This is a genomic window from Fodinibius salsisoli, assembly GCF_026229185.1.
GTDB classification, from domain to species: domain Bacteria; phylum Bacteroidota; class Rhodothermia; order Balneolales; family Balneolaceae; genus Fodinibius; species Fodinibius salsisoli.
The window spans coordinates 15,537-73,207 of sequence record NZ_JAGGJA010000015.1 but is presented as its reverse complement, the minus strand read 5'-3'; the positions used below and the strand labels follow the sequence as shown (position 1 = coordinate 73,207).

General features: G+C 45.2%; 46 protein-coding genes (1 of these 46 only partly in view). 16 read left to right on the top strand and 30 right to left on the bottom strand.

The genetic code is table 11. From position 1 onward, the window contains the following. A protein-coding gene (locus tag J6I44_RS17430) for a mechanosensitive ion channel family protein (protein WP_265767461.1) crosses the window boundary here: on the top strand, window positions 1–552 show its 3' portion. Its footprint begins 387 nt before the window's first position; the window shows 552 of its 939 coding nt (coding positions 388–939); the start codon falls outside the window, past its left edge; the stop codon is at window positions 550–552. Between the two features lie 84 nt (window positions 553–636). On the opposite strand, the gene J6I44_RS17425 is transcribed toward J6I44_RS17430, so the two are convergent. From J6I44_RS17425 to cysS, 6 genes are all read right to left on the bottom strand, one after another. After that, entirely contained in the window at window positions 637–2,868 is a 2,232-nt protein-coding gene (locus J6I44_RS17425; protein ID WP_265767459.1) for a S9 family peptidase, read from the bottom strand. A 273-nt stretch (window positions 2,869–3,141) separates the two neighbouring features. Next, window positions 3,142–3,891: a ZIP family metal transporter gene (locus tag J6I44_RS17420; protein WP_350356718.1), complete on the bottom strand. Its 750-nt coding sequence runs from the start codon at window positions 3,889–3,891 to the stop codon at window positions 3,142–3,144. A gap of 27 nt (window positions 3,892–3,918) precedes the next feature. Continuing rightward, complete coding sequence (locus J6I44_RS17415) at window positions 3,919–4,659, bottom strand: VIT1/CCC1 transporter family protein (protein ID WP_265767455.1); 741 nt, start codon at window positions 4,657–4,659, stop codon at window positions 3,919–3,921. Window positions 4,660–4,842: 183 nt separating this feature from the next. Further along, a complete protein-coding gene (locus J6I44_RS17410) occupies window positions 4,843–6,579 on the bottom strand; it encodes a phospho-sugar mutase (protein ID WP_265767453.1) in 1,737 nt (578 codons plus the stop codon). A gap of 111 nt (window positions 6,580–6,690) precedes the next feature. Further along, a complete protein-coding gene (lgt, locus tag J6I44_RS17405; protein ID WP_265767452.1) occupies window positions 6,691–7,740 on the bottom strand; it encodes a prolipoprotein diacylglyceryl transferase in 1,050 nt (349 codons plus the stop codon). 209 nt (window positions 7,741–7,949) lie between these two features. Further along, entirely contained in the window at window positions 7,950–9,458 is a 1,509-nt protein-coding gene (cysS, locus tag J6I44_RS17400; RefSeq protein ID WP_265767451.1) for a cysteine--tRNA ligase, read from the bottom strand. Window positions 9,459–9,697: 239 nt separating this feature from the next. On the opposite strand from cysS, the gene J6I44_RS17395 reads away from it, so the two are divergent. Then, a complete protein-coding gene (locus tag J6I44_RS17395) occupies window positions 9,698–10,822 on the top strand; it encodes a trypsin-like serine peptidase (protein WP_265767450.1) in 1,125 nt (374 codons plus the stop codon). A gap of 79 nt (window positions 10,823–10,901) precedes the next feature. Here the strand turns inward: J6I44_RS17395 and J6I44_RS17390 are convergent, their stop codons facing one another. Beyond that, window positions 10,902–14,027, bottom strand: a complete 3,126-nt coding sequence (locus J6I44_RS17390; RefSeq protein ID WP_265767449.1) for a DUF748 domain-containing protein — start codon at window positions 14,025–14,027, stop codon at window positions 10,902–10,904. 110 nt (window positions 14,028–14,137) lie between these two features. Here J6I44_RS17390 and J6I44_RS17385 point away from each other — a divergent pair, with 110 nt between their 5' ends. From J6I44_RS17385 to J6I44_RS17370, 4 genes are all read left to right on the top strand, one after another. After that, window positions 14,138–14,806: a protein-L-isoaspartate(D-aspartate) O-methyltransferase gene (locus J6I44_RS17385; protein ID WP_265767486.1), complete on the top strand. Its 669-nt coding sequence runs from the start codon at window positions 14,138–14,140 to the stop codon at window positions 14,804–14,806. 92 nt (window positions 14,807–14,898) lie between these two features. Next, window positions 14,899–16,044, top strand: coding sequence for a DUF368 domain-containing protein (locus tag J6I44_RS17380; RefSeq protein WP_265767448.1), 1,146 nt, complete (start codon window positions 14,899–14,901; stop codon window positions 16,042–16,044). A gap of 213 nt (window positions 16,045–16,257) precedes the next feature. After that, entirely contained in the window at window positions 16,258–17,136 is an 879-nt protein-coding gene (locus J6I44_RS17375) for a sterol desaturase family protein (protein ID WP_434084238.1), read from the top strand. 239 nt (window positions 17,137–17,375) lie between these two features. Continuing rightward, entirely contained in the window at window positions 17,376–18,947 is a 1,572-nt protein-coding gene (locus J6I44_RS17370; protein WP_265767446.1) for a DEAD/DEAH box helicase, read from the top strand. A 76-nt stretch (window positions 18,948–19,023) separates the two neighbouring features. Here the strand turns inward: J6I44_RS17370 and J6I44_RS17365 are convergent, their stop codons facing one another. Continuing rightward, the gene (locus tag J6I44_RS17365) at window positions 19,024–19,566 is read right to left on the bottom strand and encodes a YceI family protein (protein ID WP_265767444.1); all 543 of its coding nucleotides are present in this window, start codon (window positions 19,564–19,566) and stop codon (window positions 19,024–19,026) included. A gap of 282 nt (window positions 19,567–19,848) precedes the next feature. Then, a complete protein-coding gene (locus J6I44_RS17360) occupies window positions 19,849–21,045 on the bottom strand; it encodes a CynX/NimT family MFS transporter (RefSeq protein ID WP_265767442.1) in 1,197 nt (398 codons plus the stop codon). 192 nt (window positions 21,046–21,237) lie between these two features. Here J6I44_RS17360 and J6I44_RS17355 point away from each other — a divergent pair, with 192 nt between their 5' ends. Continuing rightward, on the top strand, window positions 21,238–22,269 hold the full coding sequence (locus tag J6I44_RS17355; protein WP_265767440.1) for a zinc-binding dehydrogenase: 1,032 nt from the start codon (window positions 21,238–21,240) through the stop codon (window positions 22,267–22,269). An 11-nt stretch (window positions 22,270–22,280) separates the two neighbouring features. Then, window positions 22,281–22,718, top strand: a complete 438-nt coding sequence (locus J6I44_RS17350) for a 5' nucleotidase, NT5C type (RefSeq protein WP_265767438.1) — start codon at window positions 22,281–22,283, stop codon at window positions 22,716–22,718. A gap of 570 nt (window positions 22,719–23,288) precedes the next feature. Here J6I44_RS17350 and J6I44_RS17345 read toward each other — a convergent pair. From J6I44_RS17345 to J6I44_RS17335, 3 genes are all read right to left on the bottom strand, one after another. Continuing rightward, the gene (locus tag J6I44_RS17345) at window positions 23,289–24,311 is read right to left on the bottom strand and encodes a Kelch repeat-containing protein (RefSeq protein ID WP_265767436.1); all 1,023 of its coding nucleotides are present in this window, start codon (window positions 24,309–24,311) and stop codon (window positions 23,289–23,291) included. Between the two features lie 377 nt (window positions 24,312–24,688). Then, window positions 24,689–25,933: a Gfo/Idh/MocA family protein gene (locus tag J6I44_RS17340; protein ID WP_265767434.1), complete on the bottom strand. Its 1,245-nt coding sequence runs from the start codon at window positions 25,931–25,933 to the stop codon at window positions 24,689–24,691. Window positions 25,934–26,715: 782 nt separating this feature from the next. Beyond that, window positions 26,716–27,285 (bottom strand): hypothetical protein, encoded by a 570-nt coding sequence (locus tag J6I44_RS17335; RefSeq protein ID WP_265767432.1) that lies wholly within the window; start codon window positions 27,283–27,285, stop codon window positions 26,716–26,718. Window positions 27,286–27,402: 117 nt separating this feature from the next. Here J6I44_RS17335 and J6I44_RS17330 point away from each other — a divergent pair, with 117 nt between their 5' ends. The 4 genes from J6I44_RS17330 to J6I44_RS17315 all read left to right on the top strand — a co-directional run bounded on the left by J6I44_RS17330 (window position 27,403) and on the right by J6I44_RS17315 (window position 31,073). Then, window positions 27,403–28,689, top strand: a complete 1,287-nt coding sequence (locus J6I44_RS17330) for an MFS transporter (RefSeq protein ID WP_265767431.1) — start codon at window positions 27,403–27,405, stop codon at window positions 28,687–28,689. A 118-nt stretch (window positions 28,690–28,807) separates the two neighbouring features. Then, window positions 28,808–28,984 (top strand): histone H1, encoded by a 177-nt coding sequence (locus tag J6I44_RS17325; RefSeq protein ID WP_265767430.1) that lies wholly within the window; start codon window positions 28,808–28,810, stop codon window positions 28,982–28,984. A 126-nt stretch (window positions 28,985–29,110) separates the two neighbouring features. Beyond that, window positions 29,111–29,596: a PH domain-containing protein gene (locus J6I44_RS17320; RefSeq protein WP_265767429.1), complete on the top strand. Its 486-nt coding sequence runs from the start codon at window positions 29,111–29,113 to the stop codon at window positions 29,594–29,596. After that, complete coding sequence (locus tag J6I44_RS17315; protein WP_265767428.1) at window positions 29,589–31,073, top strand: PH domain-containing protein; 1,485 nt, start codon at window positions 29,589–29,591, stop codon at window positions 31,071–31,073. The genes J6I44_RS17320 and J6I44_RS17315 overlap by 8 nt, the downstream gene beginning before the upstream one ends. A gap of 16 nt (window positions 31,074–31,089) precedes the next feature. Here the strand turns inward: J6I44_RS17315 and J6I44_RS17310 are convergent, their stop codons facing one another. The 6 genes from J6I44_RS17310 to J6I44_RS17285 all read right to left on the bottom strand — a co-directional run bounded on the left by J6I44_RS17310 (window position 31,090) and on the right by J6I44_RS17285 (window position 37,450). Then, on the bottom strand, window positions 31,090–31,563 hold the full coding sequence (locus tag J6I44_RS17310; RefSeq protein ID WP_265767427.1) for a hypothetical protein: 474 nt from the start codon (window positions 31,561–31,563) through the stop codon (window positions 31,090–31,092). A 113-nt stretch (window positions 31,564–31,676) separates the two neighbouring features. Then, a complete protein-coding gene (locus tag J6I44_RS17305; RefSeq protein WP_265767425.1) occupies window positions 31,677–32,768 on the bottom strand; it encodes a fatty acid desaturase family protein in 1,092 nt (363 codons plus the stop codon). 74 nt (window positions 32,769–32,842) lie between these two features. Continuing rightward, window positions 32,843–33,232 (bottom strand): response regulator, encoded by a 390-nt coding sequence (locus tag J6I44_RS17300; protein WP_265767424.1) that lies wholly within the window; start codon window positions 33,230–33,232, stop codon window positions 32,843–32,845. Between the two features lie 78 nt (window positions 33,233–33,310). Beyond that, on the bottom strand, window positions 33,311–34,147 hold the full coding sequence (locus J6I44_RS17295; protein WP_265767423.1) for a ZIP family metal transporter: 837 nt from the start codon (window positions 34,145–34,147) through the stop codon (window positions 33,311–33,313). 177 nt (window positions 34,148–34,324) lie between these two features. Then, on the bottom strand, window positions 34,325–35,413 hold the full coding sequence (locus J6I44_RS17290; RefSeq protein WP_265767422.1) for a YncE family protein: 1,089 nt from the start codon (window positions 35,411–35,413) through the stop codon (window positions 34,325–34,327). A 30-nt stretch (window positions 35,414–35,443) separates the two neighbouring features. Beyond that, the gene (locus J6I44_RS17285) at window positions 35,444–37,450 is read right to left on the bottom strand and encodes an Ig-like domain-containing protein (protein ID WP_265767421.1); all 2,007 of its coding nucleotides are present in this window, start codon (window positions 37,448–37,450) and stop codon (window positions 35,444–35,446) included. Between the two features lie 259 nt (window positions 37,451–37,709). Between J6I44_RS17285 and gcvP the strand changes: the two genes are divergently transcribed. Both gcvP and J6I44_RS17275 read left to right on the top strand, forming a co-directional pair. Next, entirely contained in the window at window positions 37,710–40,625 is a 2,916-nt protein-coding gene (gene gcvP, locus J6I44_RS17280) for an aminomethyl-transferring glycine dehydrogenase (RefSeq protein ID WP_265767420.1), read from the top strand. Window positions 40,626–40,719: 94 nt separating this feature from the next. Then, the gene (locus tag J6I44_RS17275) at window positions 40,720–41,673 is read left to right on the top strand and encodes an ion channel (protein ID WP_265767419.1); all 954 of its coding nucleotides are present in this window, start codon (window positions 40,720–40,722) and stop codon (window positions 41,671–41,673) included. Window positions 41,674–41,759: 86 nt separating this feature from the next. Here J6I44_RS17275 and J6I44_RS17270 read toward each other — a convergent pair whose 3' ends face one another. Next, window positions 41,760–42,215, bottom strand: coding sequence for an OsmC family protein (locus tag J6I44_RS17270; protein ID WP_265767418.1), 456 nt, complete (start codon window positions 42,213–42,215; stop codon window positions 41,760–41,762). Window positions 42,216–42,408: 193 nt separating this feature from the next. Here J6I44_RS17270 and J6I44_RS17265 point away from each other — a divergent pair, with 193 nt between their 5' ends. Further along, window positions 42,409–43,227: a UDP-2,3-diacylglucosamine diphosphatase gene (locus J6I44_RS17265; protein ID WP_265767417.1), complete on the top strand. Its 819-nt coding sequence runs from the start codon at window positions 42,409–42,411 to the stop codon at window positions 43,225–43,227. After that, window positions 43,224–44,231, top strand: coding sequence for a glycosyltransferase family protein (locus J6I44_RS17260; RefSeq protein ID WP_265767416.1), 1,008 nt, complete (start codon window positions 43,224–43,226; stop codon window positions 44,229–44,231). The genes J6I44_RS17265 and J6I44_RS17260 overlap by 4 nt, the downstream gene beginning before the upstream one ends. A gap of 60 nt (window positions 44,232–44,291) precedes the next feature. Here the strand turns inward: J6I44_RS17260 and J6I44_RS17255 are convergent, their stop codons facing one another. The 11 genes from J6I44_RS17255 to J6I44_RS17205 form a co-directional block, all read right to left on the bottom strand. Further along, window positions 44,292–44,837: a DinB family protein gene (locus J6I44_RS17255; protein ID WP_265767415.1), complete on the bottom strand. Its 546-nt coding sequence runs from the start codon at window positions 44,835–44,837 to the stop codon at window positions 44,292–44,294. A gap of 36 nt (window positions 44,838–44,873) precedes the next feature. Next, entirely contained in the window at window positions 44,874–45,056 is a 183-nt protein-coding gene (locus J6I44_RS17250) for a glycine zipper domain-containing protein (protein ID WP_265767414.1), read from the bottom strand. Between the two features lie 129 nt (window positions 45,057–45,185). After that, complete coding sequence (locus tag J6I44_RS17245) at window positions 45,186–47,246, bottom strand: M16 family metallopeptidase (RefSeq protein WP_265767413.1); 2,061 nt, start codon at window positions 47,244–47,246, stop codon at window positions 45,186–45,188. 46 nt (window positions 47,247–47,292) lie between these two features. Then, window positions 47,293–48,822: a M16 family metallopeptidase gene (locus J6I44_RS17240; RefSeq protein ID WP_265767412.1), complete on the bottom strand. Its 1,530-nt coding sequence runs from the start codon at window positions 48,820–48,822 to the stop codon at window positions 47,293–47,295. Window positions 48,823–48,903: 81 nt separating this feature from the next. Next, window positions 48,904–49,140 (bottom strand): hypothetical protein, encoded by a 237-nt coding sequence (locus J6I44_RS17235; protein WP_265767411.1) that lies wholly within the window; start codon window positions 49,138–49,140, stop codon window positions 48,904–48,906. A gap of 92 nt (window positions 49,141–49,232) precedes the next feature. After that, the gene (locus tag J6I44_RS17230) at window positions 49,233–51,425 is read right to left on the bottom strand and encodes a peptidase domain-containing ABC transporter (protein ID WP_265767410.1); all 2,193 of its coding nucleotides are present in this window, start codon (window positions 51,423–51,425) and stop codon (window positions 49,233–49,235) included. Between the two features lie 93 nt (window positions 51,426–51,518). Further along, window positions 51,519–53,207 carry an HlyD family secretion protein gene (locus J6I44_RS17225; RefSeq protein WP_265767408.1) on the bottom strand — a complete coding sequence of 563 codons (1,689 nt, stop codon included), beginning with the start codon at window positions 53,205–53,207 and terminating at the stop codon, window positions 51,519–51,521. A gap of 212 nt (window positions 53,208–53,419) precedes the next feature. Further along, entirely contained in the window at window positions 53,420–53,599 is a 180-nt protein-coding gene (locus J6I44_RS17220) for a hypothetical protein (protein ID WP_265767406.1), read from the bottom strand. Between the two features lie 228 nt (window positions 53,600–53,827). Then, the gene (locus tag J6I44_RS17215) at window positions 53,828–54,019 is read right to left on the bottom strand and encodes a hypothetical protein (protein ID WP_265767404.1); all 192 of its coding nucleotides are present in this window, start codon (window positions 54,017–54,019) and stop codon (window positions 53,828–53,830) included. Window positions 54,020–54,278: 259 nt separating this feature from the next. Continuing rightward, window positions 54,279–54,950, bottom strand: coding sequence for a LuxR C-terminal-related transcriptional regulator (locus J6I44_RS17210; protein WP_265767403.1), 672 nt, complete (start codon window positions 54,948–54,950; stop codon window positions 54,279–54,281). A gap of 372 nt (window positions 54,951–55,322) precedes the next feature. Next, the coding region (locus J6I44_RS17205; protein WP_265767402.1) for an IPT/TIG domain-containing protein at window positions 55,323–57,671 on the bottom strand (2,349 nt) is incomplete at its 5' end.

Sequence of the window (57,671 nt, the reverse complement as noted above, 5' to 3'; positions counted from 1 at the left end):
ATTTTAACGTTGCGTCACCCCTTTGGTATCGGAGATATTATTGAAACTAAAGATATTTATGGTACCGTACGGAAGCTCAATCTGCGAAATACAATTTTACAAACGCCACAAGGTCAGATCGTCTATATTCCCAATAAAATTGTGTTTGAAAATCCATTGACCAACTTTACCGCTGAGGGACAACGCCGTATCGACCTTGCCTGCGGCGTCTCATATGGAGACGATCTCAAAAAAGTGCGTAAGCTGGCTGTCGAGGCTATTGAAGAGCTTGATAATTATAATAGTGACCGCGACATTTTGTTTTTCTTTGAGGAGTTTGGAGGAAGCTCGGTCAACTTTAAGATCTGCTTCTGGGTAAACTTTCGAACCAATCCCGACTTTCTGGATATGCGCAGTGAGGCTATCATGGCACTGAAACAGAAATTTGATGAGAATGATATCATGATTCCCTTCCCCATCCGCACGCTGGATTTTGGAATCCGTGGTGGTGAGAAACTGGATACCATGCTTGCAGGCCCGGTTAATGGAGATACAAATGGAAGTGAGGGGTAGAAAAAACTACGAAGTATGAGTTGGTAATAAGGATATAAGACAGGTCATTTGCCTTATATCCCATATACCTTATTCCCAGATGTACTATTTCAGATGCTCATTTAGGTAGTTCACGTACGTTTTGTATAGCAGCAGATAGCTGGCGGTATTGAAAGCAACGCCGTGTGCACCCGGTGGAAAAATACGTAAGTCTACGTCTTTGCCGGCGCTTGTGAGGGCAGTCAACAACTGCATGGTGTTCTGTACGTGTACGTTTTCATCCATTGTAGAATGAGAGAGTAACAGATGGCTGTCTAAATTTTTGGCATGGGCCGTGGACGAACTTGCTTTGTAACCTTCCTTGTTATTCTCCCAAAGTCCCATATATCGCTCCGCATAGATACTGTCATAAAGGTCCCAACTGGTTACCGGAGCAGTTGAGATACCAACCTCAAAAACCTCCGGATAGGTAAACAGTGCATAGGTAGCCATATATCCGCCATAACTGTGTCCGCGGATAGCCATACGTGTGCTGTCAACCCAACTTTTGGCTCCCATATACTGGGCGGTCTCTACAAAGTCATGGGCTTCCCACTTGCCAAGCTGTTTATAAACCACTTTTTCAAATTCAGAGCCGTAGCCACCGCTTCCCCGGTTATTAACATTGACAATTACATAACCCTCTTGGGCAAGGTACTGGCTCCAGCCGGAGGATGCCCAAGAGTTGTAAACGCCCTGTGCACCCGGACCTCCATAGATATTTAATACCAGTGGATAGGATTTGGTGGAGTCAAAGTCGATAGGTTTGAGCATATGCCCGTCGAGTTGCTGACCGTCAGAAGTGGTAAAAGAAAAGAGCTCTTTCGGGGCATACACGTGCGATTTCGTAAAGGTTTTGACATCAGCGTTGTCTTCGAGCGTCTCGATTTGGCCGTTTTCGGTGCTCCATAATTCTACCTGTGTAGGTGTGGCGATATTCGAATAGCGATCCAGGTAATATTTACCGTTAGGCCCCATTGTGATGTTATGCTGGCCTTCTGTGACGGTATGTTTTTCTTTATTGGATCCATCGAAATTGATGGAATACAGATGACGCTCCAGTGGTGATTCTTCAGTAGAGGTATAATAAATTTTGCTGTTTTCGTAATCTACGGTGTGTACATAGGTAACTTCCCAATCTCCTTGGGTTACCTGGTTCTGGATTTCCCCATCATAGTTGTACCGGTAGATATGGCTCCATCCGTCGCGGTCGCTAATCCAGAAAAATTCTTCGCTGTCTTTTGGGAAGAAAAACAGGTGGTTGATGCCGGCAAAGAAATCAAACACATCGATCCAGGCATCCGATTGTTCTTCCATAATAAGCTCACTGCTGCCTGAAGTTGCATCACTAAAGAAAAGCTTGAGGTGAGTCTGTGGACGGTTGAGGTGTACCATCGCCAACTGTCCTTCTTCGGAGGTCCAATAGATGCGTGGAATGTATCCGTCCTCTGGAGCGTCCATCCACTGCTTTTCGGTTGTCTCTACATTAACTACCCCAATATTAACAGACGGGTTCTCATCGCCTACCTGCGGATAAGGAATCTTTTCATACTCGGGATGATGTCCTTCATAGTCGGTCATCTGGAAAATGTGAACATCGCGCTCATCGGTCTGCCAGTAGGCAATGTACTTGCTGTCAGGGGACCATTCCCAAGCCTGGGCCAGCCCAAACTCTTCTTCGTAGACCCATCCAAAGCGGCCGTTGTAGAAAAATTCTTTACCACTGTCAGTGAGCTGCGTTTCCTTTCCACTTGCAATATCATAAACAAAGAGATCGCCGTCTCGCTCGTAGCTAATTTTACGACCATCAGGAGAAAGCTCAGCGGTGCGGGCGTCTTTTGCAAGAAGTTGCAGACTTTCGGTTTCTACAGAGTAGAGATAATAATCGGATATGCCCGAGCGTCGGTACACGGGGCGGAAGTTCGATTGAAAAACCAGGTACTTTGAATCCTGTGACCACTGGAAAGAAGAATATTCAAAGGTGGAATCCGTATTGGGAAAGGTATGGTCTTTATTGTTATAAATGAACACATCATCTTGGGTCTCTGGATTGTAGGCGCGGATTTCCATGCTATTGGTCTCCTCGTTGCGCTGCATATAAGAGTAACGGTTACCGTTATCAATCCAATTGACGTTACGGGGACCGTTAGAAGACTGAAGTTTGCTATTGAAAAGAGCGTCTTTGAGGTTTGTATACCGTTCTTTCTGTTGCGCATGCGTTTGTCCGGGCCACAGAAACAAAAAGCAGAGAAGCGCGGCAGTCAGAAGTTGGGTTGTATTACGTAGCGAATGGTTCATATGAAATTAGTCTTGTTAAAGAAATACTTGAATAATAGAAGTAATTAAATATTGGACTTCCCATCAAATAGATTGGGAGCGTTACTTGTTAATAGTTGAAAAGAGGATCCCATAGCTGTTAAGGGCTTTGAAATACTGGTCAACATTTCGACTTCACTCCACTTCGTTCCGCTGCGCTCAATCTGACGCCCTGAAGACTATCGGGGCGCAATGAACTCGAAGATGGTTAGAATCGGTTCTGGCAAGTCCTCTTTTGATAAACTACTTAAACTATTATCCAATGAGGGATTGAAAAAGAATCATCAGAGCAATGGCAATGGTGATGGCTGTGGCAATGGTTGAAGTGTTACTTTCTTCGAGGGCTTCAGGAATAAGTTCAGCAAAGACCATCCAGATCATCGCCCCGCCCGCAAAGCCCAATCCCATGGGCAGGTATTCTCTAAATATTTCTACAAACAGAAATGCAGGTACAGCCATCAGCGGTTGAGGCAGGCTGGAAAAGATACTCCACCAAGTTGCTTTAAGGGGCGTTGTACCGGCTGGTACAAGAACCAAGCTAATGGCGAGCCCCTCAGGAATATTATGCACGGCAATGGCCGTTGTAATGAAGAGTCCTAAATCAAGACTGCCGCTAAAAGAAACACCTACACTTACACCTTCGGTAAAGGAGTGGAGGGTCATAATGCCGACGATAAGCAGCATTTTATATCTGTTCACACTGGTAATATCCTGGATGTCATATCCATCGTGGTTGTTGTTTAATATTTTTTGGCTTATTACAATAAATAGTAACCCCAGAAGAATACCGATGAAGGTGTACCAAAGGTTATAATTGAGTCCTTCATAGATCAGTCCAAAGCTTGCTGCCAGCATCAGTCCGGAAGCAATGGCGTTTGCGATGCCCAGCCAGCTACGCGTCAGGTTTTTGAGGAAGAAAAAGGGAAGGGCACCACCCCCTGTCGCCAAGGCGGTAATCATAGCATAATAGAAAACCTTGACTTCAGGGGTAAGAAGGAAATCCATCATTTAGTTTAATTATTGGCGGTGGGATTAAAATAACTTTTCCAAAAAGTTACCAGTATAATAGGCCAAAAAAGCTGCTGCTGCTCCCAGAAATAATGTTTCTGCAATACTTTTTAATTTTCCAGTCTGATTGACGACGGATTTTAAAAAACCAATCCCAAAGAAAGCTACAAAAGTCATCAGAATGGAACTGGTAAAAAGGTGATTTATTTCAGAGTCCGAAATATAATCCAGAATGTAAATAATAAGGGGTATCAGACCAACAGCAATAAATGAAACAAATGTAACAAATCCCATAGCGAGGGGGGACTTAATTTGTTTCATCATTTCAAGCTCTTCTTTCATCATTACGTCTACCCATCGCTCTTTATCCTCGGTTATTACATCAACAACCTGTTTTAGTAATTTGCCTTCAAATCCTTTGTCTTTAAAAATTTTTCGAACTTCTTCCCTTTCCTGCTCAGGTAGATTTTCGACTTCCCAGTGTTCGATACGTTCATGCTTCTGGAAATTTTCCAGTTCACTTTTATTAGAAAGGTAGCTTCCTACTGACATAGAAAATCCATCTGCTATCAAGTTTGCAAAACCCAGGATAATGATCACAGAAGAATCAAGACCGGCCCCTGCCGAGCCTGCAACCACCGCAAATGTAGTCACACTGCCGTCAATCCCACCATAGACAAACTCCCCCAAGTAATGTTGGTATTTTGTTAGCCAACCTGATTTTTGGTGAATGTTATCTTCTTGATGTTTTAATTTATCATCCATGCTGACCAGTATTCATAGTTAACAAGCCACAACATGTGGGAAGATAATAGAGGCGTAATTTAATCCCTAATGGCAGGTAATTATTTAGATAAGGATTAAATAACTAAAGGAGGTAGAAAGGGGGATGTAAAAGTCCTTTAGATGAATCATATCCCCAATTATATAAAAGAATATACGCATTTCTCATTCGGTAAGTTCTTGGATAATATCTTCCATCTTTGCGTCAAGTTGTTCTGTTTTATTATCAAATTCAGCACGGCTTTCGAGATTCGTATTGACGCTGCAGTAGAATTTAATTTTTGGCTCAGTGCCCGAGGGACGAACAGAAACAATGGATCCACTTTCCGTAATAAATTGCAGAACGTTTGAGCTGGGTAAGTCAATAGCAGATTTTTTCCCCGATATTAGGTTTTTGGATTGGCCTTCCAGATAATCCTTAACCTTCACAATTTTAGAGCCTCCCAGTTCTTCAGGTGGATTCTCCCGGTATCCCTTGAGCATCTGTTGAATTTCTTCAGCTCCCTCACGACCGCGCTTATAAACGGAAACCAGTTCTTCCCGGAAGTATCCGTGCTGCTGATAGATATCCAACAAAGTATCATAGAGGCTGCTGCCCTGATCCTTGTAATAGGCGGCCATTTCTGCAATGATGACAGCTGAAACCACGGCATCTTTGTCGCGAACGTGCTCACCGATCAGGTAACCGTAACTTTCTTCACCGCCGGCAATAAACTGCTTTTTGCCTTCCAGCTCGGTCATCAGTTCTCCAATATATTTAAAGCCCGTCAACGTATTGAAGCATTCCACATCATAATACTCGGCAATACGATCGATAAGATAGGTGGTAACGATGGTCTTAACGATGTACTCTTTCCCGGTTAACTTTCCGGCCTCTTTCCAGGCGTTGAGCATATAGTTGATGATAAGTGTGCCCGTTTGGTTTCCGTTGAGAAGAATCCATTCCCCCTGATTATCTTTGACAGCAATGCCCACGCGATCGGCATCGGGGTCGGTAGCCATCACCAGCTCGGCATCAATGGATTTAGCTTTGTCAAGGGCCATGGAGAGCGCTTCCTTTTCCTCAGGATTGGGATATTCAACCGTGGGAAAGTCTCCGTCAAAGCTCATCTGTTCTTCAACCAGGTTCACATTCTCAAAACCATAGCGTTCCAGGGCCGGGGGCACTAATACACCCGATGTACCGTGTATGGGAGAAAAGACGATGCTTAAATCTTTCTGTCGTTCAATAGCATCCCGCGATAAAGAAAGTTGAGCAATAGTTTCGAGGTATTTCTCATCAATAGCCTTACCTATCATCTCGATGTTTTCTTCAACACCATCAAACTGTACTTCCTTGACATCATCAATTTGTTGAACCTCCTCCATAACCATTTTGTCGTATGGAGAAACCAGCTGTCCTCCATTGGCACCATAAGCTTTGTAGCCATTGTATTCCTTTGGATTGTGGGAGGCTGTAAGCATCACTCCGCCGTGGCAATTGAGTTCGCGGATAGCAAAGGAAAGCTCCGGGGTAGGCCGTAAGCCATCAAATAGGTACACGTGGATGCCGTTGGCAGAAAAGATATCGGCAACAACCCGCGCCAACGTTTCTGAATTATTGCGGCAGTCGTGGGCAATTACAATACTTATGGGTTCATCAGGATATGTCTTCTTCAAGAAGTTGCTGAATCCCTGGGTCGCCATCCCAAAAGTATATTTATTGACGCGGTTAGGTCCCACCCCCATAATGCCCCGAATGCCCCCGGTACCGAACTTCATGTCGGTATAGAAAGCGTCTGTCAGCTCCTCATATTGTTCGGCATCTAACTTGGATTGTATAGCAGCTTTTGTTTCTTCATCATAACTCCCGTTTAACCAGTCATTAATTCGGTCTTGAATCGCCTGATCTAATCCGTCCATAAAAAATAAAATCTAAGTTGAAGTCAGTTTTAATTCTTGCTATCCCTTGCCTATACAATCCAAATGTATCATTTGCAGCTAATTATTTCTAATACATTTTAGTAGAAATAATTATGGCTGGCTCGATGCTTCTGTTTTGTTCCAATTTACCTTTTTCGCCAACAACCATATGCCTACCAGGATTAAAGGGACACTCAGCCACTGGCCCATATTGATGGCCCAAGTGCCGGCAAAAGCAGCTTGGTTGATTTTGGTGAATTCAAGGAAAAAACGTCCGCCAAATAGCAAAGCCAGAAATGTACCAAACAGGGCGCCCTCTGGAGGTCGGTTACGATATCGCTTATAGATAACCCAAAGAAGTGCAAAAATGGCAATGCATAGAAGAGCCTCATAGAGCATCGTGGGATGGCGAGGCACCGTCCGTTCGATGGAAGTAAGTCCGGGAGCCTTCTCAAAGATAACGCCCCAGGGTAACTCCGTCGGTTGGCCAATAATTTCGGAATTGACAAAGTTACCGGTCCGAATAAAAGCACCCGCAATGGCTACAACAACGACTACTCGATCGGCAACCCATAAAAAGCTCATATTCGCTTGCTTACGGGCAAAAAGATACATCGCAATAAGAATACCAATGGCAGCGCCGTGGCTTGCAAGGCCTCCATGCCAAATGGCAATGATTTCGCCTGGATGCCGCAGGTAGTAGGAGGGGTCATAGAAGAGAACATGCCCCAAGCGAGCACCAATTATAGTGGCAAGCATCACATAGAGAAAAAGTTGGTCCACCTCCAGGGGATCACGACTGGCATGCTCGAACATCTTACGTGTTAATATAAACCCTACTGCAAAAGCAGAGGCAAACAGAAAACCATACCACCGGGGGGCTATAGGCCCGATTTCGTTGATTGTTGGCGAGGGGAGCAAAAGAAAAATAAGCTGCCCGATAATAAATGACCCGATAACCATTCCCCAAAGTTTCCAAGCCGGTATCTCAGGTTCCTTGCCAGCAGGAAGATCTTCGGGTACGAGTTTTTGATAGCCAAAATAGATGAGAACAGCCGCTGCTACAAGTCCCCAGATGGCAAGTGGGAAGGGCAGGTCGATAGGGCCAATGCTAAAAGCTATGGGGTCAGCGCTCCAGACGAGATAATCAGATGCTTGCATAAATATTAGCTATGAGTAATAAGTGTAGTCATTAGTATTAATTCCAGAACAACCTGTGAACCCCTTCCCGAATGCTCGGGACAGGCTTTGTACCTCCCCTTGAGAAGGGGAGAATAATTGATCAGTGCACGGATATCAATTGTGAAAATATGGTCAGAAAATCCTCTCGTTTGGAATCGAGTTCTTGTTTATTTAAAGCATTCGGGGCATTAAATATTAAATTGGTCTTTTAAATTTTGAAATGATGATTGAGAGGAGTCGCCCTTTTTAATTTTAAAATCCGTTCCGTCGGGATTGTCCATCAACTCAATACCGAGTTCCTGCAGCTGATCGCGGATGGCATCCGCCAGCTCAAAATTTTTGTTGCTGCGTGCCTGGCTGCGAAGGTCAATCAGCAGTTCAACAAGCTGTTCTGTTTTATCCTTCGAATCACCAGTTGAAGTATCTGTTTGTGGCCACAAGCCCAGCACTCCATCTACGAACTCGTGCAGAAACTGCTTGATATCGCCAATATTTGCAGGGGGCTGGCTACCGTTAATTTGTTTACGGATGTCTTTTAGCTCTTCAAAAAGTACAGCAATAGCCTGAGCCGTGTTGAAATCATCATTCAGCTTTTGCTCTATTGTTGCTCTAAGGGTATCAAGGTCATAATCTTCTGCTGTACCGCTTTCAGTGCCATCAATAGTAAGAAGCATTTCTTGCAGGTTGTTGAGTCCATTTTCAGCTCCTGCAAGAGCATCCTCCGAAAAGTCGGTAGTGCTTCGATAGTGACTCTGAAGCAGGAAGAATCGGATTACTTGTGGATCCCAGGCACGGCTTAGCAGTTCATTATCGCCGGAAAAAAACTGATTGAGTGAAATGGCATTACCCAGTGACTTACCCATTTTTTGTCCCTCGAGGGTCACCATGTTGTTGTGCATCCAGTAGTTGGCAAAGGGTTGATCAAAGGCTCCTTCACTTTGGGCTATTTCGCATTCGTGATGTGGGAATTGGTTATCCAGACCGCCTCCGTGGATATCAAAATGTGCGCCAAGGTATTTAGTGGACATGGCCGAACATTCTACATGCCAACCGGGGTAGCCCATACCCCAAGGTGAGGGCCATTTCATAATATGGTCATCGCCGGCACGCTTCCAGAGGGCAAAATCTTCGGGTGCTTTTTTGTCGCTGGCCGTTTCAATACGTGTTCCACTTTCCTGGTCTTCAACAGAGCGGCCACTGAGCTTACCATAGGATTCATCGGATGAGACATCAAAATAAACGTTCCCATCCACTTCATAGGCATGCCCTTTATCCAAAAGTTTTTTCACCATCTCAATCTGTTCAATGATATGGCCGGTAGCGCGCGGAGAAATGTCGGGACGCTGAACGCCCAGCTTATCCATATCCCGGAAATAGTTGTAGGTATATTTTTCGGCAATTTCCATGGGCTCGAGCTTTTCGATCTCTGCCTGCTTTTCGAGCTTGTCTTCGCCTTGGTCGGCATCATCCGTTAAGTGCCCCACATCCGTAATGTTTTGCACGTAGCGCACTTTATAGTCGAGGTAGCGGAGGTACCGGACTACAACATCAAAGGACACATAGCTTTTGGCATGTCCCAGATGAGGATCCCCATAGACCGTTGGGCCACATACATAAATACCAACAAATCCGTCATTAATGGGTTCAAATTTTTCTTTTTTCCGACTTAAGGTATTATAAATGTGTAGGTCGTCCATCAATGTTGAGTAATACTCGGTTGCCTATTTCAAAATATCGATGCACGCTAAGATAACGCTTACCGTGGAGAGTTGATAGTGTGGACTCAAAGGCATGGATGATGGCACCAAATAAGAAGTAAAATAAAGTAAAAATGGACCTCTGGAAAATTAATATGTAAGGATTAGGTAAAAAAAGGATCTTACCTATGTATTCCTGCTAAGGAAGTATAATCCAAACAACAAAGAGAGAGGTTTTTATGAAATCGAAAGATCCACTTAGAATTGAAGAACTGAAAGAGCGTAGCTTTGATAAGCCAGAAGAGCTATCGCATCAGTTTGAGAAAGTAAATCTTAAAACGTTTGCTTTGCCCGAGGGGACTATACCTCGCCTGGAGCGTAATTGGGAGCAACCCGGAGTTTATAATGTGGTTGCTGAACTGGAGAGTAAACGTATTGAGTATGAAAAAGAGCAACTTGTTAAACCGACGCCGGTACCAAATATTCCGGTAACACCGCTGGGCAAGAGCTGCCTTAAGGAGTTTGGCGATGTTGAGTCTATTATCGGGCAGCGACAGGCTACGGCACCGGCCAGATACTTTCCGGAGAAATCAAAAATAGACCTGGAGATAGCCGAGCAAATGAGACGCCGAAGAAAAGACGAAGATCTTCCCACAAATGTCTTTGGCACGGATGAGCGGTATATTTATCAGGATACCAGCTTTCCCTGGCGAACTGTGGGGCGGGTTTGGACAGCCTCAGGTGCCTGTACGGGCTGTACTATCGGTCCCCGCCTGGTACTCACAGCCAGCCATTGTATTAACTGGCAAAGCGGTGGTGGCGCAGGATGGGTAAAATTTTCGCCGGGCTATTACAATAGCAATGGTCCCTGGGGAGAATTTTATGCTACAAGGGTCATCTACTGGAATAAAGCGCAAGGCGGATTGTCAGATTTAGAGACGGCCTTTGATTATGTGGTACTTGTGATGAACGACTATGTTGGCAACCGGGTGGGCTATCCGGGGTATCGCACTTATTCGGATTCCTGGGATGATTTGGATGTCTGGCAGCATATGGGTTATCCCGGTGATCTTACGAGTACTCAGCGACCGGCATATGAAGGAGAATGTGCTATATCTTCAGTAAGTTCTGAGTCAACATCCGGACAAGATGGATATGTGCTTGGGCACTTCAATGATATCACAGGCGGTCATTCCGGTGGCCCTGTTTGGGGCTGGTGGGATGGCGAAGGATGGCCGAGAGTAGTAGGTGTGCAAAGTGCAGAGTCAAGCAGTCCGGCTTTTAATACCTCAGGCGATAATGAGTTTGGTGGTGGACCAGGTCTATCAGCCCTTATTTCGTATGCGCGAAGTAACTATCCATAGCCATTAGCAGCTGAAGACAAAGGGTATAAAAGGCGCCATAAATTTTTATGGCGCCTTTTTCTTAATAAAGATAGACAGCTTAATTACTGGTTGTCGTATCTGTTTGGGTAGTATCGGGATTACTCTCTTTTTTATCTCCGCCGAACAAGTTTTTAATGGCATTACCAGCTTTATTTTTCAGATATTTTTTAACGATTGGCTGGATGACGGTCTGGTCGGGCTGAACTTTAGGATTGCTATAGTTGCCGGTAACCCGCAAAGGTACCATAATCGTATTGTTGTCGCGCGTTAAGGCATTGGCGGCCTGGCTGGTTATGGCAGAAGCAATATCACTTTTAAATCGTTCGGGCAGGAGGAGTGAAATTTGGAAATCAATGTTATCATTTTGCAGGTTTTGGGTACCATTCAGTTCCAGCCCGATATCCTTGCTGGTGAGCGACAAGTCGCTAATTGTCAATATATTCTTGTCGATAGCGATGGAGCTTTTCCACTGATCGAGGACTACGTCCTGCAAAGTTTTTATCTTCGTAAAACCCGACAGCTTTTGCTGTAGCGGATGGTTGTGAACCTGCGCTTCGCTCATACCGAAAGTGCCATTCAGCAGCGTCGTTGGAATAAGAGGATTAAGTTCGGTATCGATTTTTGTGGTATAATCAACGCTGGTACTAAAGGTTCCTGCAATGAATTTATAGAACTGGCTGTTTTTACCAAGAATAGGATATTCTTCAAAAAAGGATTCCAGTCGAAGGCTATCCAGCGCCCCTTTGAAATTAAAGGTTGAAGGCTTGTTAGGCGGAATCTCCCAGAGCATCGTACCGTTGGCTTTTCCTTCAAAGAGCTCCACATTGGCTTGGGTCAGGTTAATTTGTTTAGGCGTGGAGGTTGCCTTGGCTTCGAGGTTCCGCATGGTAACACCGGTAATCTTCATCTGGTCTATCTGGGTACTAACGTTGCTGTTTAAGTCCGGCAGTTCGAGGTTAAAGTTAGTAGAGGTGGTATCGCTCCAGTCGATGAGTTCATCCAGGTTAAGATATTTACTGTAATACTGGCCGGTAAGCTTTGGCGTTACTTTGCGGTTCTTTTCATCTTTGAGATACGCCATATAATTGCTCAGCGAGCCTTTAACATCGATATCCGAAGAGCCCATCTGAAACGTTAGATTGTTGAGCGAGGCTTTATCAGGAGACAGGCTAAAGGTGCCATTCAGATCTTTGACGGGCTCGCGAAGGGATTCGCCCGCCATATTGCCGTTTTTGACCGTTAGCTTTCCTGAAAAGAACATCGCAGAAGGATCATTCGCCGGACCTTGTACCGCAAGGTTGAAATCTGCATCACCGCTCAGGTCTGTTATGTCGGGTTCTAAATCATAATAGTTACTGATTTCTTTAAGCTTGGCGCTTCCTTCCGTTTTGATGTTTAGGCTGCGGTTTTCACTTATATAGTTGTTAATGACACCGGAGGCCTGAACGTTATTGTCGCCGCTCTGTAGACTTCCTTCCACGATGGTCATCTGCGGACCTTCGAGCACCGCATCAAAAGTGATGTTTCGAAAGGGAGCGTCAAAAGAGTCATAATCTATCAAGCCGTCTTTCAGGTTAATGCTTCCACTTTGTACGGCTTGTTCTATTTGATCGGCCTTCCCATCCAGGATGGCCTGAGCCGTAAGCATGCCTTCCAGCCGGAGGGTATCTTCATCGATGGGATAAAATTCTTTAATTGTAGCGAGATCAAAATTCAGGTTGGTGTTCATATCGTTGATACTCCGGGCGCCTTCATCCAACAGATGCTGGACCTGTCCCTCGGCAGAGAAAGAGTTTTCCGCCGCCTGCAGGCTCAGGCTTTGGATGGTAAGTAAGTCCTGCGTGCCAGAAGCATTGACGTTGATATTTGTAATGGCTTTGGGCACGTCCTGGTATTTCAATAAGCCATCGGCAAGAATTGCTTTTCCATTAAAGGCAGCCTGTTCAGGCTGATCGAGTTGCCCCTCAGCATTAGCGTTGACATCCAGTTGGCCGGCCAGTTGCTGGAGGTCCAGCTCGCTGATGTCATAAAATTCATTGACCGTGGAGAGGTCCACATCCGCTATGAAATCCATGTTAAAGGTGCCGTTGTCTTCCAGCGGCTGTTGGAGTTCGCCAGAGCCCGTGAGTGAGTTGGCACCGGCCAGTGCATTAAGCGTATCGATGGTGACCAATTCGTTGGTGGCGCTGGCAGAAATTCGAATATCTTCAATAGGTTGAGGCAGGTCCGGATCTTTTAGATAGCCGTTTTGCACCAGCATACGGATATTAAAATTCGGGATGGCGTCTTCCGTAACGGCACCTCTTATAGTGCCGCCAAGGTCAAGGGAGCCTTCGGTTTCCAGTCCCTGGGTGTATTCGTTTTCTGGCAGCAGGGTAAGCAGATCGCCAAAATTATCGGAGGAAGAGTTGAACTGAAGATCTATGCTAAGTGTTTGGCTCCAATTGCTGAGCGTGCCTACAAGATCCATCTCCAGCCCGCGGATAGCAAAGGTTCCTTCCCGTAGCTGGATAATTTCATCATCCGGATAGAAGATCGATTCCTCTGTAAGGCTGAGGGGAAGGCCATCCAAATAGGTGGTGCTGTCGACCGTGGCAGATACCTGCTGGACCTCCATATCAATACTGCTGCGGATAGAATCTGCATAATTCAGCGAAAGATCGCCATTTAAATCATGGAGGGCTGCCGAGGTATTGGAGGTAAAATCCTGGTATCCAAAGTGACCTTCGGTGATCTGAAAGTAGGGAATATTGATATTATAGCTTTCAGAAGCGGTAGTATCTGTCTCCTCTTGCTCCAGCAGGAAATCCAAATTCGTGGTGCTGTCGGCAAATACTTTGTAGGTAAACTGAGGCCGGTTGAGCTCTATTTCTGAGAAATTGATATTTTCAGCGAATAGCGAAAAGAGGTCAACGCCCGCGACCATCCGATCCAGGGATATAAGCGTATCCTCCTCTGTTTCTGCTGGAATAGAAAGCTTATTGATTTCTACGCCGGGCTGGGGGAAGGTACTGAAAAAGGTAACCGACATTGATTCCACTTCTACGGGACGTCCTACAGCCTCGTTAAGGTAGGGCATCAACATATTTTGGAGCCGATCGTTGGTAAAATAGAGATTTAGTCCAACAATGATGACGACCAACAGTGCAAAAAAGCCGCCGATAATTTTCAAGAAAGCCTTCATGAGATAATATTTATTTGCTTGATGATGTAGATTAAAATCATTTTTATTCCCTCAAGTTCCTTATGTTATAGAATAACTGCAAATGATCGTAAGAGTAATTGGTTTTGAGTATGTTAAATTGGGGCTCCGGAGCACATAATCCTAAATTTAAGCAACGCCGTAAAGGGCTTGTTGAAAAGCTAAAAAGTAAAGGCATCAAAGATGCGCGTGTTCTTTCTGCTTTCAGTATAGTGCCACGACATGTTTTTGTAGATACCGCTCTGCAAAATCGAGCTTATAAAGATACGGCTCTGCCTATTGGAAAGAAACAGACTATTTCTCAGCCTTTCACTGTTGCCCGGCAAACAGAGCTTTTGGAGGCAAAACCCGGGGAGAAAGTGTTGGAAATTGGCACCGGCTCTGGATACCAAGCAGCCATTCTCTGTGAGCTTGGTGCTCAGGTTTATACCGTTGAACGGCATAAAAAACTCTATGAAAAGGCCCGTTCTACACTTCGGGAGCTGGGCTACTCGGTACAGGCCAAGTTGGGAGATGGAACCAAAGGCTGGTCGGCCTACGCACCTTATGACGCTATTGTAGTAACGGCAGGGGCTCCGGTGGTACCGGATGATCTGATTCATCAGCTGAATGTAAATGGCCGCTTGGTTGTACCGGTGGGCAATGAAGAGCGACAGGAGATGGTTCGCATCATCAAGATACGAGAAGATGAATACGAAGAGGAACACTACAGCGATTTTAAGTTTGTGCCACTTATCGGCGAGAAGGGCTGGAAAGAGTAAGAATTAAAAATGATCAATGAAAGATTGAAACATAGCTAATATTTTTGGGTAGCAAAAGACGCAATTTTTAATTCTTAATTTTCACTTCTCGATTGAATAAGACTGAGCAAGCATCAACAGACGAGCAGCAAAAAGCCACTTCCTGGAAAGAGGCTCCATTTTTAATGATCAAAGGTTTCTTAATGGGCTCAGCCGATATCGTGCCGGGCGTCAGTGGTGGAACCATGGCGCTCATTGTCGGCATTTATGCACGACTCATTAACGCCATCCGGAGCTTTGACTTTTCATTCATCAAACGACTGATCACCTTCAAATGGTCGGCAGCACTGCGGGGCGTAGAGTGGAAATTTATGCTGTTGCTGCTGTCGGGCATGGCCTGCGCAGTGTTCTTCTTTACACGTATTGTGCCTCTCCAGATTTATATGTTCACCGATCCGGAACTCATTTATGGATTGTTTTTTGGATTGATCGTGGGTTCCATTGTCATCCTGGCCAAAGCCATTGAGGGCTTTAACTGGGCACACGGGCTCATGATTATAATAGGCACGCTCATTGGTTTTTGGCTCGTGACCTTAGTGCCGACAGCAACGTCGGAATCCCCGTTATTTATCTTTTTCAGCGGATCTATCGCCATTTGTGCCATGATTTTGCCCGGTATTTCTGGTTCGTATATCCTGCTTATTTTGCGAAAATACGATTTCGTCCTATCTGAAATCGGTAAGCTGGGCACCCCCAATACGGTTAGTAGCTTAATGACGCTGATACCGTTTGGATTAGGAGCGGTTGTTGGACTTGCACTCTTCTCCCGGGTTCTTTCGTGGCTGCTAAATCGTTATGAAGCTAAAACATTGGCCCTGTTGATCGGCTTCTTAATTGGTTCGTTGTATGTGATATGGCCATACCAGGATCGAACCTACGCTGAGATTGTGAGCAAGCAAGACGTAGTGGCCTACGAAAATCCACGAGCACAAGAGCTGAGGAAAAACGGACCCAATAAAAATCAGCCTGAGTTTGAGCGATTGGGTAAGGTGATAAATCCACAGGCGGAATTAAACAGGCTCAAAAAAGTGGAGATTGAGACGGTCAAACAAAAGCTTATCAAAAGTGATCCTTACATTCCATATATAACGGTAGAGGGAGCCAGAACAGCCCATTTTGCAAGTGGTATGTGGGGCATGTTGATTGGTCTTCTTATGGTTGTGGGGCTTGATTTTATCCGGGAGAAAGGAAATTCGTGATCTTCTTTATTGGTAACCCAAGGTGATTTTTTTGGGTTTTGCGATTTCTTCAAAAAAGGAAGAGGCTAATCCTGAAAGTGGAACATATATTTCCAATCATTAAGTATAAGATTGTTTTAGTTTCTCATGCAGAAGTTCTATGTTGTCAACATTAATTATTGAATATGAGAAATTATTGTGCCTGAATTAATCACGGTTGATGAACTTATCAATATGGGGCTGCCGCCAATCATCATTTATGCGGCGCCCGTTATGTTTGCACTGGTTTTCATTGAATGGGGCATCAGTGCCTGGCGGAAATGGGACTTATATGATAGTAAAGATTTCTGGGCGTCCACGGCTATAGGTATTGGCAATATCATCGTAAGTTCACTGACAAAGATCAGTATCTTTGCCCTGATCCTGCTTTTTTACAACATGATGCCCTGGCGCATTCCGTACACCTGGTGGTCTTTTCCGCTCTGTTTTATTTTCTTGGATTTTTGTCGATACTGGGCTCACCGTATTGCCCACGAGCAGCGTATTTGGTGGGCTACGCACGTCCCACACCATTCATCGGAGCAGTATAATTTTTCGGTTTCGTTCCGCCTTTCGTGGGTGCAGGGCTTTAAAGTTATTTTCTTCTTGCCCGTAGCAATGGCAGGTTTTCATCCCGTGGTGTTTTTCATTTGTCACCAGATTGCGGTCTTGTATCAGTTCTGGATCCATACGGAGCTGATCGATAAGTTGCCCCGACCTATTGAGTACTTCTTTACGACTCCCTCGCACCACCGGGTACACCACGCCAAAGATGATCATTACCTGGATAAAAACTATGGATCTACGTTTATCATCTGGGATCGTATGTTTGGTACCTTCCAGCCCGAGTTGGGAACGCCCAACTACGGCATCACTAAACCACCGGAATCTTACAATCCTATTTACCTGGTTTTTCATGAATTTATCGATATCTGGAAGGATCTAAAGAAAGCTGATGGATGGAAAGAGTATCTGTTTATCCTTTTTGCAAGTCCTGCCGAACAGGCCCGCGTGGAGAAAGAAAAAAAGCAAGATCTGGAGGTGCAAAGTGCCAGCCTCCCCGCCAATGAATAAAGGGTTTTAGGCAGCTCATAATTTAATTATATGTATTGGCGGTTATTATCCGTATCTTCCCGCTCTGGTGTTACGTGATTCCTACCTATTCTTCGTTTTTAAACAGGTTCTTACATCCCTTTCTCAGGTCTGTCGGCGCCTCTCGTGATGTGCGGTTTTAGGAGGCAGCATTTTAGGCTGGTACCCAAAGTACAGCTTGTGGCGTCAGGTACGTATAAACTTTAATTACTACTTTATTTATGACAGATTCAACTTTTGCTGAGCTTAATCTCAGCGATACTATTCTTCAGGGACTCACAGATATGGGTTTTGAAGAACCAACGCCGGTACAGGCAAAATGTATTCCCACTCTTTTAAACAAAAGGGATGTCGTAGGACAAGCCCAAACGGGGACGGGTAAAACGGCTGCTTTTGGTATTCCGGTTGTACAGCAGACGGATGTTAGTGTTTCAGAAGTACAGACCATTATCATGTGTCCCACGCGCGAGCTGGCGATACAGGTAACCGGAGAACTTATTAAAATTGGAAAACATCTGGATGGATTGCATGTATTGCCGGTATATGGCGGACAGTCAATTGGTCGACAGATTAAAGCCCTAAAACGCGGTGCACATATTGTAGTGGGTACCCCTGGACGTACCATCGATCATTTACGACGAGGTACACTGAAATTGGATCACCTGCAACGCGTGGTCTTTGATGAAGCCGACGAAATGCTGAATATGGGATTTCGCGACGATATGGAGCAGATTCTTTCCTATGCTGATCAACCGGTTCAAACCGTGATGTTTTCTGCGACCATGTCCAGAGGTATTCGCAAGATCATGAAGCGTTATATGGATCAACCGCAGACCATTGCGATTGAACGTAAAAAGGTGACAGCTCCTAATATTGAGCAGTATGCTGTCGAAGTAAGAGATTCCGTCCGAACGGAAGCCATTGGTCGCTTTATGGATATCAATGATTTTAAGCTGGCTTTGGTATTTTGTAACACCAAGCGGAAGACCGAAAAGGTAAGCCGGGAACTTCAGTCGCGAGGTTATGCTACGGACTTTATCAATGGTGATCTGAATCAAAATCAACGCGACCGTGTGATGTCAAAGTTTCGGAGTGGAGCTATTGATGTTTTAGTGGGCACCGATGTAGCGGCCCGCGGTCTCGATATTGATGATATTGAAGCGGTTTTTAATTATGATATTCCACAAGATCCCGAATATTATGTACACCGTATCGGTCGTACCGGTCGTGCCGGGCGCTCAGGTATGGCAATTACCTTTACCACAAAGCGCAAGAAAAAACAGCTTCGGAGTATAGAGAAACAGATCAAAAATCGATTGAATCCATTGGGTTTGCCATCGGTAGCTGATGTACAGCAGTCTCGGGTAGCCGGCGTTATGGATAAACTTGTTGAAGACCTTGAAAAAGGAAGCCTTCGACCATTTATCGAGCAAATAGAGTCGTTTGATGATGATCGTTTTACGACCATTGAAATTGCTGCAGCCCTGTTGAAAAAGGCCACATCAGAGACGGCATCGGCATCCGATGCACCCGCTCAAGGCGCTAAGAAGTACGATGATTCCGCCATGATTAAGATGTTTTTTAATGTGGGGAAAAAGCATAACGTATATCCGGGCGACCTGGTAGGCGCCATCGCCGGCGAATCAAAGGTTCCGGGGAATGTGATTGGTAATATCGATATCTTTCCACGTCATTCTTTTGTGGATATTCCCGGGAAGCATGTGGATAAGGTGATAAACGCCATGAACCGCAACCGTGTGAAAGGAAAAAAGGTGCGTGTAAACGTAGCCTAACCCCTTAGTTTCAGAATTAATTAAAGGGAGCATCTTTCAAAAGGATGCTCCCTTTTTGTATATATGGATATCGTGTTTATCCGTTTTGGATCAGCTGTATATTAAGGGCTAGTTTTACTTCATCCCCCACCACTACATTTCCAGCTTCTGTAACAGAGTTCCAGGTAAGGCCAAATTCTTTGCGGTTAATGCTTCCATTAATTTCAAAGCCGGCCTTGGTATTTCCATAGGCATCTTCGACCGTACCGCCGTGGGTCACTTCCAGTTCAACTGTTTTTGTTGTATCACGGATGGTAAGATCACCGGTTAGTTTATACTCAGAACTACTAATCTTTTCGAAGGATGTAGAGTCAAAAGCTAATGTTGGATGGTTTTCAGCGTCGAAGAAATCATCTGATTTAAGATGGGCATCCCGATCTTCATTATTTGTTGAAATGCTATTGATGTCTGCTTCGAAATGCGCGTTTGCATCGCTAAAGTCATTGCCATCAGCCTCGATTGATCCTTCAAAAGAGTCAAAGCTTCCGGTGACTGTAGAAATTACCAGGTGTTTAATTTTAAACTGTACTTCAGAGTGAGTGGGATCAATAGTCCAGAGTGTAGCTGTTGCAGTAGACATAAGAGTCAAGGTTTTGATTAATGCTTAATAGTTTAATGTTGAACTAAATATATTTGAAAGAACTTGAGTATCCTAATTGAAAAAAACTATCGCATTGATAGATGGAAAGAGAAGGAGGCTTTGCAAAACCATCACATCCCCGAAAAAATGATCGGGGCAGACTTTGTCATTCTAAACTCGTTTCAGAATACCAGATAGCTTTGATAGCCTTTGAAAGGAGATCCTGAATTCCGAATTCTCGGGAGATGACCAGTCAGGTTTGCAAACCCTCCGAGAAGAGCGTTATTTAATTTGGCCGGGTTCAGCGGCTCCAAGTCCCACCACTAATTTAATAGCGGCAACTAAAAACAAAAATAGAAGTGGTATAAACCAGCCCTCTGTCAGATCGTGTAATGCTCCAAAAAGAGTAGGGCCAATAGCTGCCAGCAAGTAGCCTATCGACTGCGCCATCCCGGAAAGCTCCGTGGCTGTTTCGGTATCTGCGGTACGCAGTACAATGAATAGTAAGGAAAGACCAAAGCTTGCACCCAGTGAAAGGCCAATGAGGGATACCCAGAGTCCGGCAAGAAAGCTATCCGGAAGCATTAATCCTCCCAGGCTAATCACTTCTAACAATAATAAACCCCAGACAATTGAACGTTGATTATCAAGTTTTTCTGCCCAAGTAGGAATAAAAATGGAGCCAAGCACACCCATGCCTTGAGAAAGTGAAAGGAGCCAGCCCGAGGTGTTGGCGTTGAGTCCCCGGTCTTGTAGTATTTCTGGAAGCCAGGCCAGGATGACGTAAAAGGCGAGTGACTGTAAACCCATAAATAGGGCTACTTGCCACGCTTTTTTCTTTCCGCCCAAATCTTTTAAAGATTGGGAAAAACTTCTTTTATGTCTTGGCAGCGTAAGATCCTGTAGCTGCGGTATCCAAATAATCAATCCTATGATCGATACTACACCCCAGGCACCCAGTGCCCAGTGCCAACCCCAGTTAAAATCGAAGGCAAGGGGAACACTGATACCCGCGGCAATCGTGGCTCCAAGGCCCAGCATACTGGAATAAACGCTCGTCATAATGCCTGTGTGGTTGGGAAAATCACGCTTGACAATACTGGGAAGCAACACATTGCCCAGAGCTATGGCAATACCTGCCAACAGGGTCCCCCCAAACAAAGCAACATTATTTGGGATTACCCTGAGAAAAAGTCCACCGGTTAACACAGCCATTGCAACTGCCAGAGTGCCTTCAATGCCCATTTTGCGGGTAAATAGTGGCGTAAGCGTAGAAAGAACTCCAAATGCGAGCAAGGGGAGGGTCGTAAGCAATCCCAGCATAGTGTTTGATAGCCCCGTAGTATCACGTATGGCGCCGATCAAGGGCCCCACTGCTGCCAGCGCTGGCCTTAGGTTTAGTGCAATAAGCAAAATGCCACTAATGAGCAGAATATTTTGCAAGGTTGTATTTTGCTCGTAAGGGGATGATGCGGCCATCGGGCTAATTAGAAAGTCAGAATTGGATGTTAAAATTTCAGGGCTTAAAATACAAAACTATAAAGTGGATTCTTGGTTCCATATCTTACGAATAATCTATGAGTTTCATAGATTTTGTTAATTTGCAGCTAACAAATATATCGATAGCATTTGCTGAATAAAATCATTGAACAATCAAATCAAACTGGCATTATGAGAGCAATAGTCAACGTTGCCAACGGTGGACCAAAAGTATTGGAAGTGCGAGAAAAGCCGGATCTTACGCCGAATCCTAATACCTTGGTTATCGATGTAAAAGCTTCGGGATTAAATTTCGCCGATATATTGGCACGCAAAGGGCAGTATCCGGATGGGCCCTCCAAGCCCTGCGTGATGGGCTATGAGGTATCTGGGATCGTGGGTAGTGTCGGTGAAGAGGTGGATGACCAATGGGTAGGAAAAGAAGTTTTTGCTATGACCAAATTTAAGGGACAGGCTGAACAGGTGGAAGTCCATCCGGAGCAAGTGTTTATTAAGCCCTCTACACTAACATTTGAGCAGGCCGCCGCACTGCCGGTTAACTATTTGACGGCTTATGTTCTGTTGATTGTAATGGGATCGCTGCAATCCGAAGAGTCGGTGCTCATTCACAATGTAGGTGGCGGCGTGGGACTTGCAGCACTGGAGATTGCCCGTCACATAGGGGCCCAGACGTATGGAACAGCCAGCAGGCGCAAGCATGAATTTTTAGCCGAACGTGGACTCGACCATGCCATAGATTATCGCAACGAAGACTGGTATGAGGTATTGATGGAGCTAACCGCTGGCAAGGGGGTGGAACTCATAACCGATCCGTTGGGTGGCAAAGAGTGGAAGAGGAGCTATAAAGCGTTACGGTCTACCGGACGACTGGGCATGTTTGGGATTTCATCCGCCAGTACCAATCGTAAAGGAGGCATTAGTGGTATGTGGCAAATGCTTAAAACCGTCATGCAGATGCCTTGGTATCATCCGCTGCCACTGTTGAATAAAAACCGCGGAGTGTTTGGCGTAAACCTGGGCCACCTCTGGCACGAATCTCAAAAGGCGCGCATCTGGATGCAAAAGCTATTAGACGGGGTGGGAGAAGGCTGGATTAACCCCCATGTAGATGCTACCTTTTCGTTTGATGAAGTAGCCGAAGCCCATCGGTATATTGAGCAGCGAAAGAATATGGGCAAGGTAATCTTAGTCCCACATCGATAAAGCTGACAGATATGGACATCGTATATGTTGACATGGATAATGTGCTGGTCGATTTCCCCTGGGGCATCCGGCAACTTTCCGAAGAGGTGAAAGAGCAGTATCAAGACAATCTGGATGAAATTCCGGGCTTCTTCAGCGATTTGCCACCGGTAGAAGGAGCCATTGAAGGGTTCCGCTTGCTCCAGCAACATTATGATGCTTATATCCTGTCTACGGCTCCCTGGGGCAACCCCTCTGCCTGGACCGACAAGCATCTGTGGGTTAAAAAGCATCTTCCGGAAGCTGGATTTAAGCGGCTTATATTAAGCCACCATAAGAATCTAAATAGGGGGGTATACCTGATTGATGATCGCAAAGCCAACGGGGCCGCAGAGTTTCCTGGTGAACATATTCAGTTCGGATCGGAAGCCTACCCCGATTGGGAAGCGGTGCTTGATTACTTGTTATGAATTTTTCTTTTAGGGTTCGGATCATGATTAAAGAAGAATAGTATTTAATCTCCCTCCACTACGGTAAATCGGCTAAATCGCTCTTACCGCCGGCAGACGGTCACGCCTGTCCCGAATGCTATGACTTTGTCAAGGCTTAAGCGGAACTTTTAGGTACCCACCGTCATCTCGACCAACGGGAGAGATCTTCTATTCATAAGATCGGAGCTGAGAGTAAAGGATTTCTCTCTCCTCCCGACGGTTGTCGGGGTTCGTTCGAAATGACCCTTAAGGAGTGTGATAGTCAATCTACAATAATAGCCTCCCTCGAGCCTTTTCGAATACATTGGGAAGGACACATTGAGGGATTAGAATAGGTCACTTATAATCACCCAACCCCTCTTAATCTCCCCTTCATAAGGGGAGAAAATTTAGGTTACAACTTTTCCCCTCCTTATGAAGGAGGGGCCAGGGGTGGTTGGCTCTGAAGAATACAACTCAACTCCTAAACGGGTTAGGAAGGGTTTTTATCTACCAATATTACTAAATAGTCGCGAAGAAGAGTCCATAATGTTAGAGTCATCCCAAACTTCATTCTGAAACTCCGGAGAGAGAATCAGGGATAGCATACACTTCCTGCGAGTTGATTTCTTCGGCACCCCGTACTTTCGATCCTGCAGCGATATGGACTTTTCCATCAATGATTACCGCCTGGGTGCCATGGCGCCCTTGGTTCAGTGAGGGCAGGGAATGCCATTGACCGGTTTCGGTATTGAACGCTTCGACCTCGGCGTGGGCTGCTTCCTGGGCAGCGCTCTCACCGCCCAAGACAATCAGATAATCACCCACAGATATCGAGGTGCTCCCGGCGCGTTCGGTGGGGAGATCACCGGAAGGAGGGAGCTCAGTCCACTCCTGAGTAGCAAAGTCATAGACATCCACTTCAGGAATGGTCAGTTCAAATGTGGCACCTGTAGCCTGTGAGCTCCGCCTTCCACCAACGGCATAGAGCTTGTCGTTAATAACAGCCAGCTGGAAGTGATCCCGCTTGCGGGGCGCCTTAGTTAACTTGGTCCACTCGCCGGTTTCAGGGTCAAAAGAGTCGAACCAGCGAACATGCCCGTCGGCATGCCCATTCTGGATGCCGCCAGATACATAAATTTTGTCTTTGTATACAGCTGCGCCGGCTGCTCCGCGTCGTCGATCTTCGGGAATAGCCGGGCCTTTGGTCCAGCTGTCGGCTTCGGGATCGTAGATATAAACATGAGCAATAGGATCCTCATATGGATAGTTGCCGTTCAATGCGCCGAGCACATAAATTTTGCCATCATAGGTCACCGCCTGGAAGTGGTGCATCGAAAGGGGAGGCGTTGCCTTGACTTCCCAGCTATTGGTAGCTGGATCAAAGACTTCCACCGGACGCTCACCACGTCCGCCGAGCAGATACAGTTTACCATCCACAGCCGTAGCCGCATTCTCATGGCGATGGGTGGGCTGCTCATCAATATCCAGCAGTTGCCAGTCTTGTGCTGCATTTTGTGCCTGAAGCGGTTGAAAGCTGAGCAGGAGTAGCAGAGTAAAGGTAATCGCAGTTGAAAAAGTAGAGAGTCTCATGGATTCAGTCAGTTTTGAAAATTATAATGCCCGGCGCGTGATTCTATTTTAGGATGTCACAAATTGCAAAATCATTATACAAAGCATTGGGGATGTTCTGCAAGGTTAAGTTTGCCAATGTTTTGTTAACCGAATTTTCTTGTCTGGATAGGAAGTGGGTTTAAATTACTCCTTTATTAATTAATCAATCTCCCTAAATCCCTCTTCTCCAAAGCCTGTCCCGACCACTGTCGGGGAGGGACTTGATTATCTCACAAACTAAGGAGTTCCTCCTTGGAGAAGGAGGTCAGGAGGATTGATATCTAATTTGGTTTATCATTTGAATGTAGAATGTATTATGAATTTGATAGCAAATTGGCTTATAACATTCTGCAAGGTTAATTAAACAGTACCTGGGCGCCTTCTCCCTGGGAAATTAGCGATTGATAGTTTTCCAGTTCTTCATTTACTGCGGAATCGGTAAGATCAATGGTTTTGCCTTGTTCTGCTGCCATATAGGCCGCCTGGCAGAGGTAGGTGGTTTCCCGTCCATAGTCCCAGCTCAACAGGGCATCATGACCGTCAAGGAAGGAGCGCGTCATGTCTTCGAGCTCTGTTACATAGCCATAAAGATCGGCTTCATTGGGCTGAACGGGCATCAGTCCGCGAGAGGAAGTAGATTTTTCCAGCGCTGTTTCGGCATCGGCTACCGCAGAGGCCGCCTCATCACTGATAAAGATTTCCAGGGGCGAAATGAGCGTGTTTACTTCCATGGCATAGCCCGGTCCGAGCGCATCCATCGAGAGGCGGAGCCCTTGTTTGTCATACATCCAGGAGTCGGTAAACTGGGCCTTCACAATCTGGTCGGTCTCCGGGTTCTGGAAAGTGACGATGCCTGTACAGAAGTCTTCGGCCGGCGTTTCGGCATAATCCACGCCAAAGCATTCCTTCAGCTGATCCCGGTACTTCGGCTGCCCCCACTTAAGCAGGCAGGTATCCGCTTGGACGGAGACCGGCTTCATAAAGGTGGGTTCTTTGCCTTCCGGCGTGAGGATATGGCGAGAGATGGCAATGCTGTGGCACCCCATGTCGGAGAGTACCCCTCCGCCTTGCTTTTTGGGATCCCAGAACCAGCTGTTGTGGGGACCTGCATGCTCTTCAGTGCTGCGCGCCAGGGTAAAGTTGCCCATCTCGCGCTGCTGGGGTCGCAGCTGATGCAGCGCATTATTGATGGACCGCATGTGGAGCTGGTTTTCAAAATAAGCCGTCAGCAGGCCGGCAGACTCAGCTAACTCCACCATCCGCTGGGCCTCGGCGATGGTGCGTCCCAGTGGCTTTTCACAGATGATGCCTTTGAGGGGCACGCCCTTCTGAACGGCATCCACAATTTCTTCCACAATAGCCACACGCACATAATTGGGGGCCAACACGGCCACAGCCTCACAATTTTGGCAGACCTCTTCAATGCTGTCGTAAACCTGGCAGTCTCCCAGGTGATGGTCGGCGGCAAATTGTGCTAATTCTTCGGCGCCGCTCCGGTTATAGACCGCGGTGAGTTCAAGGTGGCGAACCTGCTGCATGGCTTTGGCCATAAAATTGGCAATGAATCCCGATCCGATAAATCCCAGTTTAAGTGTTTCCATCCGTCGTATCCGTTTAGTCATTATCATTAGCTGATGAAATAGCTTTTAATGTAAAAAAATGTGGGTAGTAATCTAGCATCATTTTAGTAGGGGGTATGCCATGGCACGGGAGCTTTGCAGAATGTTCGGTTATCAGGATTCAAAGACTTTCTATGCTGCGGATAACCATGTTGGAGAGTTGGCATAGAGTATGTCGGCTTAGTGACAAGGGCAGGTCGTAGGCTACGACAGGGTGCAGTCGGCCCCGCGACAGGATATCGTTGTACCCTACGACATGGTAACGTCTAGCCTACGACAGGATGCTGTCTACCCTACACGAAGTCTCTGCGTAGGGTACATGTAGTCTATACGTAGGCTTCGTACAGGTCATATTGGAGCCTGGGCGCTATGGACAGAGCATGATTGGTAACCATGACTTAACACTTGGAGTGGTTGGAATTGGTTGTGATAAAAAGATCAGTTAATATGGGTAAGCTCTAACTTACACTCTTTTTGCCCCACTCCTTTCCTGAGGCTGTCCAAAAAGTCTCGACAGGTAGTTTACACTTTAATAATTTAAGTTTACGGAAGAAATCGAAGATCAATCCTCCTGTCCTCCTTCTCCAAGGAGGAACTCAGTGATGCAAAAAACAACTCCTATTGTACGGAATAAGCATCCACAAAGTCCCTCCCTGACCACTATCGGGGATGGGGCCACCACAGAAAGCCAAATAGCTTGATAAACTTCCTCTTACAACCGCTAAACATCTTAGAATAAATAATCAGTAACTAATAGGCATACACTACTCATTCATTAAGTCTAATAGTTTGTCGGTCTGCTGCTGGGTTACTTTTTGGATCGAGTTTAGATCGGCCGAAGTCTTGATTTCCTTCAGAGCCCCTTCTGATAACCCTTCTTTTTCATCCATTTCCATCCAGAGTCGATGAAACCGTGCCGCCTGGATGGCTCCTTTTAGCGCATCGGGATTAATGCATTCGCGTGCTGCCAGGTAAGCCGGAGCACTTTTTTCGCCATGGCGAAGCCCTACGGTATCGGTGGCAATGGCTGTACCCTCGGTTTCCTTGTACAGTTCTTCCAGCGATTCGGACTCTACATCTGTTTCAATTGCTTTTTCGGCAAGGTCGAGGATCTTTTTTTGAATAGGTTTAAGCGTTTCATTAATCTCGCGAGCACACCAAACGGCAAACTTGCGTAACTGCATATCCTGGCCTTGTTTATGCAGATACTTTAACAAAGAGGTAACTTCATCATCCTCTTCGTGCACACGTTCCCCGGTTTCGCCATCAATCATGATCATCTTTTGATGCTCCGTATCGTAAATGTAGATAAAATCCTGGTTTCTTTTTTTCATAATAGGACAATTCTTCTGATTCTGAATGCTGCATTAAGTTTATAATAACAGATTGCTTTTCCCAAGTATTCCATCCATTATAACAAACGATAAATTTGGCAATATAGATTTCAACTGATGAGAAAAAAAACGAAAGATTCTACGGCCTCACTCTTTTCATGGGCGCTATATGATTGGGCCAATAGCGCCTTTTTTGCAGTTATCCAGACGTTTGTATTTGCGACTTACTTTATGCAGTCGGTAGCTGAAAATGATACACTGGGCAGTACGCAGTGGGGCAATACCATCGGGGCAGCCGGACTCCTGATTGCCATTTGTGCGCCTTTCGTAGGAGCGGTAGCCGACCAAATGGGGCGCCGAAAGCCATGGATCGGCTGGTTTACGCTGTTAGCTATTTTAGCAACAGCCGGGTTATGGTTCGTGGCTCCTGCGCAACAATTTGTATTGCTGGCACTGGTGTTGGTATTCCTGGGAACAGTGGGCTCTGAATTTGCCATCATTTTTTATAATGCGATGCTGCCTGACCTCACTACCGATGAACGTATGGGCCGTTGGTCGGGCTGGTCGTGGGGATTGGGATATGCCGGCGGACTCGTTTGCCTTGTCATAGCGTTGTTTCTGTTTGTCGATGTGAACCAGCCTCCTTTTGGATTGGATAAAGGATCTGCGGAGCATGTGCGCGCCACATTTGTGTTAGTGGCCGTGTGGTACGCTTTGTTTTCCATACCCCTGTTCCTGGTAACGAGTGATCGCCCGAAGACCGGGGTTAATCTTTCGGCAGCGGTACAGTCGGGCTGGCAGCAACTTAAGGCCTCTATTCGGGAAGTCCGGAAGTATCGTCCCATTGTTCGATTTCTTGTTGCGCGGATGGTTTTTATCGATGCCCTGGCAACCGTCTTTGCCTTTGGCGGTATTTATGCCGCCGGCACTTTTGATCTCGGAGAGCGAGATGTACTTCTTTTTGGCATTGGCCTAAATTTGACGGCTGGTTTGGGAGCCGCCACCTTCGCCTGGCTGGATGACAAGCTGGGCAGTCGCACCACTATGCTGTTTTCATTAGTGGGACTTATCGTATCAACAGCGGCTGTATTATTAGTGCAACAGGTATTTTGGTTCTGGGTATTTGGATTGCTACTGGGCATCTTTGTGGGTCCGGTACAGGCTGCGAGCCGAACCTATATGGGGCACGTGGCGCCGCCGGACTTACAGAACCAGATGTTCGGGTTGATGGCCCTTTCGGGTAAAGTAACCGCTTTTGTAGGCCCACTCTTGGTAGGATGGCTTACGTTTTTTGCAGACAGCCAACGCATAGGAATGAGTGTGATCGTCTTGCTTTTTATTCTTGGATTTGTCCTCCTTTACCGGGTGCCAGAGGCAGAAGAAATAGCTATTGATGATCAGTAGAAAAGATTATTCGCTTTTTTAGCGGATAAAGTGGTACCTTGGGAGCATTATTCTTCGGAACAAGATCCGAAAATGGGAGGTTTCTCTCATTCAACCATAACAAAATATTAAGAATACCATGAGCCGATTTGACGAACTCAAAGGCATTGTAACGGGAGTTGAAGAAGATATGACAAAGTTTTATGAAAAGGGCAACAAAGCCGCCGGCACCCGTGCCCGTAAAGGATTACAGCAACTTCGTAAGCTTTCTCAAGAAGTTCGCCTCGAAATCCAGGATATTAAGAATAACGGCTAAGGCTGTTTATATTTACATTTCTTTTGAAAAGCCACTGCAAAGTGGCTTTTTTTATTTATAGCTTTAGGCAGTATTATTTTTCTGTAGCAGCCTGTGTAAAAACGATAGAACTTAAAGCGATTATTTATGCGTTCTTCTCCTAAATCTAAACTGTCGAAATCTGCCATCAAAGCATGGCGGGTATCTACTACCCTTTTTATGGTTGTGTTGATACTGGTTCCATTGCTGATATGGCTGTTTAGCTTCTTTGGTGGAGATGCTTTTTCGCCATGGCTGTTACTCTCCATTACCATCATTTTAATCATAATGGCAGCCCTCTGTATCTTTTTTATTCCCGAAATTCGATGGAGAAGATGGTCGTACGATATAGACCAGCATGAGATAGATCTGCAAAGTGGCATTTTTATTATTACACGAACACTGGTGCCCATCAAGCGGGTACAGCATGTGGATACCCGCCAGGGGCCGATCTTGCGATCCTATGAGCTTGCTGATGTCACGATCTCTACGGCAGCAACCACGCACCGTATTCCAGCTCTGAATGAGAAAACAGCTGATGAAGTACGAGATCAAATTTCGAAATTTGCACGATTAGCCAAAGAAGATGTCTGAACCGCAACGCCAACATCCGGTTGCAGCTATTACCAAGGCTTTGGATATTATCAGAGGAAATTTTATTACGATTCTGATCCTCATCTTTATCGGCGGCGGCGACCAGGCTGTATTTACTCTTTATTGGATTCTGGGAACCATAGTAGCCCTGCTGGTATGGGGGGTAATATCATGGCTTCGGTTTAGCTTTCAGGTAGAAGAGGGGGAGCTTCGTATTGAACAGGGGGTGCTCATACGGAAGAAATTGTATCTTACTTCCGATCGTATCCAGGTTATTGATATTAGCGCAGGTATTGTACAGCGGCTTTTTGGACTGGTTGCCGTAGAGGTAAAAACAGCCGGAAGTTCATCCAAAGAGGCTAAAATAAGCGCCTTGACTCAAAGCAAGGCGGAAGAACTGAAAGAAAAGCTTCGGCATGGGCAAGCGCCACAGGCAGTGCAAGAGGCTGAGGATGAAGAGGAAAAAAAGTTCGTTAAAAAATATACGCTCGATACGAAAGACCTGCTGATTGCAGCTACAACTTCGGGACGGATGGGGGTGGCATTGTCGGTGGTGGGAGCTATATTTTCCCAAATAGACCAGTTGATTTCCGAAGAGCAGATGTATCAGCTTATAGAAACACATATTCCACGATCAACATCATTATCGCTGGTCATCATGTCGGCTATTGCTATTCTTGTTGTTGCCTGGATGTTATCATTCGTGTCGACCATTATTGCCTACTACGATTTTGAGGTTGAGGTGCGTGATAATGAGTTACTTATTGGTCGCGGGCTTTTTGAGCGAACCCAACTCACTATTCCTTTTAACAGAATTCAGGCGGTTCAGGTTAAAGAAGAGCTTATGCGTCAACCCCTGGGATACGTCTCTTTGGTTATAGAAAGTGCAGGTTATGGAGACAGTCAAGGGAATTCCGCTACGTTATTTCCCCTCATAAAAAAGGGAGATATGTATACCTTTCTGGAGGAGGTAATCCCAGAATATAATTACACAATTAACGATGGATATCAGCGTGTTCCCCGGCGAGCTCTGCGCCGTTACCTGTTGCGTATGCTTTGGTGGACGTTGCCGGTGATATTGTTGGCGTGGGGTACCGTTCCCTATGGCTATTATGCCTGGCTTTTGTTGGTCCCGGCCATGCTGTTGGGATATCAGCAGTATCGGGATGCCGGAATTAGAAATGAAGATGGAACCCTTGTATTAAGCAGCAGACTTTTGAGCAAAAAGACAGCTATTGTAAAGAAGTACCGTACTCAGGCTACTATTATAAAACAGAACCCCTTCCAGCGCCGGCTAAATCTGCATGACTTTACCGTGCATGTAGCAAGTGGGAACCAAGGGCGTTCCTTTGGAGTTCGTGATCTTGCCGATGATACGGTATATGAGTTCTGGCAGTGGATGGAAGTCTCAGAAAAAGTATCCACCGACCCACAAAAAAACAATGAGAATGGCTATATGCCTCCCATTGAGGGCTAAGGCCTTACCAAAAATATTATCCTGCCATAAACTGATGATATATAGCGAGGGTGCAGGCTCCGTAGATGATGTGTAATCCCAAAACATAATAAGGGATAAGTGTTCCCCAGGATGAACCCATGATGCCGGGATCTGAAATGGGCTTCCCTTCTCCGATAGCGGGGTGTGTGTCGGCCAATATGCCCATCATGGAGCCTACAAAAATACCGTGTCCTAATCCCCATAAAATGCCGGCCGGCCAGTTGGGCGTAACGACCATGGCGGTAAGTAGAAAAACATATAGGATGCCCCATCCTGCTCCGAAAAGTAGATGAAGAGCTATACCAACCGTGTAAACCCGTGATTGGTTTTTAATATCTACAAAACGGGTGCCAATTAAATAGGGGATGTCTAAACTTTGGCCACTGACCTTTAGCACGTAAATTAGAAGTGTGAGTATTACAGCGCCTATGAAGCCTGAAAGTGCAGCTATGAGAAGATTCGCTTCCATAAATCCTCCTTATTTTGAGCTTTGCTGATGATGGCTCTCCTTTAATGTAACAGAAGGATAACTATAAAGCTACTGCAATTATGCTTTCATCATCAGGCAGCGTACAGGAGGAATCAATGGCTATAACCGGGTTGCCCAAATTTTTTGAGTGTTCTATAGTGCGATTTAATAGCAATTCCCAGGGTAGGGTGATAGTTATAAGGAATGTCATATTCATTGGCAACACGCCGGACGATAGAACTAATCTCAGGGTAGTGTATACTACAGATCTTTGGAAAAAGATGATGCTCAATCTGATAGTTTAATCCGCCGATGTACCAGCACAATAAATGATTGTTATGCGCGAAGTTTGATGTTGTTTCGAGTTGGTGAATCATCCACGCATTTTCAATATTACCTTCTTCATTTTCGGTGGGATGATCAGTGCCCTCCACCACATGGGCAAGTTGAAAAATGACCCCCAGAATAATGCCGGCAGTAAAATGAACAATCAAAAAACCTATAGCCAGTTGCCACCAGGTTATGGGTAACAGTATCGCTGGCAGAACAAGCATGTATCCATAGTAAAGAAGCTTGGTGATAATAAGGGTAACCCATTCCGCAGCGGGGTGGGATTTGTCTTCGTATGGGCCCAGGCTGGACTGTAAAAAGTATTTATAATCTTTAATAAAAACCCAGAACAGAGTAGCAAAGCCATAGGCTATGAATGCCAGTATATGTTGTACGCGGTGGACGGTCTTGTGTTCGGCATTGGGAGAAAGACGGATAAATTCAGCCACCTCCAGATCTTCATCATGCTCATAAATGTTTGTATAGGTATGATGAATAATATTATGGGTAATTTTCCATATATATCCATTTGCGCCCAAAAGGTCGAAGGTATAACCCAGAATTTTATTTACATATTTATTTGAAGAGTAAGCGCCATGCAAAGCATCGTGGGAAACGGAAAACCCAATGCCAGCCATACCTATACCCATTAGGAAACAGAAAAAAGCCATGCTCCATAATCCAAAGGCCCCACTAATAATCAGACCATAGGCACCAAAGTAGATAGTTAGGAGGATAACCGTTTTTATAACCATCCTGCTATTGGCCTTTTTAGAAAGGTTGTTGGCCTTAAAATAATGGTTGACTTCTTTTTTTATTTCGCGAGCAAATCCTTTTCGATCTTTTCCTTTAAACGATATCCTAGTTGCTGACATGTAAAAAAATCCCTGAGCTATAATTGAAGTGCATTGGGACAATATGAATAAATATTGTCAGGAAAGAAAATGATTTATAGGGGGTGGTCGGTAGCAACTTTTCTGATGGATGCTTTTAAGTCTTCCATCTGAATGGGTTTGACCAGATAGTCAATATAGTTTGTTTTCTTGGCCCGTGACCGGTAATACTGGTCGGAATTACCGGTGATATAAATGACTGGCACCGTTGAAGATTTTCGTATTTCTTGCATGGCCGAAATACCATCTATTTCTCCCTTCAGTTGTATATCCATCAGTATAATGTCGGGTGAAAGCTTAAGCGCTAATTCGATGGCTTTTTTACCAGTCGTTGCTTTATCTAAAACATGATACCCAACTTTTTCAATCATTTGTTCCAACACCATAGAAATGATCATATCATCCTCTACAATGAGAACATCTTTTTTCGGGGGGAAATCCGGCATAAGTACTGGTCACCACTATTCTATTCTGCAAAGTAATAGAAAGATAATAAATACTTAATAAAAGTAAGTTATTTAAAATTATCCTAATGCAACATCCAGAAGCATCATAATGCTGAAACCAACCATAGTCCCCATGGTGGCTATATCCGTATTACCTTTTAGCTGTGACTCAGGAATCAACTCTTCGACTACTACATAAATCATAGCGCCTGCTGCAAAAGCCAGGGCATAGGGTAGAATAGGCTGCACCAGCAGGACAGCCGCCGCGCCAATAACCGCAGATATAGGTTCGACAATACCGGATAATTGTCCATACCAGAAGCTTTTTCCTACTGAAACGCCTTCACGTCTCAGGGGTACTGATACCGCTGTTCCTTCGGGAAAGTTTTGGATGCCAATACCAATTGCCAATGCTACAGCACCTGCAATGGTTGCTCCACCGGCAGCCTCTATCCCTGAAGCTGCAGCACCGAAAAGCACTCCTATAGCCAATCCTTCGGGGATATTATGGAGCGTAATGGCTAATACCAATAGTGTAGCCCGTCGCCAAGAGGTTTCAACACCCTCTGCTTCGTCTGTCGGAAATCCCAAATGCAGATGAGGCATATAGGCGTCACAAATTCGCAGAAAAACACCTCCGGTTAAAAAACCGATGACTGCAGGTAGCCAGGCGGTAATCCCTTGGGCAACAGCCATATCAATAGATGGGGCAAGCAGAGACCAAAAGCTTGCAGCAATCATAACGCCTGCTGCAAAGCCGAGCATGGCATCAAGCACCTTTTGATTTATTGTGCGAAAGAAAAAGACAAGAGCAGCTCCGAGAGAAGTGAGTCCCCAGGTAAAAAGCCCCCCAAAAAGGCTTTGATAAACGGGGCTTATTGAGATAAACCATTCCTTTATTTCAGCAAATTCCATAAATAAATTGTTTCAGGTACGAATAATTTTAAAGGGAAGGATAAGAAAGAAAAAGCTAAAACAAAATATTTTTTTAGCTTAAGCTAAATTCGAAGGTTCGGATACGGCTAATTCCCTATACCAATTAGGTTAAAGGAAGTGAGTGGCTATACTGTGTAAATAAAATTAAGGAATTTTTCAGTCAGTTTTCTTCCAGTAGATGATGCCACCGGCCTGTTTGCCTACTTCTATAACTTCCACCCGTTTCTGAGTAAGAAGGTTAATGACCTCAACGGAACCGGCTTCGCCTCCGACCCCTTCCACGGAAATAAAGGCAAAATGACTATCGGGAGAGATAGTTACTCCATGGGTTACTTTACGGCTATTGGTAATTTTTGCAACTTCCTGACCAGATTCTAAGTTCCAGACGCCGGTAGCGCCTTCTCCTTTATAGCTGGCAACCAGCCACTTTCCATTATTGCTGACCTCTAAATTGTAGGGTGCTTTACCACTTTTAAAACGGCGGCTAACTTCCCATGCTTTGGTATCAATTTCCAGGATTTCATCAGATCCATTGCCAGCTACATAGACTAGATCCTGCGAAGGGTGGGGATCGGCCCAGGTGGGTTTTACTACAGGGGCGGGCATGGTTCCATTTGCCATCTTATCAGGGGTAGAAGAAGGATTGGAGTTCAGGTTAAGTCGCCTACTGATCTCCATGTTCGCAGTATTGATCTCCATCAGCTCATCGGTCATCATGGAAACATGGTACTGGAATTTGCCGTCTGTGGTAATCCGAGACCCATGGGGCATGATGCCGGTGGTAATGTCAGCGACCACGGCCATAGCTTCGGGATCAACGACCGAAACCGTACTGGGCTCCATATCGCCATGCAGGTTGAAATTAACAACATAAAGCAGTCCCGTCACGGAAGAGACTTCCATGCTGGCTGGAAACATACCCAGCTCCGTACGACTCACAAACTCATTTGATCCGGTTTTGAATTTGTACAGCCAACCATAGGGGGTTCCATGGGCAACCGATAAGTACCAGTAGTTGCCGTCAAGCCCTATATTGATGCCATGAGGCCCTTCCGTTTCCGTAGGATATTCGCCCACTGGAATAACATCACTGATGTTTCCTTGTTGCGTGTTGGCATTAAATGCTATTTCATACACTTTATCATCCGATTCCGCAGTCACATAGATATGATGTGTTTGTGCCACCGTAGATTGGAAGGCACATACACATAAGGCAAATAGAAGAGTAAAAAAAGAACACTTCATAGCAATATAGATAGAATTTTAGCCTTGGGATTAGTCTTCAAGTTTCAGCGCCCAGATGCCAGAGTTCCAGTCGGAGACAAATATATGCCCTTTATAAGGTTGGGGTCCCCACGTCATTGCAGCATTGGGGATGATCCCTTCATGGTGGGTGGGTACGTATTTTGCAATCTCACGGCCCTGATCATAAAGGTTGCCCATCAACTCACCGGAAATGTCGACGACACGCAGACCGGCATTGTAGTAAGCGATATAAAGCGTATCATCTTTAACCCAAAAGTTGTGTGTGCCTGCTTCTGGTACCTGGTAGCGAGCCACTTCTTTGGGATTGTCCCATCCATCCTCAAATTTCACAAAGTGAATCCATCCTGCCGGAATGGTCGGTTTGTCATGCACAAAAAGTCCATTTGGAAAGGCTTCATCTCCGGCGATAACATAAAAATCATCCGTTGATTTACTCTTGAAGGGAAAAGCCGCATGGTTCCACCCACTGGGATAACTGTAGCTACCCAGCTTAACCGGGTTTTTAAGGGAGCCGACGCCCGTGCTGTGCTGCTCCGGAGACTGGGCATTCGGTGTGCTCCCCACATCAACGGCTACGATACCGTCATCCCAATTGGAGGAGTAAGCAATACCGTTTTCTACCCACACATCATGGATAGAATGGCCCGGAGTATCAAGCTCAAAACGACTCACTGTTGCGGGGTTTTCCGGATCACTGATATCAATAATATCATAACGGCGGCCGTTATTTACAGCAAAGACATGATCCTGATAGATAAAAGAATTGTGAACTCCGCCGGTCAGCCCTCGCGTATATTCAGAGATGATGCTCACATTGCGTGGATCACTGACATCTAAAATAACGATGCCATTTTTTCGATCGGATGCTCCTTCGCGAGTGATGACCCCAATGCGTCCGTCTTCTGAAATCTTAACATCATTGACGGTTCGGGCATCCACGGTAACAGTATCGATGATAGACATATTTGCAGGATCCGTTACATCCCAGAAGTAAGTTTCCCCATTGCCACCCCATGTTCCGGTGATAGCATAATCGCGACCATCAACGCCCTCCCAGACCCAGAGATCCGAGGTATGAACATCACTCACAAGTCCATGCCCCACTACTTCTAACTCTTTCTGGATGTCGCGGGCATCTACGCGGATGGTATTTTCAGCAGATACATTTCCGGCTCGGGCCACAATGGTATAGAGCCCCGGCTTGTTAGCTACAAAGCGTCCGTCATCCTTAATTTGTCCGGATGTTCCTTCGCCCAGATTATCGTCTGGTTGGGCTGTAAAGGTATATTCAACAGGCAAATCGTTAACCACTTCACCAGAAGCGTCCAAGGGTTGGGCGTCGAAGTGAACAACATCACCGGAACGTGTATTCTGGGCATCGTTTTGCAGCTGAATGTCGGTAACGGGATTTTCTACAATTTTAATCTCTTGTTGGGCCGTTACATCTGCTGTTTTAGCAGTGATGGTTACCGATCCGGGCTTTTGGGCGTAAAGCTGATCAAACTCATTAATTGAAGCAACGGCTGGATCTGAGCTGGAAAGCTGAATTTGTGCATCCTCGCGACTCATGTTTTTGGCATCCGTAGCGGAGAGTTTAACAGGTATTTTAGAGTTGGCATACAGCTGTTTGGGCAGATCCTGGAACGAAATAGCGGTAATAGGCGGATATGAAACGACGACCTGAATTGATTTGTTAATTCGATTGCTGTCAGGAGACATGGCAACTGCCTGAAGTTCAAAGGTTCCCGGTTGCAGGGCCTTGACCTTCCCGGTTTGGCTAACGGACACGCTCGTACGATCTCGCGAATAGAAAAGCACAGAGTCTTGGACAACATTACCATTAGCACCCTGAAGGGTAGCTGAAAGTTGAGCCGTTTCGTCCATTTGCAGCTTCAGTGATTCAGGAGAAACAACAATTTGGTAATCATCTGCCTGTTGAGCACAACTGGATCCTACGGTGAAGAGAAGCAGTAAGGAGCAGAAGGCTGTACAGAAAAGGTATTTGATGCTTTTCATAAAAGAGTTTTCTTAGTTGAGTAATTGGTTACATAAGTAATCAAAATGTGCAGAATAGAAAAGGCTTTGTTACGATTTTTTACATTGGTTCCGTTTTGTTTCTGCGTTGGTTAAATCATGGTCTAAGCCTGTTAATTTTGACCTTTTATGCTTACCTTCTTCCATCTTAAAAACTGCCCATACAGGGGAGCGATTGAGGAAGGCTTATATCGCAAGGTGGTTATTTGTTTAATGATTTTCAATAATAACTGATGCTTAAATGAGTATTAATTTCAACAAAGAACGTTTTTTACACCGCCACATTGGAACAGATGCTGATCAGATTACTGAGATGCTGTCAGAAATTGAGGCTTCATCACTGGATGAGCTGATGGATCAGACGGTTCCAAAGAATATTCGATTGACCGATGAGGTCGACCTTGATGAACCGATGAGTGAATATCGCTTCCTGGAACAGTTCCGTGAGCTGGCTTCTGAGAATGATATCTATGATTCTTACATCGGCATGGGCTATCATGATACCTTAACGCCCAACGTCATCTTGCGCAATGTGCTTGAAAATCCGGGATGGTATACCGCCTATACGCCCTACCAGGCAGAAATTGCACAGGGGCGCCTGGAAGCTCTGATTAACTTCCAGACGATGGTATCCGATCTTACGGGTCGGGAGCTGGCTAATGCCTCCCTTTTGGATGAGGGCACAGCTGCTGCGGAAGCCATGTCAATGTTTTACAACATGCGCCGTGGGGCAAAGCGGAGAGAGGCCCACACATTCTTTGTCTCTGAACTCTGCCATCCGCAAACAATTGAAGTTGTAAAAGGCCGGGCCGAACCACTGGATATTGAGGTAGTCGTAGGCGATCATCATGAGCTGGATGTAACGGACACCAATCTCTTCGGACTGCTGCTGCAGTATCCAGCGACGGATGGATCGGTGGAAGATTACAGCAGCCTGATTGAAGCGGCGCGTGAACAGGGCAATCAAGTTGCGGTGGCAGCTGATTTGCTGAGCTTAACGCTGCTTACACCACCGGGTGAGATGGGCGCCGATGCTGTGGTTGGCACAACACAACGATTTGGTGTTCCCATGGGGTACGGCGGTCCACATGCGGGATATTTTGCCACGCGGGAGAAATATAAGCGTAAAATTCCGGGTCGTATCATCGGCGTTACCCAGGATACAGAAGGTAATCCGGTCTATCGGATGGCACTGCAGACGCGCGAGCAGCACATCCGTCGCGAAAAGGCGACCTCCAATATTTGTACAGCCCAGGTTTTACTGGCTGTCATTGCCGGATTTTATGGCGTCTATCACGGCCCCAAGGGGTTGCGACGTATTGCCGCACGTATTCATGGCCTCGCCAAAGTGATGCATCAAGGGTTAGGAAAATTGGGTTTTGATGTTGCTCACGACCACTATTTTGATACACTTAAAGTGAGTCTTAAAGATGAAAATCAGCAGCAAGAAGTGCGGGAGAAGATGATTGCACAGAACGCCAATCTGCGATATTTTGAAGACGCTTCTGTGGGCATTTCTTTCGATGAAGTCAAAGATTTGGATCATGTACAGCAGTTGTTGACCGTTTTTGCTGAGATCATAGATTCTGAAAATATTATTGATGCCAAGAAGGTTGCCGAAGAAGTATCGGTTGATTTTCCCCAAGCATTGACTCGCACTTCTGATTACCTGGAGCATCCGGTATTTAATCTATATCATTCAGAGCACGAGATGTTACGCTACCTGAAGGAGTTAGAAAACAAGGACCTATCATTGGTTCACTCCATGATTTCGCTTGGTTCATGTACGATGAAATTGAATGCCACGGCCGAGATGATTCCTCTTACCTGGCCGGAGTTTGGAAAAATCCATCCGTTTGCACCAGATGAGCAGGTTAAGGGGTATCACAAACTGTTTGATAAGTTTGAACAGCAGCTCAAAGCCATTACCGGTTTTGAAGCCGTTTCTTTACAACCAAATTCAGGGGCACAAGGTGAGCTGGCTGGTTTAATGACTATTCGGGCTTATCACCGGCATCATGGCGAAGAGCACCGTAATGTAACGATCGTACCGGATTCTGCTCATGGTACTAATCCTGCAAGTGCGGTGATGGCTGGAATGGAGGTGGTGGTTACCAAATGTGACGAGCACGGTAATATCGATCTCGATGACCTGCGCGAAAAGGCGGACGAACACAAAGATGACCTTGCAGCGCTGATGGTTACTTATCCCTCAACACATGGAGTTTTTGAGGAAGATATCAAAGAGATTTGTGAGGTCGTCCATAATCATGGTGGTCTGGTTTATATGGATGGGGCCAACATGAACGCACAGGTGGGCTTGACAAGTCCCGCTGAAATTGGGGCTGATGTCTGTCACCTGAATCTGCACAAGACGTTCTGTATTCCCCATGGCGGTGGCGGTCCGGGTATGGGACCTATTGCTTCAACCAGGGAACTGGCTCCGTTCTTGCCGGGTAATCCCGTGATTAAGACGGGGGGAGAACATGCTATCGATGCTATCTCAGCAGCGCCTTGGGGGAGTGCCAGTATTCTCACTATTTCTTATGCCTATATTAAAATGATGGGAGCAGAGGGCTTGACCCGTGCTACGGAAATAGCAATCCTCAATGCAAACTACTTAAAAGATCGCCTGGAGGAACATTATCCTATTCTTTATACCGGACAGAATGGACGTGCAGCCCATGAATTTATCGTGGATCTGCGCCCGTTCAAACAATCCGCAGGAGTAGAATCCGTTGATGTTGCTAAACGACTAATGGACTACGGTTTCCATGCTCCTACGATGTCGTTTCCTGTCCCGGGTACGCTGATGATTGAACCTACCGAGAGTGAGTCCCAAAAAGAGCTGGACCGCTTTTGTGAGGCGATGATCTCAATCCGTAAAGAAATTGAAGCTATTGAAAATGAAGAGTTGGATGCGGAAGATAATCCGTTAAAAAATGCCCCGCACACGATGAGGGTAGCCCTTGAAGGGGAGTGGAGCCATCTCTACAGTCGTGAGCAGGCGGTCTTTCCGCTGGATTATCTCCGGTTCAACAAGTTCTGGCCGGCCGTTGGTCGCGTCGATGATGCTTACGGTGATCGAAACCTGATGTGCAGCTGTGTGCCGGTGGATGCTTATAGTGAAGGCCAAGAGCCGGCTGCGGTAGATTAAAATTAGTACTGAGGCTGGTTGCTCCCTCTGATTCTTATGATCGATCGGTTAAGAAATATAAAGAATGGGCTTATCAACCTAACTGTCGGGAGTTATGTTAAACTGGAAGAAGTATAAGCAAAATATTCGTGAAGAATTTCAGGATCTGGGGTTTGGATCACGGGTGGGGAATACCGGGAATTATCGGTTGCTCAATAAGGATGGCAGCTTTAATGTTAGGCGCGATGGACTCTCTTTTTGGGAGTCCATGACTTTGTACCAGGTGATGCTGCGTCTTTCCTGGCCCAAATTTTACCTGATCACTTTGGGTGCTTACCTATTGATCAATGCCTTCTTTGGCATAGGATATATGCTTTTTGGTCCGGATGCTATTGCCGGGGTACAGGTCACCGGCGTCAACTCTTCTTTCCTGAATGCATTCTTTTTTAGCGTTCAGGCTTTTACAACGGTCGGCTTTGGTCAGCTCACACCTGTAGGACTTGGAGCCAATATTTTATTTACTGTAGAATCCTTTTTTGGATTATTGGGCTTTGCATTGGTGACGGGTTTTATGTTTGCACGGTTTTCTCGTCCTCATGCTAAGATTGCTTTTAGCAATGAAGCACTCATTGCCCCATATCAGGGAGGGCAGGCCCTGATGTTTCGGATTGCCAATAAGCGGCGCGGTCAACTGGTTGAACTTTCTGCCAAAGTGGTGTTTTCATACCTTGAGAACGGTCACCGACAGTATGAAGAGTTAGCACTGGAACGCGATAGCGTCACCTTCTTTCCTTTAAATTGGACAGTGGTACATCCAATGACAGAGGAAAGTCCCTTAGCTCAGCAGGATGCGGATACACTGGAGGAGAAGGATGCAGAAGTGTTGATTTTGCTAACCGGCTATGCCGAAACCTTCGCTCAAACGGTACATACCCGCTCTTCTTACAAGTATTCTGAAATAAAGTGGGGAGCACGCTTTGCTGATATTTTTACAATCCATGAAGATGGCCGTATGGGAATCGATATACAGGGACTGAGCGATTATGAAGAGATAAAGGGCAGTATATGATGTAGTCCACTTCTCAAGTGGACTACATCTTACATCTCGAGGGAAAGAAGAGTTGTAGGCCACCGCACAGGTGGACTACAACAATGCTATTTATGTGTAATTGAGCTCTCTATTTTCATATTGCCCATTAAGGTGCGGTGTACCGGGCATTTTTTTGAGATATCCAAAATCTTCTGAACTTGCTCATCGGTAAGATCACCTTCCACGATCACCTCTTTTTCAATAACATCGATTTTGCTCTTGGGATCTTCGCAGTTGTCGCAGTCGGCACTATGTTTTTTGCTGTGCTTGAGTTCCATAAAGACATCATCCAGTGGCCATTCTTTTCGCTTAATGTACATTCGGATCGTCATGACGGTGCAGGAGCCCAGCGACATCAACAGGTAGTCATAGGGGTCCGGCCCCTGATCTTCGCCTCCCTTCACGGTTTTCGGCTCATCAGCAATCAATTCATGATCACCCGCGGTTAATGTGGTTGTGAAGGTTTCTTCTTTGGGGAGGTGTACGTGCACGATTTTCTGTTTGTTTGCCTGGTCAGCCATAATGCACTTTTGTTAATTAGGATGATATTGAAAGTCTTAGGATAGCTATAAACTGGTGAAAAGGAAAGGTAAACCGGGTTCACAGAGGGAGAGGAGGTAAAAGTTCCTTAACAAAGCCTTGATTAGGAGTTAATGCAGAGGCTATCCTTCAATAATATAGATCCTGTTTATTACCAATAAACAATATTCGTCTATGGTAAATAAACGTACGGTTGATATTGTAGTACTCTCGGATCTACATCTTGGCACAGTAGGCTGCCACGCGGTAGAGCTGGTTCAGTATTTAAATTCCATTGAACCCCAAATACTCATCCTTAACGGTGATATTTTTGATATCTGGAACTTTAAAAAATATTACTGGCCTGAGACGCACATGCAGGTGGTAAAATGCTTCTTGAGCATGATGGCCAATGGTACGGATATCTATTATCTGACCGGTAACCACGATGAAGTAATTCGGAAAATATCGAGCCTGCAGATTGGTCCTCTTTTCGTTAAGGATAAACTTGTTTTAGATCTGAATGGCGAAAAATGCTGGGTATTCCATGGTGATATTTTTGACATCACGATGAAGCAGACCAAATGGATAGCGAAAATTGGAGGCAAGGGCTATGACCTTCTTATCCTAATGAACCGAGCAGTCAATTACCTGCTAAAAAAGTTTGGTCACGACAAAATTTCTCTATCCAAACGCATTAAGAATAGCGTTAAAAGGGCGGTCCGTTTTATTGATGACTTTGAAGTGTCGGCCATGGATCTGGCCATCCAGAATAAGTATGACTATGTCATTTGTGGCCATATTCACCAGCCGAAGATTCGCGGTTACGAAAATGAAGAGGGCTCCGTAATCTATATGAATTCCGGAGACTGGATAGAAAACCTAACCGCGCTGGAGTATGATGGCAAAGAATGGTCGATGTATAAATATGAAGAAGATGAATTTATTAATAAGAATGAATCGCCGGTGATTCCAATCCGGCATAAACTAAAAGGAACAGCAGTCATAGGATGAAAATACTCTACGGTATTCAAAGTACAGGACATGGTCACCTTAGCCGGGCACGTGAACTATTGCCCGAACTTAGTAAGCACGCTTCGGTAGATGTGATGGTTAGTGGCCATAACAGTAGACTGGAGCTGGATAATCCCATTAAATATCGTAAGCGTGGAATTAGTCTTACCTACGATAGTAATGGCGGCGTTTCTGTGCTGGGTACGCTTAGAGATTTGCGACCTATTCGATTTATTTCAGATGTTCATTCTATCACCATAAGTGATTATGATTTGGTGGTAAGTGACTATGAGCCCGTCTCCGCTTGGTCTGCTAAGTTTGATAATGTCACCTCCGTGGGGTTAAGCCACCAAGCAGCCTTTCTGTCGCCCCAAACACCACGACCACTTAAGCGATCAAGGACCGCGGAAGCCTTGCTGCAGCATTTTGCGCCAACGGATCGGGCGGTAGGGTTTCATTTTAAACCGTATGATGATTTTATTGAACCGCCCATCATTCGTTCCGAAATCCGTAAGCTGAAGGTCAAAAGGTGGAATCACGTCACGGTTTATTTGCCAGCTTATCATCATGAAGTGCTGCAGCAAATTTTTGCTCCTTTTACCCATATCAATTGGCATATTTTCTCGCCGGCTTGTAAAAAGACATTCGAAAAAGGAAATTGCTTGATTCACCCGGTTAGCTATGGTGCCTTTTTGGATAGCTTTGCTTCTTGCTCTGGAGTCATCTGTAGCGCAGGCTTTGAAACCTGTGCAGAAGCGATGTACCTGGGCAAAAAGTTACTTGTTGTTCCAATCCGGAATCAGTACGAACAAGCCTGCAATGCTGCGGCCCTCGAAGAAATGGGCGTGCTAACCCTCGATAGCCTGGATAACTGTTCGCTTCGGCTTTGGAATTGGTTGGAGGATTACCGCGTGGTAACTATTGATGAGGTTGCAGATCCTAAAAACATCGTCGATCGTATTTTGTTACAGGAAATCCAGTCTAAAGAGCTGGCTTATGGATAAATTGGTTATTGGTTTAGGCTCTCTAATAACCAGTACCCAATAACTAAAAACTAACCAAATCTACTGGGTTATCTCTAAATCATACTGATCTCTTAATACATTCAGGTGGTGTTGCTCATGGCCGGCAATAATATGCACTAATGCCCGGACTGATAGGGTTGCATTATTGGCCGTGCCCGTACGTTTTGTTTGTTCTTCTGTGAAACTATTGAATAAACTAATATTGGCATTGCGTTGGGCATCATATTCAGATGACAAGCTTTGTAAAGATCGCTGGTCAAAGGAGGCATGCTCTACATATTCATCCTGATTATAGCCGGGCAGGGATGCTTGTTCCCCACGAGCAATACACAGGGCACGGTAGGCCATCACACGCTCAGTATCAATAAGATGTCCAATAACTTCTTTGACGCTCCATTTATTTTCAGCATAGCGATGCTGGGCTTGTTTAGCATTGAGCTGCTGAATGAGTGTGAAAACCTGTTGGCCTTGCTGAATCAGGAGCTGTATGACATTAGGCTCGGTGACGAGATGGATATAACCTTCATAAAAGTCGTTATATTCAGTAGAATCAGGATGGTTTTCATCCCATGTTAGTAGTGCCATGTGGTTGAGAATATAATGTGGTTATAATTGGGGATATTATTTTTTTAGTAATGGGACCAAAATTAAGCCTAAAGCAGGTCCCAAAGCCAGCCAAAGTGCAATATTATTAGTGGCTACACCGATGGCCGTTCCTATCGCTACTCCGAGCGATATGCCTACTGCTATGCTTTTATCAGAGTTTCCGCAATACCAATTACTTTTGTGTTGTTTACTTTCCATAATGAGGTCTCATTGTTGGTGTCAAGTTAAGACAAAAGATCGAGGTGTTAAAGAAAAGTCGATTTTAGCATTGAATATCCAGCGCGGGATTGTAAGCCCACGCCGGTGATATTCTTTTATTACAGCTATCTACTCATTCACAGTATGACTTTGGTACGAAGCTTCCGCAGATTTGTTACCATCGATATAGGTAACCTGGCTATAGGGATAAGCAACGCCGCCGGTGGTCGTCCAGTTCGAGTTACGGTTCTCAACCGATACCTGCTGACCTTGCTGGGGATTAAACTGCTTAAAGCGCTGGATCTGTGGATAACCGGTCTGCTGATCCAATAGAAGTGTTACATTCGTTCCCTCTACCTTAACACTGACCTTATTATAGGTGGTATCTTCTACCTCTTCGGTTCCCAGGAACTGGGGATCCAGTTCATCGGCTTTCATGGCGATAGCCAGGAAGCTTTTGTTGAGCGTGCTTTTTAGTCCTTTTGCCATTTGTGGAGGCAAGGGGCGTTCTTGTCCCCCCATTTTCATGGTTCCGGATCCTCCTTTATACGAAAGCTGAACCTTACCCATGGGCGCCTCAATAGTTTGTTCGATGGCATCGGGATAATCAATCGTTTGGGTGGTACCAATCGTTTGTCCGCCTTGTTGCACTTCACCTGTGAGCGTGAGTGTATTCAGATCAGTACCAGGTTCAATAACAGCCTCGGCCATTTGATTAAGTAGCGTAGCGCCCTTTTCAGCATCGCCTTTGACCGTTTCTCCATTATCAGATCCCGGTTGAGGAATACTGATATCAACAGTATTGACGCTGCCATACTTTTGTAATTGGTCACCGATTTCATCTTTATTACCAACTACTAAGATTTGCAGTTGATCAGGGTTTAGATACTTCTGAGCAACATGCTGTACGTCTTCGATCGTTGTTTCCCGGACCCCCTCAAGATACTGTTGAAAGGCATCTTCGGGAAGGCCGCGGTAATCGTAAGACATCTGTTGATTCAGCACTTTCTCATAGCTATCATATTCAAATACCGAGGAGTTTAGAATTTGATCTTTGGTATCCTGCAGCTCTTTTTCAGTGATTGGTTCATTTTGCAGACGTTCAATTTGTTCAATAATTGCGTCAATAGCTTCGGCTGTGGTAGCACTTTTGGTCATGACACCGGTATAGAAGGTCCCGGGATAGAAACTGTTCATCCCATACTGACCGAAAACAGCATAGGCTAATCCCATTTCGGTGCGCACCACCTGCATCAGACGGCCGGAAAACCCACCGCTGAGTACCCGGTTCATCACCTGTACTTTAGCATAGTCTGGGTTGTCACGCATGCCACCAAGGTGCCCCAGCAGCACAAAGCTTTGGTTTACATCCGATTTGTTAATAAAGTTGATGGTATTTTGGTCTTCATAATTGACATCAGGAAAGCTAAGATCGGTCTCATTACCTGAGGGGACTTCACCAAAAGCCGTGCGGAGCTTTTGCTTCATTTCGGCCGTCTCAAAATCACCCACAACGCCTACGGACATGTTTTCGGCCACAAAGTTATTTTGGTGGAAAGCAATCAGGTCTTCACGACTGATGTTATTTACCGTTGCATATTCCGTATTTCGACCATAGGCTGAATCTTTACCATAAATCAAGCGCTGGAATTCCCGAAAGCCAATTCCTTGAGTGTCATCATTACGGCGCGAAATACTTGACTTCTGCTGTGTTTTGGCCAGGTCAAGTTTATCTTCTGGAAACGCAGGGTTTGTTAATACATCCACAAAGACAGGCAGCAGGGCATCAAGGTCTTCTTTAAGGACATCCATACTTGCACTGCCAGAAGTAAAACCAATACTGGTTTCAATACTGGCGGCCTTATTTTCGAGGAGCGTATTCAGGGAGTCCGCTGGATAGGTTTCCGTACCACCGGAGCGGATGACCGTACCGGTTATGGAAGCCAGGCCGGCTTTATCATTAGGAACTTGTACGCCTCCTGTTCGAATGATGGCACTCGCATTAATAAGCGGAAGCTCATGATCTTCCACCAAAAAGAATTTGATGCCGTTAGCAGTAGTGAACGTTTCTACTTCGGGCTTCTGAAAATTGTTTAACTCCGGAAATTCAAGCTCATCATACTGTTTCTGGGCCTGCGTTAGTGAAGCAACGAACAAGATCAGGAAGCAGGTAATGCTAAGTCTCTTCATAATGGATAAATATTTCGTTTTTGAAAATAGGTGAGATAATCGTTGATTATTTTGCATTGGTACCCTCTTGTGTATCTGATTGTGTTACGATGGCACCCACCGTTCGATTATCTTGGGTCAGGTATGTCTTTGCTACTCGCTGTAGGTCTTCAAGCGTCACTTCCTGAAGCTCTTCTAAATCGGTAAAAACCTTCTTCCAGTCGCCTCGTAATGACTCAGCAGAAGCAAGAGAAGAGGCTAAACCGGAGTTAGAGTCCAGGCTTCGTATTAAGCTTGCACGTGCCTTGGTGCGGACCCGGTCGAGTTCGGCCTGGGTTACCTCGCCCTGTTTTACCTTTTCAATTTCTTCCAGGATGGTGGCCTCAAGGGTATCAACACCTACTCCCTGATTGGGAACGGCAAACGTCAGGAACATAGTCTCATACTTTTGTCCGGGATAGCCGTTCAGGGCTTGAACCGTGAGGGCTTGCTTTTCACCTTCCACCATCTTTTTGTAGAGCCGTGAAGTTCGTCCGCCAGAAAGCACTGAGCCAAGCAATTGGAGTGCTTTGGAATCCGGGTGTTCTTGAGCAACGGTGTGGTAGCCCATTAAGAGATAAGGTTGAGACTGTCCCTGGATGGTAAAATGACGCTCTCCGCGCTGTTCGGGCTCCTTGGTATACACCGCAGGTGGCTCGGGAGCAGCCGGAATATCTCCAAAATATCTTTGGGCCAGTTCTTTAGCTTCATCAGGATCTACATCGCCTGCAATAGCCATGGTAATATTGTTGGGCACATAATAGGTGTTATAAAACTGCCGAGCATCTTCCATCGTGGTTGCGGTAATATCAGAATTCCAGCCAACCACCGGACGTCCATAGGGGTGGGCCGTATAAGCGACAGCGGCAAATTCTTCCAAGAGGCGACCAAAGGGCTGCGATTCAGTACGCATGCGCCGTTCTTCGCGGACCACTTCCTTTTCTTTGTAGAATTCACGAAAAACGGGGTTCTTGAAGCGGTCGGATTCCAAGCTGAACCATAACTCCAGGCGGTTTTCGGGAAGGCTGAAAAAATAATTGGTCCGATCCGCACTGGTAGTAGCATTCATGCCGGTGCCGCCGTTTCGGTCAACAATCTGGGAATACTCATTGTTAACGACGTATTTTCCGGCTTCTTCCTCCAGTTTCTCAAACTCACTCCAAAGGTCACTCATTTTGGCAGTGTCGGGGGTGGCGCTATATTTTTCCTGTAGCCACTGCTGGTAGGTGTTATCCAACTCCTGCAACACTTTTTGTTCTTCTTCCCAGTTGTTGGTGCCAATATTATGGGTCCCTTTGAAGGCCATATGTTCAAAGATATGCGCCATTCCGGTATGTCCTACGGGTTCATTGGCGCCTCCAACATTTACATAGGTTGCAAAACTGACCACCGGAGCTACCGGACGTTCAATAATGAGAAAAGTAAGCCCATTATCGAGGGTAAATTCGGTAACTTTTTCTTCGAAATTGTCGAGTGATTGGGCCTGCCCCGGTTGTCCAACGGACAACAGTAGCATCGTCATCAATCCCAACGTACAAATGGTGTTTTTTAGCTTCATGTGGCTCCTGATATAGTTATAGTTTTAAAATAAACGGTATTAAATATGTGATTTGAGATGCAGTAATACAAGTATGCGAGTTCAGAGAATACCAATAGAAAACTTCAGATATAAATAAAGAGCTGGTAAAATAGATTGGAGTCGTAAATATTTATGGAACACTATCTCAAACTCTTCTTTAAGCTCACCCAGGAATTTATACAGCCAGCGTTCAGAAATATCCAGCTTGTCGGCGAGTTCTTCCGGCGGACCGGTGCTTTTGCGTCGGATTAGGGCATCCAGTCGGTGTATCCGATTAAGGTAAGTTCGAAGACTCATAGCGTATTAGCTCTCTTGGTAATTTTTAGTGCTAAGTTATAAGTTTATCCCTATTCCCTAATTAGAAGAGTACTATAATATCCCTCAGCGTATCAGTTCTGGTATTCGACCAGCGTTTGTCCCTTTAAAATAGGAAATTGTTTTTGCCAGAGGTTGAAGTAAGCATCTTTACGATCCATTAACTCCCGGTGTGTACCTTCTTCTATTAATTGACCTTTATCCAGCACGCATATTTTATCTGCTTTAAAGACGGTGCTTAGCCGGTGGGCAATAAGGATGATGGTCTTCCCTTCCTCGGTAAGCATGTCGATGGTACGCTGTACATACTGCTCGGAGGAGGAATCAAGTGAAGAGGTCGCCTCGTCCATAATTAAAATATCAGGATCTTTGTAGAGGGCCCGGGCAATGGCCACGCGCTGTTTTTCGCCTCCGGACAGGTTTGCGCCATGTTCGCCGAGGTAGGTTTTAAATCCATTGGGTAGGTTCTCGATAAATTCCACAATGCCCAGCCGCTTACAGATCCGGATAATTTTCTCCATATCCGGGTCAAATTCTCCAACAGCAATATTTTCAATGATATTCCCGGCAAACAGATCGATATGCTGTGGAACGATGGATATCGTTTGCCGCAGACTGTCATTGTCAATATACTGGAGGTTAATATCTCCGATACGAACTTTGCCTCCATCCAGGGGGTACAACTTCTGAAGAATGTTAATGATGGTTGTCTTACCGGATCCACTTTCGCCCACAAAAGCTGTGACCTGGCCTTTGGGGATGGTAAGGGTAAGGTCATCGAATACGGTGACACGGGAGCCATACCGAAATGTAACATTTTCAAATTTGATGTCTCCAATCATTTTCGGCTTCAGTTGAACCTGGTCGCCCCGGTCTTCTTTCTCCAGGTCCATGATTTCAAACAGGCGGTCGGCCGCAATAGAAGCATCCTGGATGGTTTTGTTCATGTTAACCAGCTTCTTGATGGGCCCGGTAAAATATCCAATAACGGCATAAAAGCTCATGAGCTCACCCGTTGTAATAGCGCCCTCTAATACATAGTAGGCACCGACCCACAGCAGGATAATAGTAAATAAGCGAGAGAGAAAGGTGGATGAATTGCCCGAGAAAACGGAGTTTAAACCCGAGCGGTATACTTTCTTCAGCAGTTTGACGAAGCGGGTTTCGGTCTTCATGTTGGCAAAATCTTCCAGGCCAAACTGTTTGATGGTAGAGACAGAGTTTAGCGACTCAACCAATTGAGACTCCAGGGAGGCGGCATTTTCCATAACCTCGCGCTGGGTTTTTTTGTTAATTTTGTTGGTAATGTAATAGACCAGGATGTAACAGGGAATGATGCAAAGCATGACCAGCCCCAGCTTCCAGAAATAGGTAAACATCAGTCCAAAAGAAAACAGGACAATGAAGATGTTTACCGTAAGTGTGACAGAAGCATCATTGATAAAGGCCCGTATTTTAACCGCGTCATTAATTCGTGAGGTGATTTCGCCCACCCGCATGGTGTCGAAAAAGCGTTGCGGCAACTTAAGGAGGTGTTTATAGTAGCCCAGAATAAGACGGGCATCGATAAGTTGGCCTGTTTTGAGCGTAAATACCGTTTTTGTGACTCCTACAAATATTTGGAGTATAAGCAGGACGACCATACCAACGCCCAGTAGATTCAACAGGTTTTCGTTAGAATCCGCAATGACATGATCTACAATAAGTTGTACAAAGATAGCTGTTGTAAGACCAATGAGTGTAAAGATGGCAGCACCAAACAGTGCCTGGAATAGAATACCTTTATGAGGTTTGATTAAAAACCACAAGCGGCTGGCTACCGATACTTTTTCGTCCTTGGCCTGAAACCCCTCGTCTGGCATAATGAGCATTAAAACGCCGGTCCACTGCTCCTTGAATTCTTCGTGCGACATTTTTTCTAGTTTCCCATGCCGGGGATCCATCACTTTGATATACTTATCCGTGGCCTCATAGATTACCACATAGTGGTGCAATACATCTTTGATGACGACATGAGCAATAGTAGGGGTCGGGATTTTAAATAAGCTTTCAAATTCTCCTTCAACTCCTTTGGCAGAAAAACCGAGCTTCTCTGCAGCTTCAATCATACCCAGCACATTGGTTCCTTTCTTATCAGTCGAGGCATATTGCCGGATGCGTGCAATAGGAAGTTGAAGATCGTAATGAGCAGCTACAGATGCCAGGCAAGCAGCACCACAATCCGTAATGTCATGTTGCTTGATCTCAGTTTTCTTTTTTCCAAACATTATGCAGTATGCTAAAGGTTAAGCAGTTTGAATATCGATGTTGGGATGGTCAATGGTGAAGTTTTTTGCAAAAAACAGCATGCCATTTACAATTTACATTGCCGCCTGTTGGGGTTGTTCATTCTGATCATCCCATTTAGGATTCAACCAGTCATCGAGGTTGTCATACAGTAGTTGAAAGAGGCTGCGTTCTGTAACTTTGAAGCGTGCTTGCAGGCTCATTCCTTTTTTGAGGTCGCCTCGATATCCATTTTTGAGTTCCAGCCAGGTTTTCTCGAGCGAGGCCTGAACTTTAAATACCGGTCGATCATTAACAACCGTTACATCATTGGATATTTCTTGTACAGTTCCTTTCAGCAGTCCCCACTGATTATAATCAAAGGCAGTTATCTGAAACCGAACATCCATTCCTTCTTTCAGTAATCCGATATCCTTTGGAGGTACATAGCATTCTGCAATCAGGGAAGTGTCAGGAGAAATTTCAGCCAGCGTTTGGTTCGGCGATACGGGGCTCCCCACATACAGGCCTTTCATATTCTGGATGGTACCGGAAATAGGGGCTTTAATATTATATTTTTCTTTTTTCTCTCTCGTCTGCTGCTGGTCCGTCCCAAGTTGTTCTAATTCATCTTGAAAAGAAACCTTCTCAGCCTGCCACTTGTTGCGCTGCTGGTCAAATAGGAGCTCAAAATCATTTTTAGCACTTTCTAATTCAAAGCTCACTTTTTCATATGCAGCCTCACTGATAACATCGCGCTGATAAAGCTCTTTATTACGGTTAAATTTTTGCCGGGTCATCTTAATTTGGTGAATATTACTGCGCACCTGTTGCCTGAATTCCAATAGAGAGCTGCGATACTTTGCTGTTTGTAGATCTATAGTTTGGTTTTCTTGGGAAGTTTGTTCGGCTTGATTTTCAGGCGAAGAAACGTTGAGAATTGATAAAACTTCTTTTCCAAGCATGGTTAACAATTCATTCCATGCATCATCAAGGTTTGCCTGGCTTTTATTATAGGTAGCGTCAGTGATGATGCCTCTGCTATTGAGTAACTCATGGCGATCAAGCTTCTTCTGTGCCGCTTCTATACGTTGCAAAGGGCCTGCCACGCTCTGCTTAAATTGTGATAGAGCCTGGATGTAGGTTTCTTTCTGTTGGTCTTGCACATTTAACAGGTTCGACGAGGAGATATGCAGTAGCTTCCACAGCTTGGTACGGGCATTATCGAGGATAATAGTGCCATTATTATTAGAAAAGGAACTATTTGCTGTACCCGGTTGACTACTTTGTTTTATGCCCTGGATTGCATCAAGGATTTGTTCTTTATACTGTACCAGGGGAGAGGGTAATTCGGTGTTTACATTATTGCTACCAAATGAACGTAACATCTGAGATGCATCTACCTTCAGAAGCACATTAAGATCTGACAGATATCGACGTATTTTTTTCTGGCGTTGCTCATTAAAAGTTGTTTGTTCATTTAAGACAGGTGCAGAAATTTTAGCAACCATTTGTCCACGTACAACAGAAGCATTTTCTTCAATATAAAGCTCTTCAATATTGCCAGATACCAGTGAAACAAGTTGATTACGATTCGTAAGAGGTTTTATTAAACCTTGGCTTTTGATACTAACTGTTACCTGGATAAGGGGAAGGGCTACAAAAATTGCTACCAGTGCAGCAAGCACTGTTATGTAGATGAGCTTGGTTTGCATTGAATGCTTCGAAAAGTTTGCTTCCGAGGAATTATCAATGATTTCTTTTGGAAAAAGTTTGCTACCCATCAAACCAAAAAATTAGGCGTTTATGATTCTAAAAAGAATGACAATATAAAGTTATTTCATTTTGATATAAATACAAATTATAATCACATATCATATTATTTAATAGAAATGCTACGGATAAAGTGATAATAGGGATGCCAGGAAGGATTGTAGAAAAAATATTTCAAATCTGCCACATAGAGTGACAGATTTGAAATAAAAATCAATTCTGACTATTCACCGCCAAGAACGCCGCCAAGTAGTCCTCCAAGGAGGCTATCGAGCAGACCTGTAACAGTATCGAGCAAGCCTCCTAGAAGTCCATCGAGGAGGCCGTCAACAAGACCACCGTTAATTTCTTGTAGGTTAGAGTCGCTTAATTCTTGTAAGCCAACTTCTTCTAATTTTTCCATGATGATATATGTTTATTCTGTTTTTATTGTCGATTTTATTTCAAATCAGGATATTATAAATGTTATTAAAAAAAACAAGAAAGTAAATAGCTAAAGATGGTTAATGTATATATTATAATTGAGAAAAATAAGAAAAGCTATGGGAGGTAAAACAGAAGGAAGGAGAGATAAATAAATTCCAAACCTATTGGCAATGCAATAGGTTTGGAATAATAGAATGTGGAGGTGTTAGCCTAAAATTCCACCACCGATTCCGCCAACAGATCCAAGAACGGAACTTAGCAGATCGCTAACAGCAGAAGTGAGGTCAGAGATATCCAGCTCAAGACCTGCAGAAACTCCAATGCCTACTCCGCCAGCAGTCTCTTCTAAAGTTTTGTCGCTTAATTCAGCTACTCCGAATTCATTTAAGTTATCCATAATATATGATGTATTTAATATTTGATTGTATTTTGTTATCCCCTTTTTAAGGAGGAAATACTAATGTGCTAAATACATATTGAAAAGTAAATAGCTAATATTAGTTATTTCTATATTATTTGTTAAAATACTATCAATTTTAAAATAAAAAGAGGCAATATTATATATAATTAATCTTATAATATTATGGCATTATTTTGCTTTGGTAAATTATACGGGGCAACATTTATTATTGTTAACATCCATACAATCATCAATTTCAAGAAATATTCCCTTCATTTACCCAAACCAATGTCTTGATTGCTTCTTTGTTGAGCATACAAAACTTGGATAGTTTTAAAGTATCAGTGGGGTTAAACTTTTTTTTGATATTTTTTCTATGATTATAAATAGTATGTACGCTAAGGTATTGTTCTTTTGCTATTTGTTTGGTTGGCTTACCCTCTGATATCTCTTGCATCACAGATAATTCCGCATTGGATAGCGATTTAGCTAAATTTTTCTTTAGCAACATTTTTTGCCTTTGGATGTCCGACTGGCTTAAAAAATGTTGAGAATGTCTGTCTAGTACAACACTCCTGGGCTTAATGTCGTGCAAAATATCAAGCAGATCGTTAAAGGTGGATTTTTTGCAGATAAATCCTTTGGCAGAATTAGAAAACTTTTTTAGCCAGTATAGTTGACATAAATTGCCAAACAATAGAACCGTAGACTGAGAATCTAATTTGGTGAAGATTTCATTGGACTTCGTTTCTAACAAAAAGTCTACATTAATTAAAAATATAGAGGGAGTCTTTTGGGAGCTAAGGCCATCCATTCTTTTTTTCTGTTGGGGTATTAGGTTTACATTGTGCCCTTCATTTCCCAGCAGAACAGATAAGCCTTTTCCCTCAATGTTATTGTGGTTTAACAAATTGATATGCATACCCATATATGTGTATAGTCCAGATAAATTAATCTTATTGGTAAGTAACTATAGAAGAATATAATATAGTGTAAATATAGTATGTTATTCTATGATAGAGCACTATAATATTAGCTTAATAAAATTGAATTTGTATCATAAAATCAATGAATAAGATGAATTTTTGTTAGGATAGTATTAGAGTCTGTTGCCCGGTCTTTAAAGCATTTTTTAAATGCGATAGGGGCGTAAAGTTCCCATTTTGGGCCGTTCAATTTGGAAGAAGATGCTTTCTTCTTTACGCTCTATCGCTTTATTAAGCTTCTGCCAAAAAAGAAAGGCGGTTCCAACTTTTTTGGAACCGCCTTCTGGTATTTTTATGAAGGTTAAGGACAAATGTTATTCCGTTACAAAGTAGTCATCGTAAACACCGTATACTTCGTAAGTCGCATCAGCACCAACGAGTGCCCCTAAGCTTATCACGACCTGATCAAAGTCTGTTGTAGTCTCAAATCCAATGAACTGTCTGTCTGTGCTTGTTCCAGACAGAAGGTCGAGAAGGAGTAAGGCTGATCCAGATTCCGATTCTTGCAGCGTTCCATCAAGATAAGTTTCTACTGTTACGCTTTCGATTAAGCTAAGATCAAGGGTGCCTCCAGACAGAGCGATAACAAATCCGGCTTGTCCACCACCAGACATCACTTCTGCTGTATTCTCTACTGCAACGTAACCAGATCCTCCAACTCCAAGGGAAATATCGATAGAAGCGAAGTTATCGCCGTCGCTGTCTATGACATTTGATGTATTCGTAACATCACAGCCCAGACAAACCCCCTGAGTGTCGCCAGTAGCTGACAGTCCTGACCCCGTAAGTGGCACAGCACCAACCACAAAGTCATCAGTGCTTGTGGCTGTTCCTCCACTGGTTGTAACGGCTACCGGACCTGTAGTAGCACCCGTTGGTACTTCAACAACCAGCTCTGTTTCGGAAGCAGAGAGAATGTTGGTAACGGTAGTGCCATCGAAGGTCACGGTGTTGTCACCAGCGGTAGCGCCGAAGTTATCACCCGTAATGGTAACCTCAGTGCCTTCGGGCCCACGCTCAGGAGAAACCGAGCTAATGGCCGGGCCGGGTACGGGCTCGGCCTCCATGCCTCCATAAGCTGCAAAGACGAAGTAGTCAGAATCAGCGCCTAGCAGCGAACCAAATTCAATTCTTATTTCATCGAATTCGCTGCTTGTCTGGAAGCTGATAAACTGGCGATCGGTCGTACCAGAAACAACTTCAAGGTTCAGCAGTGCAGCATCAGAGATCGTCTCTTGTACAGCACCATCCAGATAGGTTGTGAGAGTGATGCCTTCCAGGAGATCAAGACCAATCAGGCCTCCCTCGTTGGATACTACGAAACCGGCACTCCCCCCGGCTGGAATATTACCCGCACTTTCTACGCTCACCCAGTAGCTGCTGCTAATACTAAGAGGCAAGTTAACGGTAGCGTAATTATCCGTATTACCATCGATCACATTAGTTGGATTGGTAATACCACACAGACTACAACCTCCATAATCTATAGAGGCGTTGGATCCGGTGATTGGGAACTGAGGCGTTCCTTCTTCAAGCACTGTAAAGTCCGGTCCGGTAGCTGTTTGGCTATTGACCGTTACTTCTACCGTATAGGATCCGGGACTGAGGCTGCTTGGTACAACAGCTACCAGTTCGGTTTCTGAGGCGCTGTTGACCGTTGCTTCAGTACCACCAAAGGTAACCGTATTTTCAGCGATCGTGCTGCTGAAGTTCTCACCGGTGATGGTTACTTCTGTGCCCACTATTCCGCTGGTCGGATTAATCGCATCGATAACCGGAGCAGGGACGGTGACGGTAAACTGTTGCGGTGCAGTGGCTGTCTGCCCATTGGCTGTAAGGGTCACATCAACAGCACCTGCGCCCAAGCTGTTAGGCACAACGGCGACCACTTCGGTCTCGGAAGCGGAGTTGATGGAAGCCTCGACGCCGCCAAACGCAACGGCATTGTCGCCGGCCGTGGCGCCAAAGTTCGAACCTGTGATGGTGACGACCGTACCAACCTCGCCTTCAGTCGGATTGATAGCATCAATGACTGGTGCAGGCACCGTAACGGTAAATTGCTGGGGTGAGGTAGCCGTCTGTCCGTTGGCTGTGAGAGTCACATCAACAGCACCTGCGCCCAGGCTGTTAGGCACAACGGCGACCACTTCGGTCTCGGAAGCGGAGTTAATGGAAGCCTCGACGCCGCCAAACGCAACGGCATTGTCGGAAGCCGTGGCGCCAAAGTTTGAGCCTGTGATAGTGACTGCCGTACCGACCTCACCTTCGGTCGGATCAATGGCGTCAATGGCAGGGGCCTCGCCGCCGCCACCGCCATCGGTGACGGTGAAGTCGGGTCCGGTAGCGGTTTGGCTGTTGACCGTCACGCTGACTGCCACAACATCACCGGCGCTGAGTTCACTTGGAACTTCGGCAACCAGCTCCGTGGTAGAAGCACTGGTGACGGTAGCTGTAGCGCTGCCAAACTCGACGGTGTTGTCGCCGGCGGTAGCGCTGAAGTTGGTCCCGGTAATGGTAACCGCCGTGCCGGTAGGCCCTTCGGTCGGATCAATGGCGTCAATGGCAGGGGCCTCGCCGCCGCCACCGCCATCGGTGACGGTGAAGTCGGGTCCGGTAGCGGTTTGGCTGTTGACCGTCACGCTGACTGCCACAACATCACCGGC

Excerpts from the sequence above, each read along its gene's own strand:
- J6I44_RS17350 (WP_265767438.1), top strand. The coding sequence starts at position 22,281 with ATGGACATCGTATATGTTGACATGGATAATGTGCTGGTCGATTTCCCC.
- J6I44_RS17240 (WP_265767412.1), bottom strand. The coding sequence starts at position 48,822 with ATGAAGCTAAAAAACACCATTTGTACGTTGGGATTGATGACGATGCTA.
- J6I44_RS17275 (WP_265767419.1), top strand. The coding sequence starts at position 40,720 with ATGTTAAACTGGAAGAAGTATAAGCAAAATATTCGTGAAGAATTTCAG.
- J6I44_RS17290 (WP_265767422.1), bottom strand. The coding sequence starts at position 35,413 with ATGAAGTGTTCTTTTTTTACTCTTCTATTTGCCTTATGTGTATGTGCC.
- J6I44_RS17385 (WP_265767486.1), top strand. The coding sequence starts at position 14,138 with ATGTTAAATTGGGGCTCCGGAGCACATAATCCTAAATTTAAGCAACGC.
- J6I44_RS17395 (WP_265767450.1), top strand. The coding sequence starts at position 9,698 with ATGAAATCGAAAGATCCACTTAGAATTGAAGAACTGAAAGAGCGTAGC.
- J6I44_RS17315 (WP_265767428.1), top strand. The coding sequence starts at position 29,589 with ATGTCTGAACCGCAACGCCAACATCCGGTTGCAGCTATTACCAAGGCT.
- J6I44_RS17210 (WP_265767403.1), bottom strand. The coding sequence starts at position 54,950 with ATGGGTATGCATATCAATTTGTTAAACCACAATAACATTGAGGGAAAA.
- lgt (WP_265767452.1), bottom strand. The coding sequence starts at position 7,740 with ATGCAAGCATCTGATTATCTCGTCTGGAGCGCTGACCCCATAGCTTTT.
- J6I44_RS17410 (WP_265767453.1), bottom strand. The coding sequence starts at position 6,579 with ATGGACGGATTAGATCAGGCGATTCAAGACCGAATTAATGACTGGTTA.
- J6I44_RS17245 (WP_265767413.1), bottom strand. The coding sequence starts at position 47,246 with ATGAAGAGACTTAGCATTACCTGCTTCCTGATCTTGTTCGTTGCTTCA.
- J6I44_RS17250 (WP_265767414.1), bottom strand. The coding sequence starts at position 45,056 with ATGGAAAGTAAACAACACAAAAGTAATTGGTATTGCGGAAACTCTGAT.
- J6I44_RS17415 (WP_265767455.1), bottom strand. The coding sequence starts at position 4,659 with ATGGATGATAAATTAAAACATCAAGAAGATAACATTCACCAAAAATCA.
- J6I44_RS17255 (WP_265767415.1), bottom strand. The coding sequence starts at position 44,837 with ATGGCACTACTAACATGGGATGAAAACCATCCTGATTCTACTGAATAT.
- J6I44_RS17215 (WP_265767404.1), bottom strand. The coding sequence starts at position 54,019 with ATGGATAACTTAAATGAATTCGGAGTAGCTGAATTAAGCGACAAAACT.
- J6I44_RS17300 (WP_265767424.1), bottom strand. The coding sequence starts at position 33,232 with ATGCCGGATTTCCCCCCGAAAAAAGATGTTCTCATTGTAGAGGATGAT.
- J6I44_RS17260 (WP_265767416.1), top strand. The coding sequence starts at position 43,224 with ATGAAAATACTCTACGGTATTCAAAGTACAGGACATGGTCACCTTAGC.
- J6I44_RS17235 (WP_265767411.1), bottom strand. The coding sequence starts at position 49,140 with ATGAGTCTTCGAACTTACCTTAATCGGATACACCGACTGGATGCCCTA.
- J6I44_RS17320 (WP_265767429.1), top strand. The coding sequence starts at position 29,111 with ATGCGTTCTTCTCCTAAATCTAAACTGTCGAAATCTGCCATCAAAGCA.
- J6I44_RS17285 (WP_265767421.1), bottom strand. The coding sequence starts at position 37,450 with ATGAAAAGCATCAAATACCTTTTCTGTACAGCCTTCTGCTCCTTACTG.
- gcvP (WP_265767420.1), top strand. The coding sequence starts at position 37,710 with ATGAGTATTAATTTCAACAAAGAACGTTTTTTACACCGCCACATTGGA.
- J6I44_RS17340 (WP_265767434.1), bottom strand. The coding sequence starts at position 25,933 with ATGGAAACACTTAAACTGGGATTTATCGGATCGGGATTCATTGCCAAT.
- J6I44_RS17220 (WP_265767406.1), bottom strand. The coding sequence starts at position 53,599 with ATGGAAAAATTAGAAGAAGTTGGCTTACAAGAATTAAGCGACTCTAAC.
- J6I44_RS17325 (WP_265767430.1), top strand. The coding sequence starts at position 28,808 with ATGAGCCGATTTGACGAACTCAAAGGCATTGTAACGGGAGTTGAAGAA.
- J6I44_RS17355 (WP_265767440.1), top strand. The coding sequence starts at position 21,238 with ATGAGAGCAATAGTCAACGTTGCCAACGGTGGACCAAAAGTATTGGAA.
- J6I44_RS17345 (WP_265767436.1), bottom strand. The coding sequence starts at position 24,311 with ATGAGACTCTCTACTTTTTCAACTGCGATTACCTTTACTCTGCTACTC.
- J6I44_RS17310 (WP_265767427.1), bottom strand. The coding sequence starts at position 31,563 with ATGGAAGCGAATCTTCTCATAGCTGCACTTTCAGGCTTCATAGGCGCT.
- J6I44_RS17365 (WP_265767444.1), bottom strand. The coding sequence starts at position 19,566 with ATGTCTACTGCAACAGCTACACTCTGGACTATTGATCCCACTCACTCT.
- J6I44_RS17420 (WP_350356718.1), bottom strand. The coding sequence starts at position 3,891 with ATGGATTTCCTTCTTACCCCTGAAGTCAAGGTTTTCTATTATGCTATG.
- J6I44_RS17295 (WP_265767423.1), bottom strand. The coding sequence starts at position 34,147 with ATGGAATTTGCTGAAATAAAGGAATGGTTTATCTCAATAAGCCCCGTT.
- J6I44_RS17330 (WP_265767431.1), top strand. The coding sequence starts at position 27,403 with ATGAGAAAAAAAACGAAAGATTCTACGGCCTCACTCTTTTCATGGGCG.
- J6I44_RS17375 (WP_434084238.1), top strand. The coding sequence starts at position 16,258 with ATGGGGCTGCCGCCAATCATCATTTATGCGGCGCCCGTTATGTTTGCA.
- J6I44_RS17305 (WP_265767425.1), bottom strand. The coding sequence starts at position 32,768 with ATGTCAGCAACTAGGATATCGTTTAAAGGAAAAGATCGAAAAGGATTT.
- J6I44_RS17265 (WP_265767417.1), top strand. The coding sequence starts at position 42,409 with ATGGTAAATAAACGTACGGTTGATATTGTAGTACTCTCGGATCTACAT.
- J6I44_RS17335 (WP_265767432.1), bottom strand. The coding sequence starts at position 27,285 with ATGAAAAAAAGAAACCAGGATTTTATCTACATTTACGATACGGAGCAT.
- J6I44_RS17270 (WP_265767418.1), bottom strand. The coding sequence starts at position 42,215 with ATGGCTGACCAGGCAAACAAACAGAAAATCGTGCACGTACACCTCCCC.
- J6I44_RS17225 (WP_265767408.1), bottom strand. The coding sequence starts at position 53,207 with ATGGGTAGCAAACTTTTTCCAAAAGAAATCATTGATAATTCCTCGGAA.
- J6I44_RS17390 (WP_265767449.1), bottom strand. The coding sequence starts at position 14,027 with ATGAAGGCTTTCTTGAAAATTATCGGCGGCTTTTTTGCACTGTTGGTC.
- J6I44_RS17370 (WP_265767446.1), top strand. The coding sequence starts at position 17,376 with ATGACAGATTCAACTTTTGCTGAGCTTAATCTCAGCGATACTATTCTT.
- J6I44_RS17425 (WP_265767459.1), bottom strand. The coding sequence starts at position 2,868 with ATGAACCATTCGCTACGTAATACAACCCAACTTCTGACTGCCGCGCTT.
- cysS (WP_265767451.1), bottom strand. The coding sequence starts at position 9,458 with ATGGACGACCTACACATTTATAATACCTTAAGTCGGAAAAAAGAAAAA.
- J6I44_RS17230 (WP_265767410.1), bottom strand. The coding sequence starts at position 51,425 with ATGTTTGGAAAAAAGAAAACTGAGATCAAGCAACATGACATTACGGAT.
- J6I44_RS17360 (WP_265767442.1), bottom strand. The coding sequence starts at position 21,045 with ATGGCCGCATCATCCCCTTACGAGCAAAATACAACCTTGCAAAATATT.